The following is a 57,671-nucleotide window of genomic DNA, read 5'->3' as shown; positions in this document are numbered from 1 at the left end:
CAATAGGGTGACCTATTGAAAGATAGAAGCTGCTCTCCTCAGGAAGTGTGCCTGAGTCTGAAACGATAGCAAGGGCATTCATCTGCAAACAGTTATAGTCATTGAAGCCCAGCGGCTCGTTTACTCTTACTCTAGGGTCGAGCTTAAAGCCGCTCTTTTCAAGTCTGTGCTTTGAACGTGGGTGGCAGGAATACAAGATCGGCATATCGTACTTTTCAGCCAATGCGTTTATTGCAGTAAACAGGCTTGTGAAGTTCTTCTCTGTATCGATATTTTCCTCTCTGTGTGCAGAAAGAAGAATATACTTATCCTTTTCAAGACCCATACGGCTAAGAACGTCAGAAGCCTGAATTTTATCAAGATTGCCACGGAGGACTTCCGCCATAGGCGAGCCTGTCATATATGTTCTTTCCTTAGGAAGTCCGGTGTCTGCGAGATACTTTCTTGCAAACTCAGAATAGCAAAGGTTTACGTCTGAGATAACGTCGACTATTCTTCTGTTTGTTTCCTCTGGGAGACACTCGTCCTTACATCTGTTTCCTGCTTCCATATGGAAAAGCGGGATATGAAGTCTTTTAGCGGAAATAGCTGACAGACAGCTGTTTGTATCGCCAAGGACAAGATAGGCGTCAGGCTGCAATTCTGCAAGCAGTTCATAGCTTCTGCCGAGAATATTTCCGCAGGTAACGCCCAGATTATCCCCTACTACAGGAACAAGAATATCAGGACCGAACTCGCCGAAAGTGTTTTTCAGCTCGAAATCCTCCCAGAAAACTGTACTGAGGTTACGATCCCAATTCTGATTGTAATACACAACGCAGGTATCAAAATACTCACGGCATCTTCTTATTACAGCCGCCAGACGGATTATCTCAGGGCGGGTGCCGCAGCCGATCATTACCTTTGTTCTGCCGTCATTTTTCCATTTAAAATTATGTTCCATATACTTTCCTCCCGAGGTCAGCCACGACCTTTGGTAAAATCATTTATTCACAGGATACTGTCTAAGCTGCACAACTTCTCCGGCTTCTATTTTGCTCAGCGCTGCGATCCTATTTTCGCCTTTTACTATTGCTCCAAGGCAGATATGACAGCCTTGTTCGATCACACAGCCATGGTCCACGATAGCACCCAAATTAATGATACAGCCACGTTTCACTGTCACATCTGTATTGATAACAGCTTTCGGAAGCACCACAACGCTCTTTTCGATAGAAGCGGTAGGACTTACATAAGCTGTAGGATGCACAACAGTGGCAAGTCTGCCGTCTGCTCTAGTTATTTTATCGCACCAAGACAAACGGAACTCGTTATTTCCAAAGGCAGGAATAAATTCCGTATCGTCAGCAATATATTTAGTAAAAGAATCAAGTGTGCGGTCGGCAAATCTATCGTCCAGCATAGCTATCACATCATAACCCAGCTGTTCAGAAACGTCCTTAACAGTATTTGCATATCCGCCCGCACCGAGGATAACCAACTTCTTTGACATATCAATCCTCAGCCAATCTCTCCTGGATATATGCAAGCTTAAGCATTTTTTCCTTTATTTCTTCCTTATTAAGGAGCTTTGTATTATTACTATTGAACTCAGTAAGAGTATTTCTATCTGCGTCGCCGTCTCTAAAGAACTTATCATAGTTCAAGCCTCTATTATCGGCAGGGACACGATAGAAGCCGCCAAGGTCGATAGCCTTTGCGCACTCCTCATTGGTAAGAAGTGTTTCATACATTTTCTCGCCATGGCGGATACCAATGACCTTGATATCCTCTTTTTTGCCGCCAAACATTTCAGTAACGGCTTCAGCCTGAAGACCGATAGAGCAAGCGGGGGCTTTCATGATAAGCAGGTCGCCGTTTTCTCCGTTCTCGAAAGCATAGAGTACAAGGTCGACAGCTTCTTCAAGTGACATAATGAAACGAGTCATATTAGGCTCAGTTACAGTGATAGGGTTGCCTGCTTTGATCTGATCGATCCACAGAGGGATAACAGATCCACGAGAGCACATTACGTTACCATAACGAGTACAGCATATTTTAGTTTTTCCGCTATATCTGCTCTTAGCGATAGCGACGCTTTCTTCAAGAGATTTTGACTTACCCATGGCATTGATAGGGTAGGCTGCTTTATCAGTTGAAAGGCATATTACTGCTTCAACGCCCTCCTCGATAGCGGCTGTCAGGACGTTATCCGTACCGATAATATTAGTTCTTACGGCTTCCATTGGGAAAAACTCACAAGACGGGACCTGCTTGAGTGCAGCCGCATGGAATATGTAATCTACACCATGCATAGCGTCCTTACAGGACTGCAAATTCCTTACGTCGCCTATGTAGAACTTGATCTTGTCCGCTACCTCAGGCATTTTCGCCTGATACTCATGACGCATATCGTCCTGCTTTTTTTCGTCTCTCGAAAATATTCTGATCTCTCCGATATCTGTTTCCAGAAATCTGTTTAATACTGCGTTTCCAAATGATCCCGTGCCTCCGGTTATCATTAGGGTTTTGTTTGTGAATAATGACATGTTATTTTCCTCCAACTGCTTTAATTTTTTTTAGTACAGAACATACTATGTTTTTTTCGTATGTATTCATTCCAAATTTTATAAGTAAGACTCCATAAACTAACATCATTATAGATATCTTTACACAGAGCCATACCCAACCAACAGGCATAAATATTTTAAAGATAATGCCAACTATAAATGCGATTACCAAACAAGGTACTATGCCTTTAAAAATACCATAATAATAAAATTTAAGACTTATATCAAGCTTTTTCTTAAATATAACATTCATAACCACTACATCTCCAAGTATAAGGGAAATAAATGTTCCAATCGTAGCACCTATCAAAGGGTTCCAACTAATCAATAATGCAGTAAGAGCAATATTCAATATGACAATAACAATTTTTAGTATAGACTGCTCTTTGTGCTGATTCATAGCCCACAAAATCTGTGTTCCAATTGATTCAGTTAATATAAAGATATACGCTGCCATTAAAATAGTTGCAACAACATAAGCCTGAGAATTATCATTTCCAGCCCACAAAATGATAAATTCCTTTCCATTTACTATAAACACGCATAGAATTAAAGAAAGCATCATGAAAATAATTCTACCGACCTTAACCATTTCTTTAGTTAACTCAGACGATGACGCTCTTTCCTCAACTACCTTTACAACGCCTGGCATCAATACACCGGTAAACGCTGAACCAATGGATTGAAAATATTGTACAATCTGTGTACCAACACCATAAACCGCTAAAATTCCAGCAGAAGCTTTCACAAGCGAGCCAATCAATATTTGATCTACCGTAGAATTTAATTGTGTCGCAACCATTTGGAGCAATATCAATGAGGAATATGCTACTATTTCTTTTACAAACGAAAAGTCAATTCCCCTAAATAAAGGCTTCAGTTTTATTATCAAATTTACATATACAATAAAGTACAAACGACATAAAACTGTCATTAATAAGTTAACAGCTACAATTCCAATACTTCCCCAGCCAGCTACTAATACAACGTAGGTAAGAATCATTCTAACTATAATTTGTACTATAGATGCTATTCGCGAAACTGCGAATTTTTCATATGCAATTAAAATATTATTGTAAACCGTTGTACCAAGAGTTACAGCAGAATTAAACATCGTAACGCCAAGCAAAATTTGCCCCAATCTAATCTCTGAATCAGACAAACCCTTGGAAAACACCTTAGGAAAAATAACAACCAAAACACACCCTATGATAATTGCAATAACCGCAATTATTAAATAGAAAATTATAGCAACAGCTAAAAAATTTCGTTCTTTATTTCTATCATTTTCTACCCTATACTTGGCTATATATCTGATAATAGCATTACCAACGCCAAGATCCAGTAAAAGAAGGTATGCATTAATAGCAACAACTAGCTTGTATACACCATACTCAGCTTGTCCTAATGTACTTATAATAAATGGTGTCAACAATAAAGTTGATAGAACTTCAAAAATCATTAAAACATAAGACAATATGACACCGATTTTTCTGCTCATTAAACACTTCTCCTACTTATGTCTGTATTTTATGCACTCTACATTGCTTCTGTATAAATATAAAATTCGTTTAAATATTTTCAGGAAAATTCACCCCTTCTTTTATTTAAAAGAAAAAAAGCAATACTCTTATGACTAATAGTCCTTCATCATCAACATCAATTCATTTTGAAATTTATTTGACAAATCAACAATATCTGACCTACTATCATAAGCTTGAGCCATATCTACCGATAGAATGGCATCTGCAATTTGTTTAGGTGTTTGCTCATCATAGTAAAAAAGCTTGTCTCCTACATCTGAGCCCTCTATAGCAGGAATTCTGATACTTACAACTCGTAATCCATTAGATAAATACGAAAGAATCTTACTTGGAAATGATGTAGCATTAAATGCCGCATCAGGATTTTGCGTGCTCAAACCTATATCACAGCTTTGAATAAATCTGATATATTCCTCTCCAGAGAGCAACCCATCATAACTAACATGAGCCTTTGATTTCTCATCAATCTCTAATATATGTTTTTTCATATTTCTGATTTCTTCATCAGATCCAAATCCTAAAACATGAATCCAGTATTGAGACGGAAGGAAAGCAGTAGCTGATACCGCTGCTAGTGCACCACCCTTTCTTGGATCAAATGTACCTGCATAAACGCAATGCACTACTTTATCTGTCATACCCTGTATGTTATCTTTAAAAACATTGCACCGTCTATCTTTTTCAACTTGATATGTTCCATGAACAATAACAAATGGCCTATGTTCAACATTTATTTCTGCATCAAGTAGTTTTGTCGGAAAAATATAAGCACTTGCCTTACGCGCTACTGATATCTCTTTATCTCGAAGACTTTTTTTCCCTATAACATCTGCATATATTTCTTCCATCTCAAGAACAAATTTTTTCTTTTTCTTCTCAAAAAGATTTAAAACTTTTAATAGTCCTAAAGAATGATAGATTAAAATTTGGCTGTCTTCTCCCATACAATTTTTACATAAATATCTCTTTATTTTCAACCACGATATAAACCTACCCAAAACTCTGATACAACGAAACTTAGATGCATAGTTAGTAAAGTATGTAACACGAGTACCTTTAATTGTAGTTTTATAACCTGGTTTCTTTTTTAAAACACTTTTCCTGTCATCATCAATACAAAAAGAAAGTACTTCCACCGCATATCCCAGTTTATTCAAAGTACTGACGATATAATCCATTTTTGTATCTGCTGCTGGGGCAGTTTTACGATTACGCTCACTTTTGGGATCACTATAATAACCAATATAATACAATTTTTTCATGAAACACCTCAAGACCAAAAAAACTTATATGGAATTAATTTCAGTGAACTTACCATACTTTGTGAAAAAAACAGATATGTATACGTAACTCCATAACCAATGTAACCTATTATTTTAAATTTGTTATGTTTTATATTAGAAAGCATCATAGGGACAAAAACAACCTCATATATAGAGAAATACATGTACACCCTAAATAGCGTTGGATTAATTCTGATAATTGGCAAAAGTACCGCAGAAAGAAATATCGCCTTATAATACTTCCAATACCTATCGTCTTTATCTGTGCCACAAACCCAACCCACGCACAATGTTAATATAAAGTATACCTCTTTTAATAAGCCACCAGTTGCACTATCCACTTGATAATCGCGACCGAACGAGATCATTACTCCAACCAAAACATTCCGCAACGGACCGATGCCTATAACAACTATTAAAAATCCAACACCAAACCAACATAAAAAACGATTTTTGGTCACTGGTATTTTTCGAACAATGAAATATAATAATGCTAACATTGCTGACACATGAAATAATGAAGCAATAAAAATAAAAACAAGACTCCAAAAATTCTTCTTTTTATCCTCAAACAAAAATGCAATAACAGTTATCCCAATTGCTGCTACTTGTCGCATTGTGGACATTGAAAATGTCCACAATCCACTCATAATAAAAATAGTAATTGCCCAAAAACAGTTGATCTTATTTTTGAAAATCAAAACCATTATTGGAATAATAAACAAAGACGCCATAAACACAGCATAAACCTGCCACGACAGACCAAATTTATTAAACAACAGATTTACAAATGCGTAACCAGGTTCCTCATACCATTTATATTTTTTTAATAAGGAAAAATCATAATATCCGAAATTTAAGTACGTATCCTTATAATTCAGAGTGTCAATACCTATTATGTCAGCTCTTAGTCCAACAATTAATAACATAAAGACTGCAATTAATATAAAAAGCTTCTTATATTTATCGTTAAGTTTTTCATAATCACAAACACCTAACCGTTCGACATATACCGATTGATATGCAAATACAGACAAAAACAAGCATACTATTAATGTTACAATGTATATTTCCATTACTAAATATATCCTCCCGCATTAACTGTACCTTGCAAAATCATCAAGCAGCATTTTCTGAACTTGTTTTCTACTATGATTTCTTTTTCCACACAAATATGCTTTATATGAATAGTCATAAATAATATCTGTGTTAGTGCAAATTTCACTTAAAATCAAATCTAACTCTTTTTCTGATGATACACAAATTCCAGCATTCTCTCTTTTTAGATAAGTGTACCCAGAATGTTGATCCCAACAATACGCCATAACGGCACAACCACTAAAAATACAATCAATGATTTTAGTAGAAAAAGAAAATCTCGTCGCAAGTCTATACTTTACATCACTAGACTCTACATGTAATGCGATATCAGATTGGTGGTATATTTTCATCAATTCTTCCTGAGAAACAGCACCTTTAATTATTGCATTCCGTCCATCATCGAGCAACTTTTTTTGCTTCTTTGTAGGAATATCTTTTGTATAGATTTCAAGGACTACTTTCACGTCATCCTTATTTATTCTGCGAATTGAATCCGCAATCTTTGCTAGCACCTTCCATCTATTACAATAAAATTTACCAGCATAAATCATTTTTATTGGCTGATTAACATTTTTTCTCTCGGCAATAGCACCAAAATCTCCGCATTTTTGCAACAATTTACATTGACAGCCAAAAACCTCTTCATAATACTTTTTTTGTTCCAATGACAAAGTATAATACACCTTATATTCTTTTACGTTTTTCCTGAGCATCTTTCTAACCATAAACCTATTTATCCAAAAAAAAGGAGAAAAAGATAATTGTCTCAATGAATACTCATCATCTCCTGTAAAAGCAAATATAGGGGCTTTAGTTAAACTGCAAACAAGTCTTTCCAATCGAAGCATCTTACAAGTTGCCATTCTCTCTGAAAAAATAACATCTGGCTGAAAGTCACTGATGAATTTTCTTAAAGACTCAATATTATATTTTCCACAAAGCCAAAGAAATTCCCTCACCAACCTTAAAAATCCTCCACTTATGGATTTTAGAAATCGATATAATTTTTGAGGTTCATTTTCAGCGGTATCAGATCGATCTCCGTTGTCAAAGTCTATTTGTTTTACCGTTTTTCCAGCTTTTTCACCTCTCAAAATGCTTTTTAACATCATAGTATCTGTAACTTGAAAATATTTTTCACAACATTTGTTATATGGTGCATCAGGACTTAAATATATATTAGCAAACTCCGCATCCATCCCCTCAAACCAGTTTGTTGTAACATTATTTCCATTTATCCTGTCATTCCAAACTTCATTTGAAAGGACTAGTATCCTCATTATTACACACTCCACTCATTATTCAATAATTTCTCATAAACATCCAAATAAGCTTGAATATTTTTTTCCTTTGAAAACATATTTTCAGCTCGTTGACGAGCTGCCTTTCCAAATGCCATTTGACCATGTTCTTGTATTTTTAAGATTTTTTCACAATAAAGTTTTGGATCATTTTCGTCAACTAAAAAGCCGCAACTACCATCTAGTCCAACTAATTCTGGCGTTGCTGTCCCATTATATGCGACCACGGGTGTTCCGCAAGCCATTGCTTCAGCTGTTGTCTTACCAAAAGTCTCCTGAATTGTAGGATTTACAAAAACATCTGCCATCGAATATAGTTTTGATAAAAGATCAATATCCTTGATTGTTCCTAAATATGTAACATTTGAGTGCTTTATTTGTATTGAAGAATCATCTCCAGCCAATACAATTTTACAATTATCAGGTAATAAATCTGCAAGTTCATGAAAAAGGTTAATGCCTTTTTGAGAATTCCAACTCATTGCAATTCCAAATACGATAAATTTATCATCTAATCCCATAGAATGCTTTAATTCACTGCAATCTCTAGGTCGAAAACATTCTAAATCAATCCAATTGTATATACACTGAATTATACGAGCATCTTTCAAAATCGATTTTTTTGCATCTTTTGTGACCCACTGTGAAACGCCAATGACAGCCAATCTTTCAATAGAACTAAATAACTCCTTTTTATCAGCTAACATTTTTTCAGTTTTATCAAAGAAAAAGCTTGGATTTCCTAATTTCAAAGCAGGACAATCCCCACAATGTTCCTTCCACCGATTACAATTACACTCTATGTAGTAAACACATTTTCCAGTATAAAACCAACTATCGTGCAAAGTTAGTAAAGTCGCAATATTATTTCTTGCTATATATTCCAATAGCATTGATAGATTTATATAATTACTATGAAGATTTCTTAAATGAATCACATCAGGTTGAATTATTTTTATATAATTCAGCAAACCTTGTGTAGCAAAATGTGAGAAATATCCTTGCTTACCTGTAATTCTTGAAAGCAAGGCATGTATCTTCCTATCTATTTTATTTCCAATTTTATATGCATTTTCAGATAAAAGTGCAATATCGGGACAAGCTACATATGATTCAATATTCCTATTGCACATTGCTTCATGTAGTTCTTTAGTAGTACGTCCCGTGCTAAATTTTTCGTACACTGCATTTATTTGCAAAACTCTCATAGTGTTTAAGACCCTTTATCCCTTATAAATAACAAATTTTTGTTTATCCGTAATAACTGCAACATTATCCATAATATCTGATGTCACAACATAGCCTTCACCTATCTTTGTGTTAGCTCTAATCCGTGCAGATATACAAGAAACTCTCCCACTGTCTCCACGGTGATACCACTATAACTTACAGTCATTATTTTATCACCTTAATTTTCCGATTATTCGACCTATGATTCTAGGTGAAAGCCTAAATAACGTAAACATTACCTTATCTTTAGTGCTAACAAACTTGGCTTTTATTACCAAAGGATAATATTTGTTAAATAAATTCAACCAATGTTTCCTATCATTAATATTATTGTCATGCTCCAATGATGACGAAAAACTCAGCATTAATACTAAACAAAATCTATCATACGTTCCTTCCAAAAGAGCCTTTTCATCTCTTTCAGAAAAATACTTGATCCTATCCTCGTAAATACTAACAAATGCAGTGCTTTTATCTTTTTGATTATTACGCATTACACTGTTTTCTGACATAAAATAAAAATACAATGTTTCATCTAATATAGAAAGTTTCTTTGCTCGATCAACAAAAATATAATAAGATGCATCATCCTCGTATATAATGCCCTCACGAAAATGGAAATCACAAAAAATATGAGAACGATAAATTTTTCCCCATACACAAACTTTGTACTTTCTTTCATTTAAAGCCTGAACTTTTGTAATTTCTTTTACATCAGAAGAATCAAAGGCAACTGTTTGAAGTTTTTTATTAGTATCAGATGTGCTTTCCAAATTACATTGTACAATATCATAATTACCTTGTTTTGCTGCAAAATATAAATTTTCTAAATAACTCGGAGATACATAATCATCGCTGTCGGCAAATATGACATAATTTCCACGAATATGGGCAAGACCAGTATTTCTAGCAGCACTAGCACCGCCATTATCACGAGTCACTACGACTATTCTGTCATCATTAGATGCTAGAATTTCACATAAGTTCAGTGAATTATCTGTTGAGCCATCATTTACTAAAATTAATTCAAAATGGGTGTAGGTTTGATTCTGAATACTTTTAACACAACGTTCAATGTACTTTTCGGCATTATAAACCGGAATAATAACACTAATCAAGTCATCCATATACTACACCTCTTTTTTGAATACTAAACTCCTATTAAATCGTCACCATTTTATACAACAACTTTATCAATTAATAACTGCTTTCTTTCCAAAATCTTCTCACACAAAATCTTACTATCAAACTTTTCTCTGGCAAATTGCGCAGCTTTTTTTCCCATAGCATTATAATCAACTTTTCGTACCTGTTCAAGGCTCTCAGTCAACGCATGAACATCTTTTACAGGAACAACTAAAGCCGTTTCATTTTGAATAATAGTATCTATCGGGCCAGGAATATCTGACACAATTGCTGGGGTACCTACAGCGCCAGCCTCAATAACAACATTACCAAATCCCTCTCTGTAACTAGGAAGAACCAAAATATCAATAGCGGCATAATACTCTTCTATATTAGTAACTGCATCATGAAAGCATATTTTTTTATCTTCTTTTGCAGTTGTCAACAACCCCTGATCCAAATCTTCTTCATGCTCAAATCGACCAATCAAAAGAAGATTTGCATCGCTTTTCAAACTAAAAAAAGATTTCAACAATTCATTAATTCCTTTATCCCTAGTTATTCTACCAACAAAGCCATAAATAAAGTCATCTTCTGTATAACCTAATTTTTTTCTAACATCGCTACGCCATTTCTTCCGTTGAGAAAAATCAAATCTTGATAGATCTACTCCACCAGTGCTTCCATTCCAAACAACAGTAACTTTATCACTTGGGAATAAGCCTTCTTTAACACCCAATTTCATGTTAGATTTACTAACACATTCAATTGAAGTTGAATTATTACATGTGATTTTCTCTAATGTTTTTAATACTTTTCTTCCAATTCCATGTGCACCTAAGTAGCGCAGACCCATTAAATGATAATTTCTTATTTTACAACCTGCCCATTTTGCAGCTATCGAAGAATACAAAGCAGCATTGGGTGTAGAATACTGAATAACATCAAATTTTTCACGTCTAAATATAATCTTAAGTTTTTTTATTGCCTTTATAGATCCAAAAACAGAAATACCACGTGGTATATCTACAGGAATGAATTTGACTAAATCACCAAGCTCACTACCTATCATTCCATCATCAGAACATATAACGCTAACATCAAATCCGTTCTTTGCCAAATAATTCAACTGCGGAATAAAAAACGAACGAATAGTACCTGAAATTGTTACCACATAACAAATCTTCTTCACAGCAAACACCTTTTTATTGGTACCCCAACATAAGTACCACTTTCATTCACATCTCTAATAACAACAGCACCTGCACCGATAATACAACCCCCGCAAATACTAACATTATTGCTAACTGTCGCACCTATACCGATCCATGTCTTATTACCAATATCAACCGTACCAGCAACATGAGCACCAACTGATATATGCACATAATCACCAATTATACAATCATGATCGACCGAGGCACAGGTATTTATTATACAGCCTTTTCCTACAACAGCGTCGGCATTGATAACCGCATTTGCCATAACGACAGTTCCGCTCCCTATTTGAGCAGACGGCGATATGACCGCACTTGGATGTATTAAAGTCGGAAAATTTCTGCTAGCCACGCTGTCTTGTATACGACTGCGAATTTCAGCATTGCCTATAGCTACTATGATATCGCCTTCGTACCTATCTATCTCAGAAGAATAACCTACAACTGTATGTTTTCCACACTTTTTCAAAGTTTCGTTATCGTCAAAAAACAAGATGCTATCATAACCATTCAATTCTGCAATATCCGCAACAACTTTGCCATGCCCACTAGCACCGACTATAAGTAATTGTTTCATTAACTTACCTCTTTAGTTCCCATAAATTCTTCCATAGTAGCCGATGTATCAGAACTAATACCGTCCCTTTTTAATACAACTTTAACTGTATCAATTATAACTTTTACATCTGTTATAAACGAAATATTGCGAGTATACCAAACATCCATTTTAAACTTTACTTCCCAAGTAACAGCATTTCTACCGTGTGCCTGGGCATATCCCGTCAAACCAGGTCTAACATCATGACGATGACGCTGTTCTTCGTTGTATCTCGGAAGATACTTCACTAGCAACGGTCTCGGACCCACAATGCTCATATCCCCTATCAAAATATTGATAAGCTCTGGCAATTCGTCAAGCGAAGTACTCCTAAGTATCCTTCCATACTTATTCAAACGCACATCATCAGGCAAAAGCTTTCCGTCCTTGTCCTTGCGATTGTCCATAGTCCGAAACTTTATGAGCTTAAAGATCTTCTCATTCTTACCAGGTCGTGCCTGAGTAAAAAACGGGTTGCCCCTCATAAACACTGCACCAAGAATTATCAATATCACCAACAGCGGAGACAGCACGATAAGTGCCATTAAACTCAAAACAAAGTCAAGTATTCTCTTTATGTATTTCGCATACATTACTCAAAACAACTCCTGATAACCCGAATAATTCTCTCCTGCTGTTCCTCAGTCATCTTATTATCGCTAGGCAGGCAAGCGCCTCTGTCAAAGATATCAGCGCCTACATCTTCTGCACCGCCTGCAATATAAGCATTTGTGCGGCATCTGATACTGCCGTTGCGACCAACGCACTCGTGCATTCTGTACATAGGCTGCATGTGCATTGGCTTCCATATTGGTCTTCCCTCTGCATTTATGCTTGCTATCGCTTCCAAAATTTCAGTAGGACAAGTCTTGCCGGCTTCTTTGATGTACAAAGCCTCGCTGTCATTTCTGACCTGCTTGCACATTGCGTCTTTATCTATGATAAGTGCAGACAGCCAATAATTTGGCTCTGTTCCCTCAACGATAGGATTCATTTTAACGGGAAGCCCTTTAAGACCCTCTTTGTATCTCTCGTATATTGCTTTTTTCTGCGCAATATGCTCCTCAAGATGCGGATACTGACCACGAACGACTCCTGCAATAACATTCGACATACGATAGTTGTACCCGACCTCTTCATGCTGATACCATGCCGCATTCTCACGAGCCTGCGTTGACCACTTACGAGCCCTGTTTGCATCTTCAAGGCTGTTCGTCAGCAAACATCCGCCGCTAGAACCTGTTATTATCTTATTGCCATTGTAGCTTACCGCACTGTAATCGCCAAAACTTCCACACTGTCTGCCGTCAATGGTAGCGCCCATAGCCTCAGCAGCGTCCTCGATCAAAAGCGCACCATGCTTCTCGCATATCTTCTTTATCTCGTCCATTCTTCCAGGAAAACCGTATAACTCAGCACTTACTACCAGCTTGACTTCAGGATACATCTCAAAAGCCTTTTCAAGCGCCACAGGATCCATGTTCCAAGTATCTCTGTCAGTGTCGATAAAAACAGGGATACCGCCCTCGTAAACAACTGGGTTGAGAGTAGCGTCAAAGGTCATGTCGCTGCAAAAAACTCTCCTGCCCTCAAGAGCGCCATGAGATATCGCAGGCTTGCCATAAAGCCTCTCGCCAGCAAGCTTACAGCACAAATGAAGCGCAGCCGTGCAGCATGAAAGGCCAACAGCATACTTGACTTCAGACTTCTCCGCCGCTATCTTCTCGACCTCATTTATATTCTTACCGACTGTAGACATCCAGTTGGTATTATAAGCCTCAGTAACATATTCAAGCTCCTCACCATGCATTGTAGGTGACGCAAGCCATACTTTTTGTTTAAAGGGTTCCTGATCATCTTTGTTATTGTACATAAATCAAGCTCCTAGCTAATTAATCTCTTCCATACAGATCTCTAGTATAGACCTTATCCCTAACATCATCAAGACAGCTGTCATATCTGTTGGCAACAATAGACTGGCTCATTGACTTGAATTTTTCCAAGTCGTTTACCACCTTGCTGCCAAAGAACGTGTCGCCGTCCTCAAGGGTCGGCTCATAAATTATAACCGTAGCGCCCTTTGCCTTGATACGCTTCATAACGCCCTGGATACTGCTCTGACGGAAATTATCTGAGTTGGACTTCATTGTAAGCCTATAAACGCCTATAATAACGTCCTTTTCTCTATCCTTATCCCAATTACTGCTTCCCGTATAATAGCCTGCAAGCTCAAGCACCTTATCCGCAATGAAATCTTTTCTAGTCCTATTGCTTTCAACAATAGCAGACATCATGTTCTGTGGAACATCTTCATAGTTTGCAAGTAGCTGCTTTGTATCCTTTGGCAGACAATATCCACCATAACCAAAGCTTGGATTATTGTAATGATTGCCAATTCTAGGATCAAGACAAACACCATTTATAATATCCTGAGTGTTAAGTCCCTTTACCTCTGCATAAGTATCAAGCTCATTAAAATACGAAACTCTCAACGCAAGATAAGTATTTGCAAACAGCTTAACAGCCTCAGCCTCGGTAAATCCCATAAAGAGCGTGTCAATATCTTCCTTTATCGCACCCTCCTGCAAAAGCTTTGCAAAAAGCTCTGCTTTTTCTCTTGTATCATCATCACAGCTTACGATAATTCTGCTTGGATACAGATTATCATACAAAGCCTTTGACTCACGGAGAAACTCAGGGCTGAAAATTATCTTATCAGTGCTATACTTTTCCCTTACTGACTTTGTGTAGCCAACTGGGATAGTACTTTTTATGACCATGATAGCCTCAGGATTGACTTTCATAACAAGCTCTATAACTGCTTCTACAGCTGAAGTATCAAAGAAATTCTTCTTGCTGTCATAGTTAGTCGGAGCTGCAATTATTACGAATTCTGCATCCTTGTACGCCGTTTCGCCGTCAAGCGTTGCCGTCAGATCAAGCTCTTTTTCAGCAAGATACTTTTCAATATAATCGTCCTGAATAGGAGACTTTTTATTATTGATAAGCTCAACCTTTTCAGGGATAATGTCAACAGCCGTTACATGATTGTGCTGTGCAAGCAATACTGCAAGCGACAATCCAACATAACCTGTTCCTGCTACTGCTATCTTTCTGTTCATTTTCTTAAACTTCCTTATACTTCGAGTTCTTTCACAACTAAAATGCATCAGCAATAAATGTAATATAAACTATACACTCATTCACGTTAATAATTTTATCACAAAATTTTAATGTAGTCAAGTATTCGCCCCATATTTATGTATATTTTTTCAAGAATCGTACATTTTCAGTGTAATATACAATGCTAACCATTTACAAAAAGCTCAGTTTGTGCATTTTTATACTAAGCTGAAAGCTATAATTTTTTTCACTTAAAATTGTTAAATCATGAAACGTTTTGAAAAATATTTTTACCACAAGATTTTTGATCCAGACAAAAGCTGACTTGATTTTTATCTGCATTTTACACGGCTTTTATTGATTATCAGGCAAAACCAGCATATAATCATAATAGTAATTATGGCGAAGTATGAGAAATATGATTGGAGCGGTGTTTATGATAGTAAAAATTTTCTGTGCGGTTTTGGTAGCCCTTGGAGTGAGCGTTGCAATTGTTCTAGGCGGTCTGATAATTTTGGCTTCTTGCGTTAGTGGCAGAAAAAAGCCTGCTGGTGACAATATCGCTGATGACGAGGACACATTTATGTACACAAATTATATGCAGGGATTTTACCTATAACTTTTTCTACCCTGCCAAGCTTTTCATATAGTATAATAAAGTGAAGAGTGCTTTGCCCATAAGCATTCTCCACTTTTTGTATACCATTTTTTATTCTACCACTCGACCCCCAAAAACTATTGACACAGCCCGAAACTTGTGCTATACTCTCAACAAAATCAAATGAAACTACACGCAGAAAGGGCGTTTTATAATGACTGAAAAAGAAAAAATGCTTGCTGGCAAGATATATGACTCCTCCGACAAGGAGCTTGCAGAATTGAGGACAAAGGCTCACAAGCTTTCACAGCAGTACAGCAGTTTGTATGAAGATGATGAGAGAAGAAACGCTATCCTTGATGAGCTTCTGCCCGACCATGGCGAGGTTTTTTTTCTCCAAGGTCCTGTGTATTTTGACTATGGCGTTTTCACAAAGTTCGGCTCAGGCTGCTATGCAAACTTCAATCTGACAGTGCTTGACACCTGCCCTGTGACGATTGGCGACAACGTGTTTTTCGGTCCCAACTGCACCATTGCCACACCTGTTCACCCATTCAGATGGCAGGAGCGTAACATGAAGAAAAAGTCTGACGGCACTGTTTATGATGATGAATACGGCAAGCCTATCACAATACACTCCAACTGCTGGATAGCGAGCAATGTTGTCATCACAGGCGGAGTTACCATAGGCGAGGGCTGTGTTATCGGCGCAGGAAGCGTTGTCACCCGTGACATACCGCCAAATTCTCTTGCGGCAGGAAATCCATGCAGAGTTATCCGTGAGATAACTGAGGAGGATTCTATCAAGTACAAAGCAGAACTTTTCTAAGCATACAAAAACACCCCTGACCAGAAAATGATCAGGGGCATTTTTATCGTCTGTCATATCATTGAGTATAGACCCATTTTTTATCGGACCACGCTCCGTTATAAGTCTTTCCGCCTTTGACAGTGTAGCTTCTTACACGGACGTAATATTTTTGATATCTTGCAAGCCCGGAAACTGTCTTTTTATCGGTGCGGTTGTTTGTTACCTTTATACTTTTTGCTCCCTTAAAGTCGGAACGCTGTGAGTATGATATTTCATATCCCGTGGCAGAGCCTTTCTGTGCATAATCTATAAAGAAGCCTGCATACGTGCCGTAAAGCTTTTGTATCACCTGCTTTGCAGGATAGATAGCAAAGCTTTTGGTGATAACTCCGCCGTAAATTCCCTTGCCTGTGATAGTCACCTTTGCGGTGCCGACCTTTGTGTTTGCAGAATATTTCACAGTATAGTCTGTGCCGTTTTTAAGGGTCTTTGAACCGTATTTTACTGTGATCTTCTGCGTTATCGCCTTGCCGGTAAAGCTTTTTGAAGAAATACCGCTGACCTTTGCGTTTGCAAAATTAGTCTTTGCCGTCACAATGCTTTTAGCGTCTGACCAATTGCCGTAATAGGTCTTTCCACCCTTGACAGTATAAGAGCGAACTCTTACATAATATGTTTTTGAATTCCCTAATCCAAGTACCGTAATCTTATCCGTCTTGTTGTTGGTGGATCTGTAAGTGGAAGCATCTGAAAAATCAGATCTTGTGCCATACTGGACCTCATAGCCTGTTGCAGATCCTTTCTGCACAAAATCCACAAAAAAGCCCTTGTATCTTGTTTCAAGCACCTGTATCTGCTGTTTTGCAGGATTTATAACAAAGGAAACGGTCTGCTTGCCCTTATAGTTTCCGTAAAATTCAACTGTTATCTTGCCCGTGCCAACGTTCACGTTTGAGAAATACATCACCATATAATCAATATAACGCTCTAGGGTCTTATTGCCGTCCTTTATAAGCACATCAGGTGTTATCTCCTTGCCGGTGAACGACAGCGGTGTAGCATAATAAAGCTTTAACTTGGAAGCGTCCTTTGGCTGGATAGTAAAGCTTTTTGCAACAGAGCCTCTGTATTCGCCTTTTCCAACAAAGGTCATTTTTGCAGGTCCTGCGTTACGATTGGTCTTATAATAAACAGTGTAATCCACGCCCTCTTTAAGCTCTTTGCCCTCATAGGTGAGCGTTACGTCAGGCTGTTCAATATTCTTTCCTGTGTATGTGAAGCTGTTCTTGAAGCCTGATATCTCGCAGTCTGCAATGAGCTTGCTGTCAGAATACTCCGCTGTGACAGTCATATCCTTTGTGACGTTTTTATAGTCCTTATCCCAGCCTGTAAAACGCAGACCCTTTATAGCAGGGGCTTTCGGAGCTTTTGCAGACTTACCATATTCCACTGTCTGCTGACTTATCACCTTGCCGTCCTTATCCACAAACGTAACGTTATATGTATAAGGCTTCCATGCGGCATAAAGGGTCTTTGCACCGCCTGAATATGAGATGCTTTCTATTCTTTCACCTGAAAGTTCAGCGTTATCATACCAGCCTGCAAAGTCTGCACCCTCTTTTGTCGGCTCGGAAAGCGTCACGCTTTCGTCTTTGCTGAGGTATTCTGGATTGCCTGTGCTGTTCGTGCCGCCATTTAAAACATAGTCGATAGTGACAAATTTTGCTTCAACAAGCTTTGCCTTTACTGTGCTGTCAGCAGTATAAACTGTGTTCGCATCGACAGCAATGCCGTTCTTGTACCATTTAAGAGCATAACCGCTTTGCACTTTGACAGCAGGATATTTCACCTTGCCGTCCTTATCAGTGCAGGCATAATGCTTGCCGTCAGGGGCTTCAAATGTTATCTTGTGCGAAGCCTGCTCCCCAGGACGAGTTAGCCTTGCTTTGCCGCCTGCCATTGTCCACCTGCCGCTGTCTGTCTGCTTTCCGCCAATGGTATTCAGCGAATAAGCTGCAGAGCTTGTAACGTTAGACAAAGCCGTTTTCTTTACCTTGCTGTCAGAAAAGTTGCCGTTATACCAGCAATCGGCAGATTGCTGTCCATAATAAAAAGCGTCATTATCAATGCTGCCCACCATAGCTTTAGCATTTGAACTGCTTGACTTTGCAAGGTCTGAAGCACACTCTGTCAGGGTCAGACCACCTGCTTTGCCCACGATTCCGCCTGCCGAGCTTGTACCCTTGACAGTTCCGCTGAACGTACAGCGTTGGATAGATACCGCATCAAATTCACCAACGATCCCGCCTGCATACTTACCGCTGACAGTTATTTTCTCAGCGCTGAGATCTCTTATCTGCGCTCTGTCCTCAGCGTAGCCGAACAGACCTGCATAAGAATTGTTTTGGATAACAGCGTTTTTCAGAACGTGTCCGTTGCCGTCAAAATATCCGCAAAAAGGCTTTGAGGCCGTTCCTACTGCCGATATCTTTGCACCACCGAAGTCGATGTCTTTTTCAAGCACAACACGCTTTCCTGCAAAGCTTTCACCGCCTGATACACGCTTTGCGAAGTTTTTCCAATCCGTCGCTGTCTTTATAACAAGGCTTTGTTCCTTTATCTCTTTCGCCTTTGCCTTTATAAGAAGCTTGGCATTGGTGATATCGTTCTTTGAAGCGTTTTCGTCTGCAATAACTTTTTTGCCGTTGTTGACCTCACGCTCATAACCGCTCTGCTTTTCATACTTTGCCACAAGTGTTTCAAGCTCGCTTTTATCAGACTTATCTATATCATCGGTATAGGCAAATATTATAGGCTGACCAGTATAAGCGTCCTTGTCGGTAACGTCCGTCCAACTGTCGCCGTCATTGGAAATATACGCCTGACCAGGCTTCGTGACCCCGTCTGAATAGCCATAAACGGTCACATAGCCTGAGCCGTCATCACCGCTGAATGTCATCACGACAGAATATTTTTCGCCCTCGTCAAGCTCAACATCAGGGATATCCACAGTATAAAAGCCGTCGCTCTGCACCTTTCCGCTGACCTCACATTCAAGTATCCCCACAGGAGTGCTGTCTGAAACAGAAGTGTAGACCTGCACGGTGTAGTCAGACTTTCCGGTGTAGCCAAGATACATAAAGCCCACTTTGTCAAGAAGCTCGTCTTTTTTTGCTGTAAAAACATCAGCACCGCTCATTTTATTTTCATTGCTAACATAAAATATAGAATTATCCTTATTAGCAGGATAATGGTAATTATTATCACAGCTTTCAGTGAGGTCGAACGCCACCCAATCGGTCATTTCTGCCTCTTCATAGGATATCCAGTAATAGCCGTCTGTGCCACTGGATACTCCCCAAGAGCCTTTCACAAGCCATGCCCCGTTTTTCTTTGGCTGATAGCCTGCAAGGAAATTTGACTTGCTGTAATTATCGTCCCAGCCCACTACGCTTACGGCATGATTTATTCCACTATATTTTGTAGTTTCCGGATCGTAATAGCTTTTGTTATCAAAGGTCATATACAGGTCGTCTGCATAATAGCTCACCATTACGCTGCCAAGCTCTTTTATCTTGTTTTTAATGGCGTTTCGTCCGCCTGTGATAGTGGAAGCGTAATTAAGCTGATATTCGCAAACTCCCTTTTTCTCCTCAGATACGATAGTGGCTTCCGTTGCGTCAGACACGAAAGGCTCATATTCATCATAGCAAAGTCCCCTATGGGCCGCCATTGCAAGGGACGAATCCATCCACGTTCCGCCGCAATCCCATATTGACTCGTCAAATCCGCCGTTAGCATATGTAGAAAGGACAAGGCTCGGCACAGAAAACTGCACGTTTTGATTTTCAAGCCCCTTTTGGATAAGATTGCTCTCAGTGCAGGAAAGTGCCGCAAACGCCCAGCAAGTGCCTGTCTGGAACTGGTTTTTGATAGTCGTCAGCGTATTCTTAGATCTGGGGTCATATTTCGCAGGCAGTGAAGCCGTTGCCCTCTGTGCATAAGCTGAAACCCCGTCTTCCGTATCGGTCAGATCCTCATCAGCGATCTCCGATTTTTCCAGACCTTCCTTTTCGTAGCCATAACCATTATCAGTAAAAATTATCCTGCCCATCTTGAATTTCGGGCTGTCATTATCTCCGCCATGCTCCGCATCCGCAAAAGCTGCGCAAGGAAACTGCACTGACAATATCGCCGCCGTCAAAATGGCGGCACATTTATAGATCACCTTCATAAAGATCTCCTTTCTGCTTTTCTGTTATTTAGTTGCACAAAGTTTCTTTTGGTTACTATTTTAATGATTACTTTTTTATCTTCTTCTCCCCACTGAGATAATATTTTTCTTAGTAAGCACAAGTAGCACAATGCCAAGCAAAAGTATCAGCGGCCAAGTAAGATACGGTCTTTTATCATTATCAATATCGGTCACGACCTTATCAGGCTCACCATTTTTGTCAGTGTTGTAATACACGTTCACTTTTTCGTTCTGACTCACATAATATGTGCCTGTGAAGATCTCTCTTGTGTACTCCTTGCCGCCAACATCAAAAGCGACAGTTATGTAATATGTTTCAGCTTTGTTGCTTGCCTTTTTGTTATGTCCCCAAGTTTTCAACTCATGGTCTATCCACTTCACATAGCCTGTGGTTTTCTCAGCACTTGACATGAAAACCCTGTTTGAAACATACTTGCTGAGGTTATAGATAGTAGAGAAACCACCCATAAGAATAAAAACGATACTCAGAGCGATAAGCCCTGCATTTTGCTTTTTCATTTGATATACCCCCTGAGCAGAAATGTTGTGTTAATATGAATTTATTATATCATATGAGAACATGGAAAGTCAATAAGCCTATCCCATCTTTCCATAAGTCTTATGGACATATTTATTAGTACGGTTTTGATCGTTGAGGTAAGCCGCTATTTTCTTTCTGCTGTAAGGACTTTTTTTATAAGATCATGTTGAAACTTTATCTTCTTCATTTTTTGAACAATCCTTGACTTTGTTACAAATCTGTGTTATACTAATCATAAACGAACGGTCGGTACGCATAAAAGGAGCGAAGCAACATGAAAACAACTGAGCAACAGCACAATGAGCGGAAACGTGAACTAATGGAAAAGTGCTTCGAGTGCTATGCGGAAAACGGGCTCACAGGCACAGGAATTAAAGCACTGGCCGATGCGTGCGGATGCACGAAAGCAAATTTGTATTCGTATTTTAAAAACCTTGATGAACTGATCATTGAGTCAACGGCATACTGTATGGAAAAGGTTGAGGACGACTTTATGGAGATGGCACCCACCGACCCCGAGGATGTTGTCCGTTTTGTGAAGGAGGTCCCGTATTGGACAGCAAAAAAGCACGGAAAAAAATATCGCCTGATGTATCAGATATATACGCACCCGAAGTATATCGAGCACGGCAAGAAATTCTTTGAAGGCGTGAACGAACGCTATACCGAGTACGCCAAGCGACTGGAGCCGAAGATAGGCATTCCATATACGGTCATCACGCCGCTGATCTTTATATTCGTCCGCGCCTGCGTTCATTACGCGATGTTTGAGGATGAATATTATCTGAAAACCCAGATGGAGGTCTTAAAACAGGGGGTCGCCCTGTTTGTGGATAAGTACAAAGCAAACCAAGCATAAGCCTATCGACCGCCGCTCATTTACGGCGTGGGCAGCGGTGCAAAGCTCCGCCGTGATAAACAATTCCGAACGGAGGAAAAAAGATGAAAACAGGAAAAAAACTACTCACAGGTACACTTTTGGCGCTTTGCACCGCTCTTTTGGTGCTTTGCAGCGTGCTTGCAATAGGATGGAGCAAGGCAGCAAAAACAGGCGACGCACTGCCGGAGGTACGAAACAACGGCACGGCGATTCAATGGAAATACAGCGACGAAGCCGACTGGCACGACCTTGTGGCGCTTACCGAGCTGCGGGGCGCTGCCGGAGAAAACGGAAAGAACGGCACAGACGGTAAAGACGGCTCTAATGGTGCCGACGGTAAGAACGGAATAAACGGCACAAACGGAAAAGACGGCATTAACGGAGTTGACGGTAAAGACGGAGCCGATGGAAAAAACGGCAAGGATGGAATTGACGGTGCCAACGGCAAAGACGGTATCAACGGCACTGACGGCATTAACGCCAAAAGCATAGAGGTGCAGCGAGCTGAAACCCACATACAGTGGCGTTACGAGGGCGATGAATGGCAGGACCTTGTGGCGATAGCCGACATCACAGGTCCCACCGGGCAGAAAGGTGCAGACGGAGCAAACGGAAAGACACCGGAGTTCCGTGTAAGCGAAAACACCCTGCAGTGGCGCTATGTCGGCGATAAAATATGGCTGAACCTGTACGATCTTTCGGTTTTGAAAGGTCTTGACGGCAAGGACGGAGCCGACGGCAAGGATGGAACAAACGGACAAAACGGCTCCGATGGTGCGGACGGCAACACCCCCTTCATTGGTGAAAACGGCAACTGGTGGATCGGAGAAACCGATACGGGCGTAAAGGCTGCCGGAACAGACGGTACTGACGGCATCGACGGCGAAAAAGGTGACAAAGGCGAAAAGGGTGACAAGGGCGATAAGGGAGATAAAGGCGACAAGGGCGATGCCGGTCAGAACGGCAGCTGTTCGGGGTATTTTCACGCCTCAAACGGCGGCACCGGCGCTTCATTCAATCAGCCGCTTCAGTTGTTTGAAGATTGCAATTCCGGAGGACTTTTTGTATGGGATCGAGCCAATAGAACCGTAACGCTGAAAGCCGGACATACATACAGTATTTCATTCAGCGGTTCGGTCTGCATTTCTCACGACATGGGTGGATGGTACTCGGTAGTATTGAAAGGCAGACAAGGCATTCTTAATGATACATTGATCGAAAGGTATATGAACGATGCAGATAATTCACGAGTGTGGATGCCGTTTGCATTCAACCGCATCTACAATGCCGGCAGTGATATTGTGCTGCAATATGAATTTATCCAGTTGACCCCCGGCACACAGCTGAACGGTGCTGTCTATAATATTACAATCATTGCTCTTGATTGAGCCGACATATACAAAACGGAGGTAGCAAGAAATGAAAAAACGAATACTCAGTATCATGCTCACCCTTTGTATGGTTCTTTGCCTTGTGTCGACAAGTGTATTTGCCGAGGATAATATGGCAGCGAGTGGGACGGCGGAAGTTTCCACAGCGGCGGAACTGGTTTCAGCAATCAGAGAAGCTTCATACGGAACAGTCAAACTGACGTCAGACATTACCATTTACACCACATTAGTGGTCAACCGCACCGTCACCCTTGATCTCAACGGTTATATGCTGAAATACGGCAGCAGCAGTGCAGGGCATGTAATCACTGTGTCCAGTGGTATTTTGACAATTGAAAACAGCGACTATACAAAATCACACAATTTCCAAAAGAAGTATAATTTATATGTAAATGATTTTTTTTGAATTTTGCTCCGTTTAAAATCATACTAATTTTAGCTTTTAATTTTTTTCATTCCAAAAACCGCCCCATTTCGTTCTATAAATTACCTCTTATAATCAAATCATGCAGACATATAATATTATTGCAAACCCGAAAAACAAATGAAAAGGAGATACGAAAATGAAAGGTATCACAACTCAGGAAGGCAGAGAAACACTCAACAAGTTCAAGATGGAAGCAGCTAACGAAGTTGGCGTAAACCTCAAGCAGGGCTACAACGGCGATCTTACAGCTCGTGAGGTCGGCTCTGTAGGCGGTCAGATGGTCAAGAAGATGATCGACGCTTACAAGACAACAGGCAACAAGTAATTTCTCCTAAAAGTCCTAAAAACTCCGCCGTGGCATTCGCTGTGGCGGAGCTTTTTACTTGAAATCAGGCAAAAAAAGTAGTATAATATACACATAGGGGCGGGGTAAAGATCATAGTAAAGAGGGATAAATATGTTGACTAAAAAGATCGCCGCCGGACTTACAGCTTTTGTTATAACAGCTTCTGCCGCACTGCTTCCGCTTCCAGAAAGCATTAACGGCATATTGGGGAACACCGCTATATCAGCTCAGGCTTATTCTGCAAACGGCGCCGTAAAAATGCCGTCAGATTTTCTGACTTTTAACAGCTCCGATCAGGTTTTCGTAAACGTGGTTTCTGCCACTAAAAACGGACTATACTATTATACTGTGGAAAACTACAAGAAGCTAATTAAATTCTATAGCTTTTCCAACAACTCCGTGAGAACTGTAGCAACGCTTGGTGACATTATAAATGTATATGCAAATAACTCCAAGATCTATTATATCGAAAGAGATACCAGCACATACAATTCCAGCGTGAAGGGTTCGTCATATTCTTATTACATAAAGACCTTTGACACCGATACGGAAAAGGTGACCAAAAGCGTTAATGTAAGCAAGTATACGCCCAATGGTATTTTAAATTACCCAAACTGTTTTGGCGTTGACGATAACGGCAGGATATATTACTATGTAACAGACAGCAGCGGTGCTGAAAAAGGCGATAATCTATTTCTGCTGGACTCAAACGGAAATAAGCTGTCCTCCTGCAGCACCGAAGTTGCCATAACAAAATTCTCAGGCTTTGACAGCACAAACGGAAACTTCTATTTTGAAAGAAACGCTGATTACGTTTATTGGGGCTATACTCACAAAATGAACGCCCTTGGCTTTGGAAACATTTCAAATAACAAAATAACCGTGTCTGATAAATCTATCGACTATTTCTATCAGAAATATTACGATTATCATTATGACAACGCACAAATGCTTGGCAACGGCAAGCTTGCGTGGACTTCTTCTGCAAGCGGCACTGTAAACATCGTGGAATCTGCCAAATTTCATACATCAACAGATGATACATTATCTCTCTTTGGAAGCGTTTCAAGAGCGGAACATGAAAACAAAAATGATCTATATAACAGCGTTGGAACAAGAACTGTATACAACGGCGAAAATGACAGCACTATCATGTATGTAAACAACAACACTCTTATGGAGTTCAACAATGATTTCAAGCAGGTGGCTTCATATAAAACAGCTTATCCTGTTTTCGCTTTGTATTATACGAACGGCACTGTGACAGCCATAGAGCGTGATACTGACGGCAATTTCTACTCAGAGAATATTGCTTGGAAAATGCCTAGCAGTGTTACGATTTCAAATTCTTCTGCCACGCTCAAAACGGGCGACAGCCTTAACCTTTCTGCAAAGAGTAATTCCGATATAGACTACGGCTTCACATGGTCAAGCAGTGATAATTCTGTGGCTTCTGTTACAAAAGACGGCAAGGTGTACGGAAACAAGGCAGGCGTATGCACAATAACCGCCACCACCGACAACAGTGTGAAAGCAAGCTGTACAGTGACAGTTACGCCTATGGATAGCGACACAAAAGGCTCTGCCACTATACTCAGCGGACGTGCAACAGACAATGCTTCAGATAACCATTACAACACATGGTCATCGGTCACAAACTCTTATCTTGTACAAAACAGCGACGAAACGCTCACAAGGCTTGAAAACACATCAAGCGGCATTGTGGTAGAAAACTACTCCGCAGACGGCAAAAAGCTTATCTCACAACGCACCATATCAAAAGGGCTTAACATATTCGGTGGCTTCTATTCGGGAAAAGACTATAACTATCTTGTGTTCGGTCAGAACAACACTTCCGAAAGCGACAGCAAGGAAGTTGTGAGAGTAGTCAAATACACCAAAAGCTGGAGCAAAGTAAATTCTTGCAGCATTTCAGGAGTCAACACAACAAAGCCGTTCTCGGCAGGCTCACTGAGAATGGAAGAAGCGAGTGGAAAGCTTTATGTTTACACCTGCCATGAGATGTATGCTGACAGCGACGGCATAAATCATCAGGCAAATATGCTTTTCACCATTGACGAATCCTCCATGTCACTGACCGACTCAATGTATGACGTTTCAAATCTTACAGACGGCTATGTTAGCCACTCATTCAACCAATTTATCAAAGCTGACGAAAGCGGAAAATACATCTACAGAGTTGACCACTCAGAATCAAGCAACTACACAATGAACGGCTCTTACCTTTCTGTAAACGGTATTACTCTCACAAAATATAAGGCTGACGGAAAATCAACAGCCGTGAACGTTTCTATCCCTGTTAAGTTCGATATGAACAAAAGCAACTACACGGGCGCTTCAATAGGCGGTTTTGAGCTTTGCAGCGGAAACTGTCTGATAGCCTATGCAAAAGACGTTTCAAGCAATTGTAAGACAAGAAATGTTTACATAAGCGTCACAGACGAGCTTTTCAACGGCACACAGAACATTGCCCTCACAAACTACGGCACATCAAGTAAAGTGACCTGCCGCACCCCTCAGCTTATAAAGATAAATGACAATCTGTTCCTTGTTATGTGGGAAGAATACAACAGTTCCACAGGCAAGACCGCCACAAAGACAATGACAGTTGACTCAAACGGCAAAACTGTTACCAAAGCCATTTCTCACTCCTTCGGACTTTCAGATTGTCAACCTGTTGTATGCAGTGACGGCATGGTAAAATGGTATGTCACAAATAATTCAGCACCGACCCTTTACAAACTCTCACCATTTGCGCTGGACGATTATCATGAACACAGCTATACAAAAACAGTTCACAGCAATGCCACCTGCACCACCGCAGGCACAGTAAAATACACCTGTTCATGCGGTGACTCCTACACCGAAACTATCCCAGCCACAGGTCACAAGTCAAGCGGTTGGATAGTCGACAAGGCGGCTTCTATCGGAGTTAAAGGCTCAAAACACAAGGAATGTACAGTCTGCAAGAAAGTTCTTGAAACGGCTGAAATTCCTGCACTTTCAAGAATTAGCATTTCAAAGGCAAGCGTGACACTTTCCACTTCGACCTACGCTTATGACGGCAAGGCAAAGAAGCCTGGTGTAACGGTCAAGCTAAACGGCAAAACTTTGAAGAATGGTACAGATTACAGCGTGACCTATTCAAACAACACAAAAGTCGGCACGGCAAAGGTCACTATCAAAGGCAAGGGCAATTACTCAGGCACTGTCACAAAGACGTTCAAGATAAATCCTGCCAAGCAGGAGATACAGAAGCTCACGGCTAAGAGCAAGGCTTTCTTTGTGGACTGGGCACAGAAAGGCTCTGCTACTGGATATGAGATTCAGTACGCTACCAACTCTAAGTTTACAAGTGCAAAGAAAGTCACAATAACAAATAAAAAGACCGACAAGACCACTGTTTCAAAGCTTTCGGGCAAAAAGAAATACTATGTTCGTGTTCGCTCGTATACTACTGTAAAGGGTACGAAGTACTACGGTGCTTGGTCAGCTTCAAAGAGTGTTACTACAAAGAAGTAATTACATATGAAAACAGCGTACCGCAGGAAACCCTGCGATACGCTGTTTTTGTTCACTAACTTTATAATTCGCTTAGATTACATTTCCAATATTGACATTTATTGCAGAAAGTGTTATCATGATGTTATAATCTTTTTCAAAAAAATAAAATACGTGGGAGTGATTATGTATGAAAAAAATTTTAGCTTGTGTTGCTGCCTTTGCAATCACTTTTAGTAGCACTGTTTTGCCTATTGCAGAACAAGCCACGGAAATCGGAGTTGTCATATCAGCTAGTGCAGACACCTATGGTGATTTCCAGTATAGTGTTTTGAATGACGGTACCATAGCGATTACCAAATATACAGGAAAAACCGAAAATCTGACTATCCCTGCATATATAAATGGTAAACAGGTAACAAGTATAGGCAATCGTGCTTTTTATTCAAATAGGAAGCTAGAAAGTATTAAGATCCCAAACGGAGTAAAAAAAATCGAAAACAACGCATTTGAAAATTGTGATATACTCAAAAATGTGACCTTACCAAATGGTCTAACAAGTATCGGGACTTATGCTTTCCATGGTTGCACCTGCCTCGAAAGCATAGATATACCACAAAGTGTTGTAATTATAGGAGCGTCTGCTTTTGAAGATTGTAATACTCTTAAAAAAATAGATATAAAAAATGGTGTTAAGAGTATCGGAAAAAATGCATTCTCGGCAACAAGCATCAAAAACCTAACACTACCTGACACTATCACTTGTGTTGAGGATAACACATTTACAAGATGCTTGTATCTTGAAAATATAACTATCCCAGACGGGGTCACAAGCATTGGAGATCTCGCATTTTCTGAATGCCCCGCATTAAAAAGTATAATAATACCTGATAGTGTTACAAGTTTAGGAAAATCCATGTTCTTTTACTGTACAAGTCTCAGTGATATTACCCTGTCAGCAAACCTTACAACTATTCCAGAAGAAGCATTTTTTTCTTGTACAAATCTCGATAATGTTATTATTCCAAATGGAGTTGTCAGAATTGAAAAATCTGCATTTTCAAGCTGTTCAGGTATGAAAAAAATCGATATTCCAGACAGTGTTGAAACTATTGGAGAAAAAGCATTTTCTGATTGTTCAGCACTTACTAATGTTGTTATTCCTGATAGCATCACAAGCATTGAAAAGTACGCTTTCCTAAATTGTTATGCTCTCAGAGATATCAAATTATCATCAAATATTGATAACATTCCAGAACAATCCTTTCTTTGCTGTAAAAGTCTTGAAAGCATAACTATTCCCGAAAACGTCAAAACTATCGAAAATGAAGCTTTTAAGGGCTGTGAGAATCTCTCGGCTATAACAATGTCTAACGGATTAAACAGCATTGAATACAAATCATTTTCAGGCTGTAAAAAACTCACAAATATTTTTATTCCTGATAGTGTTTCAAACATTACATATAATGCTTTCGAAGGATGCACCGCTCTTGCAGATATATCTGTCAGCAATGATAACACTTCATTTTCTTCAGATGAAGGAGTATTGTTTAATAAAGACAAAACTGCTTTGTTGATATATCCACTTGGTCTTAAGCAATCATCCTATACAATTCCTGGAAGCGTCACAAGTATTGGAAATGGGGCTTTTGAAAACTGTGATAGTCTAACAGATATAATTATTCCTGATAGTGTCACATATATTGGAACATCATCATTTTCTGGCTGTACAAATTTAACACATATAAAAATGCCAACAAATATTGACAACATTCCTTCCTCTGCTTTTGCTCGTTGTAAAAGTCTTGTCAGCATAGACATACCAGAGAGCGTAAAGTACATTGGAAGTGCTACATTTTCCGAATGTTCAAGTTTAACTACGGTCACAATCCCCAAAAGCACTGAATACATAGAGATTGATACATTTTATTTTTGTGACAGCCTTATCAGCATAAATGTCGATCCTGATAATCAAAAATATTGTTCTAAAGACGGTGTTTGGTTTGACAAAGCAATGACGCAATTAATGCAATATCCTGCTAATTCAAGCAGATCCGATTATACAATTCCCGATACTATTAACACGATCGCATACAGATCTTTCTTTAATTGTAAGACATTAAAGAATATCACGATTCCGAAAAGTGTAAACAGCATTGGCATGTTTGCATTTTATGACTGCACTAATTTGAAAAATGTTTACTATAAAGGTTCAAAAGCCGATTGGGAGAAAATAAATATACTTGATTTCAATGAGTGTTTAACAAACTCAACAAGATATTATAACTATGACCCAAACCACAAACACAGCTATACAAATAGGATCACAAAGCAGCCTACCTGCACAGTAAGTGGTACAAGAACATACACCTGCTCATGCGGTGACAGCTACACTGAAACTATCCCAGCCACAGGCCACAAGTCAAGCGGCTGGATAGTCGACAAGGCGGCTTCTATCGGAGTTAAAGGCTCAAAGCACAGAGAGTGTACTGTTTGCAAAAAGGTGCTTGAAACTGCCGAGATCCCTGCACTTTCAAGAATTAGCATTTCAAAGGCAAGCGTGACACTTTCAACTTCGACCTACGCATATGATGGCAAGGCAAAGAAGCCTGGTGTAACGGTCAAGCTAAACGGCAAAACTTTGAAGAATAGTACAGATTACACAGTTTCCTATTCAAACAACACCAAGGTCGGAACAGCTACTGTAAAGATCACGGGCAAGGGCAACTACACAGGTTCTGTTTCAAAGACCTTCAAAATCAAAAATAACTTCAAGAAAGCCACAGTTTCGGGCATTTCAAATAAGTCATACACGGGCAAGAATATTACACAGAGCATTACTGTTAAATACAACGGCAAAACGCTGAAAAATGGCACTGACTATACAGTTTCCTATTCAAGCAACAAGAAAATAGGTACTGCCACAGTAAAAATTGCAGGAAAAGGCTCTTACACAGGCACTATCACAAAGACGTTCAAGATAAATCCTGCCAAGCAAGAGATACAGAAGCTCACAGCTAAGAGCAAGGCTTTCTTTGTGGATTGGGCGCAGAAAGGCTCTGCTTCTGGATATGAAATTCAGTATGCTACAAACTCTAAGTTTACAAGTGCAAAGAAAGTTACTATAACAAGCAACAAGACAGACAAGACCACTGTTTCAAAGCTTTCGGGCAAAAAGAAGTACTATGTTCGTGTTCGCTCGTATACTACTGTAAAGGGTACGAAATACTACGGCGCTTGGTCGGCTTCAAAGAGTGTTACTACAAAGAAGTAATTACATATGAAAACAGCGTACCGCAGGAAACCCTGCGATACGCTGTTTTGCTCAATATACAAAATTATTTCTTATAGATCACAACGCTCTGTCTGCCCAAAATGTTATAACTGCTCTGGAAATTCGAGTACGAGAAGCGTCTGTTCTTTGTGCCTGTAAGCACATCGCCGAAGATAAAATCTCCGCTGACATCATCATAGCCTGTTATAACAAGGCAGTGCTGCGGCGCATACCACAAGAAGCTGTAACTGCCTGAGCCCGGTTGGGTGTATCTCTGTCCCCTTGTAAGCTTCCAATTTTGCAGAAGATACATAGGCTTGCCGTTTGTCGCCATCCACACTATAACAGGGTGACCCTTGTCTATCTCGGTCTTTATCTGCTCTGGGGTAAGTCCGCCAGCTGACTTTGTGCTTCCAAGGTCGAGCTTGCTGGTGCTTATCTTTTCTTTGTTGACGTTTTTGCCTGTGATATAATCGGTGTAAAGCTCTATCTGATAGTTATTCTGCAAATGCCTGTCTTTCAGAAACTTATTTGCCGTCTGCGCAATAACAGGCGCATAAACTCCGGGTCCTGTGTAAGTATAAGGCGAGCCTGCATAAGCATAGTTAGGGTCTACAGTTCCAACTGCGCCGTGTGGGATATAGGCGTTTGAAACATAATTCTTATTCGTTGAAAAGCCTATGTAGTTTAAAACTGTGGCAAGAGAAGTCGCCTCACAGCCCATTGGCATTGGCGAGCCGCCCACATATCCGTTCTGATTTATACAAGCCACCACAAGATTATTGTAACGCTGAACATAAGAAGCATTTATCCAGCCATGCTTGCCTGTCTTTGGCATTTTAACGTCGATACGCCCATTCTGTACTGCGCCGAACTGCGAAAGCACAGTGTTTGCAGGGATACTGCCGATAACAACATTATCGTTCTTTGAACGATACACCGTCACATATCTTGTGGTCTTGACAGTTTTATTTGTGTAAGACTTCTTTTCGCTGCTGAATGAGCCGCTGTAAGTCACGCCGTTGAATATCCTATATGCTCTGACTTTAAATCTATACTGCTTTGCGCTTTCAAGCCTGTCGATAGTGAACTCAGTTTTTGTGGTATCTGCCAAATGCACCCACTTGCCGTTTGAATACATATAAACATTATAGCCTGTGGCTTTTGACACCTTTGACCAGCGCAGTTTCAGAGAATTTTTTGAAGTGATAGTGGAGTCCATTTTCACCGCCGACGGCAATGTGCAGGTAGTGAACTGCTGTGACAAATCAGAAAACACTCTTTCATCATTGACAGTTTTAAAAGCCCTTACCTTGTACATATACTTGGTAGCAGAAGACTTTTTGCTGTATGTATACTTAGTATCAGCTGTTTCACCTATTTTCACGAACTCCCCCGAACGCCAATAATACACCTCATAGCCCTCTGCGCCGTCAACAGCCGTCCAAGCGAAGGTGTTTGAGGACGAAGTATTGTTCACAGACTTAAGACCGATCGGTGCTTGGAGCGAAACCTCCTCCGTATCGTCAGCCGAGCTGTCCTTAGCACTGAAAGTTACGATTTCCGCAGTTTCCTCGCTGTCAGAAAAAGCGGTCTGCGCAAACCCCGTTGACATAAGCGACAGCGCAGCCACAAAAGCGATAATTTTCTTCATCATTACTGTTTCCCCCTATATATTGAGTTTTCATTTATTAGTATAGCATTTATTTTCCATAAAATCAAGTATAGGGTAAAAAATCATGCTATTATGTAAATGAAGTATGCAGCGTGTTTTTGAGAAGGAGCACGAGGATTGTTCTTACCAGTGCGAATGGGAAGGATATCAGCTGCGATGAGAACTTCAACACTAGACAGAGGCACCCTTTTTAAAAGGAAATTACGGCAAACATGTACAGCATGGGAGAAATTGATCCTGTAAGACCACTTTCTATCATTGGGCTGAACGGCAGTATTGGAAACGGCAAGTTCAGAAAAATTGTACATTATCAACCGAGCATAAATTTCTTGAAGGATGCTCTCTGTCTTTTTTGCGTGAAAATATCTAAGCCCCACGGTGTATTTAAGGTCTCGGAAAGATGTTTCAATGCCCCAACGCATGGAGTAAAGCATTTTAAGGTCATCAGAAGAAAAAAGATCTTCAGATAAATTTGTAGCAATTACTTCATAGCTGTCATCTGATATTTTAAAGCGAACAATCCGTACAGGCAACTCATAAATAACAGTAGGCTCTGATTTTTTGTTTTTTGAAGGAACAAAATCAAAGGTACAGCTTGAAGAGATGAACTTCAAGTATGGATCGCTTAGCAATTGCTTTTTGATAGCATTTGTCTGCTTACGAACAAGTTTGAAAGTAATTAACTTATCAAACTCACCCTCAGGCAGATCAAGAACTGACATAATACAATTCTTGGAATCACGGATCCTTATGAGAAAATTTTGACCTGCTTCATTAAAATGTGCAAAAGTATTGTAAGATTCATAACCTCTGTCAGCAATAACAATGATTTGCTCAAGATCTATAAAATGGCGCTGTGCCATGGAGAGAAGAGCGCTGTGCTCATTAGAACAGTGCTTTTTCTGTATAATAACATCAGTGTAAATATGGGATAAAAGATCATACAAGGCATTGAGATGTAGCATGTTATATGGCTTAGAACCAGTCTTTCCAGAAATAAACGAATCAGCATCGCTCTTATTTGTCGGAATATGTATATCTGAACCGTCACATGCAAGAAGACTGAAACCCTTAAAAAGCTTAATTTCAGAAGAAAGAGCATTAAATTTGTCAAACAGAGAGCCAAAAGCTTCAGATCTGATTTTTGCGCGAGCTTGAACAAAGGCAGATTTAGTTGGAATATTGGTAGAATAGTCAAAGTAATTCAAGAGTTCATGAGAAAGAGATGAACTTTCCATTGTTAAAAGGCACTTAAAAATATCTTGAGGAGAGATCTTGCTCGAACGAGTAAAATCTCTTTTGGGAGAGATAAAACAAGTATTACGCTCAGAACAAACATGTTTAATAGCTGTTATCAATTTTTTCTTAATCTGCCGACATATTTCATAATGAAACCCTCCTTGAAATGGGAAAACATATACCTACTTCAAAGGGTTTCATTGTCTAAAGACAATGAAACCGCAGATTTTCTGCGGTTTGTCAACTGGTTTTCGCTATGTTTTACAATTTATTAAGATTTTCCGGTGTTCTTGTCAAAAAAAAGAACCCACACTTTTTTCGTGTGAGCTCCTTTTTTAGCTTAATGATATTGGCAAAAAAATTCGGCAATTTTTTTCAGACCAAACAAAAAACCACCGCACAAAGCCTTACCTCTGTGCGGTGTAAATATCTACTTTATTACTTCCTCTTAGAAACCACCAAAGCTGCACCTGCAAGTGCTGCCAGACCTACGCTGATGCCCACTGCCGCATCTGTATTAGGGTTTTTGGTGCTGTTAGGATTTGTCGTTGTCTTTGATGATGAAGCCGCTGCGCTGCTGTCATTTGTTGCTTCAGAAGAAGCCTCGGAAGATGACTCCTCTGCTTTGCTCTCGCTGCTCTCCTCACTTGACGACTCCTCAACAACGTTATTGAACTCAACGTCGTCGTCCTTTGTCATTTCGTCAACGCCGTCGTTAACCAACTCAACTCTCTCCCAGCCGTAAATGCCTTCAATAGCATATGTAAGCTCATAAGCTGCTGTCTTCTGTGAAACAGCTGATGGGTGATAGTCAACTGCATAACCATTGTTTTCGCTGTCCTGAACGCTGAACTGGAAAACTGATACCTTGCTGTCGCCTGTTTCAGTCTTATAAGTGTCAACTGCATCTGTAATAGAAGGATAAAGCTCCTGTCCCATAATACCGAGTGTACAAAGTATCTCAGAATTTGGATTCTTAGCTCTTATCTCCTTGAGGAAATTTACATAGCCCTTTTCAAACTCAGCACACTTATCAGGGTCACCCTTTGTGTATGAGTTATCGTTTGTACCAAGATTTACAACGATAAGCTCAGGCTGATACTGTGAGAAATCCCAATCATAATTAGCTGTCTGCTCACCGTCGAACCAGCTCCATGTAAAGCAGAACTTATCATAGAAATTTGGCACAAGCAGTGCGTCATTTATCTTGCCGTTGCCTGAATAACCAGAGATCACACCTGCTCCGCTTACTGATACAAAGCTGTAGTCAGCGCCAAAATTCTGTGCTGCCTTGTAAGCATATGTCTTTGCGGCGTTCTCGTTGTAGATAGAAAATGACTTTCCAAGTGGATCGTCAACGCCGTATCCACAAGTGATAGAGTCACCAATAAACTCGATAGAATGCTTTGCTGCCTCTGTTGGCTGTGGCTTGCCGTCTACCTCAAAGCTGTCAATTGCGATAACGCTCTGTGCAGCTTCTGAAAGCTTTATGAGCTTAACTGTGCTTTCGCCCTCAGGAAGCTCTACCTCAACTGCGTTTGTCTTCTTATTTTTTATGTAGCCCTGCTTAACAAGCTTGCCGTTTACAAATACGCCAATTCTTGCCTCACCTACACTGCCGTTTACATTGAAAACAGCCTTTGTGCCTGTGCATTTGAACTCGATACCGCTTGCAGAATAGCCAAGTATCGTTGTGTCGCCCTTTCTGTAAGTACGACCGATAAGCTTAACATTATCGCTTGTTGCCTCATAAGAGGTGAGCTTGTCCGTTGCTTCTGTGTCTGCCATGGCTGTCATTCCCATGCAGCCTGCTGCAATAGCTGCAGCACAAAAGCCTGCAAAAAACTTCTTCATACTATGATTTCCTCCGTTTTTTAATTTTTTTGTGTCTTTTGCCTTAATATTTCTCGATCCAATAATTTAATTATACTCTATCTGCAAGATATATACATTAATTTATTGTTAATGTTTATTCGTCATTTTATTAACAAGACTGTTAGATATTCTTTATCCTCTTATAAACCACAGCCGACAGCGGTGGACAGACAAAGCTGCTTGAAACAGGCTGTTTGTTCATCTTGCCGTTTTCGTCAAGCCTGAGATAAAAGCTTCCCTCAGGCAGACCAAAGCCCCTGTTCTCGTAATATGGATTAAGTGCGACAACATAGCATTGTCCGTCTTTTTCAAGCTTCCAGCTTACGCAGTTCCAATCGTCATTGTGCATAAAATGAAGATGTGCGTTCACGTCCTCTTTAGTGTTCATTCGGAAAAGCGGACTTCCCTTTCTAAGCCTTATAAGAGCCTTGTAATACTCAAAGACCTCTTTATATTCAAGCTTCCTGTTCCACTTTATGGAGTTAGTGTAGTCAGGCGCATTGTAGCTGTCATGTGAATAGATATTCACATCGTTTGGCTCTTCGCCCTCTTTAAGTATCCTCGGCTTTGACCTAAGGAAATCCTGACCAAGCTGTATGAACGGCATGCCCTGTGAAAGTATCACTATCGCCGCCGCAAGCTTATCCATTTTTATCCTTACGTCCTCGCTGTCATTCTTTGCCGATATACAAAGCTTGTCCCACAAAGTATTGTTGTCATGAGCCTCACAGTAATTCACCGCCTGAGTAGGTTCAAAAGCCCAGCAAGCTTCTTTTGCGTCATTTATCTGATAGTGTGGCACAGAGCCGGCTATACCACGCCTTAGAGTAGAAGCCGCATTTCTGTTTCCGCTGACAAAGCCCTTGTCATATGGATTGAAAGTACCGCCCTTAATGGAATCTCTGATGTTATCGTTGAAAAGTCCAACTCTTCCAAACTGATATGAATTCCATTTATATGCAAGCCTGTCAGCAGGGAGCGGTGACTCTCCTCCCGTCCAGCCCTCACCATACATTAATATCTGAGGGTCTATCTTGTTAAGCTCGTCCCTTACGATGTTCACAGTTTCAATATCGTGAAGCGCCATAAGGTCAAAGCGGAAGCCGTCTATCTTATATTCCGTTGCCCAAAATCTGAGAGAATCTATCATGAATTTTCTCATCATCATATGGTTTGAAGCCGTTTCGTTTCCACAGCCCGAGCCGTTTGAAAAAGAGCCGTCATTTCTTATTCTATGATAATAATATGGGAAAGAACGCTCAAAAGCTGACTCCTCGGTATAGTAAGTGTGATTGTATACCACGTCCATTACAACGCCAATGCCGTTCTCGTGAAGTGCCATAACAAGCTGTTTGAACTCTCTTATCCTGCACTTAGGGTCATAAGGGTCTGTGGAATATGACCCCTCAAGGCAGTTGAAGTTCTTAGGGTCATAACCCCAGTTATATTGATTGAGCCAGGGCTTGCTCTCGTCCACAGTGGCATAATCTTCCACAGGAAGCAGGTGAACATGGGTTATGCCAAGCTCTTTGAGATGCTCGATACAGGTGTTCACACCCTGATATTTTGTACCCTTATCGGCAAAAGCCACATACTTACCTCTATGCTCAGGAGCAACGCCTGATGAACTGTCCGCAGAAAAATCTCTGACGTGGCACTCATATACCACTGCGTCGCAGGCATTTCTGCACTTAGGCTTCTTGACCTTGTCCCAGCCCTCAGGGTCGGTGGTCTTGAAATTCACCACCGCACCAACGTTTCCGTTGACTCCGCAGGCTTTGGCATAGATATCTATAGTTTCATGCCTTGTTTTGTGGTCAAACTCAAATGTATAGGTATAAAAAACACCGTCAAGGTCACGGAGTATCTCCACATACCAAACACCGTGGTCAAGCCTTTCCATAGGCAGGCTTTCAAGACGGCTTTTGCCCTCGCCGTCAAGATACAGATTAAGATAAACTCCCGTTGCAAGCGGCGACCATGTTTTGAACACAGTTTTGCCCTCTTTCATGACCGCACCCAGATCGTTTCCTATATATTGATTATCTCTGTCGAACTGTTCATAATTCAATCTGTACATCAACCATGCCCCTTGCCTATATTTTTTTACGTCTTAGATATTTTTACTTCAGACTTTCGCCAAGCACCGAGCCTTGAAGAAGCTTAGTTTCAAAGCCCTCCCTCGTATTTTTAAGCAGGTCATCGCAAAGCTTTACCTTGTCCTTTTCAAGAAGCAGCAGGATAGTTGAGCCGCCAAACTCGAAATATCCCTTTTCTTCGCCCTTTGTGACCTTTACGCCCCCCTCAGTGTGCAGATTAGTTATCCTGCCCACCATAAGAGCACCGACTTCCATTTGAATAATATCTCCGAACTGCTCCGTTCTTATCATGCAATATTCTCTGGAATTTTCCTTGAAAACAGGCAGATAATTGTTCACCACAGGGTTCACAGTGTGAAGAATACCATTTATCTTTCTGTTGTGGCTCTTCACACCGTCTGCACAATAGCAATAGCGGTGATAATCGTCCACTGAAAGTCTGATGATAACTGCATAGCCGCCCTCATAACGCTTTGCAAGCTTGCTGTCCCTGAGAAGCGAGGCGGTATTATACACTGCGTTCTTTATAATAAAGGTATCAGACTGTGTTATCTTATAAGCTGTGACCTTGCCGTCTGAAGGTGACACCAGCAGATTCTTGTCCTTAGTGATAAAACGTCTGCCAGGCTTTATTTTTCTTGTGAAAAAATCATTGAATGAGCGATACATTCTTTCCTCATAGTCAAACATATCTATTCCGTTTTTTTCTGCAAAACCGAAAATAAAAGGCACTGAGAACTTGCTGTCAAGTATCACTCTTGCACACTTTGAAAATATCGGACAGCCGAGAAATTTCATAAGCGCCCTGCCCATTGCCGAGCTGTAGGCAGCCGCAAGAAAGCTATCCTGAGATGTGGTCTGTTCGTATTCTCTGCCCTGTCTGTCACGATATTTCATCTGTTTCTCTCCTTTTATTTACATTATTGTAGGGGACGACACCCCCGACGTCCTGTTTTTCACACACCTGTCCGGCAAAAACATTTCCCATTCAGGTAACTTTTATCTTAGATTATATGCTGCATTTTAAGATAGCCGAGAAGGATTATCGAACCTATAGTAAAGAGTATCAGCACGCCTTTCATGGAAAGCTTCTTGACATTTATTTTCAATACAAAGAGTATTGAAATAAGTATCATAAAGCTATGGAAAACAAATGGAAAAATATTTCTCGGTATATTGTGCTGACCCATGAACAGCAGAGGAAGTATCATAGCAACTGTTGTAACAGGCAGACCCTTATATTCTTTTCTGTTCTCTGTTGTGTTTCTCTGACGCTCTTCCTCCATAACGTTGAAGTAGCCAAGTCTGATAACAGCGCCCAGAACTATCATAATGCTTGCGATAAGACGAAGCGGATAAACTGAATTGTAGTGATAGCCTATGACAGCAGGGAAAACACCGAAGCAAACAAGGTCGCACAGTGAGTCGATCTGTATGCCGAACACCTTTTCATGCTCTGTTCTGTTTTTCATGCTTCTTGCTATCTTGCCATCAAAAAGGTCGCAGATACCCGAAAGAAGCAGGCAGAGAAAGGCTATGGACATATGATTTTCAAAGACCTGAGTGATCCCGAACACTGACGAAACAAGTCCTATGTATGTGAGTATTACCGAATAATTATAAAAACCGATCATTTTTTCTTTTCCTCTCATTCTTTTTCGACTTCTTTTTTAACTTCCTGCGACCCCTCAAGACCATTCTTCTTATCATTCCTCATAACGATAAAATGAGCCACAAACGTTACCAATGCGCTCATTATCAGCAGTAAATAGAAGCTGAGTCCACGGCTCAGCAGCATTGCAGGCTTTACAAGCTCTGCGGTGAAAATGCTCATGAACATATATGTGAAGCAGCCCTCTGTTACGCCTGCCGCACCAGGCAATGGCAGCATTTCAACTGCAACGCCTATCATAGTCTGAAGTGCAATAATATTCCAAAAACCTGTTCCGCTAAGGCCGTAGGACTTATACACAATCCATGTGACAGCCAGTAGGAACAGCCTCTGCACCAGTGTGATAAGAAAAATATTTATCACAGTATGTACATTGCTCTTTATATATTCCGAACCGATCATGTAATTGTCGCAGATACGCTTTATTTTGTTTATGTATTTTTCGTTGTTCTTTTCTTTGAGTATCCTTATGCGTGTCAGAAGATTTATAAGCTTTATGCCCATTTTTCTCGCCCACAAAGGCTTATAGAAAATAAACACAAGCCCTGCGATATAGGCGATATTCAATATAAAGCCGATAAGCAGAAGCCACCAAAGCCGTCCCACATGAAGCTTTATAAAGCCAAAGTTGAAAAGCAGGAACGCCACTGCAAGAAGCACCTGCACAGCCTTGAAAGCTATGGTGATGATAAGCATTATCAAGGTGGAAAAGCCTATCTTTATGCCGTCTTTCTTCATGTAATACATCTGCGCAGGCTGTCCGCCGGAAGCAGACGGCGTTATACAGCTAAAGAAAAAGCCTATAAACGAATATTTCAAACAACGCCTGAAAGGAGTTTTTACTTCAAAAAGCCTCAGCATATACTTTATTATGACCGACTCCCCTGCCACATAGCAGAACACGCACACAGCACCCACTGCAAGCCAGCTTTTCTTTGCAAGGTGAAGATCCGCCACTATGTCGGAAAATTCTTCTCCTCTGAAAAGCAGTCTGACTGTCAGCCAGCCTATGACCACAATAAAGAATATATTAAGAACATATTTCAGGTTCTTTTTTATTTTCATCATCTCCGAATTTTCAGCCTGTCCATTAAAAGGTCAGACCGTTTTTGTCCCACACATATTTTTTACAGCACGAATGCCATAAAGCACAGATTTACTATTATCTGCAAAATTGTAAATCTTATTACTACCTGAGTATCAGACCAGCCCTTGTTCTTTCTTGCATGGTCGTGAAGAGGAGTTCTTATGCCCTCCATAAAATTCTTTATTTTCAGGAAACGTCTGAAAGAAAGCTTGAGAAGTCCAAGTCCGCCGTCAAGTATGATAACTATAGCCATAGGGATAAATGCGAACGGTGCGGCAGTTTTTAAGAACATCACAGCAAGGAAAACGCCCAGCGCTCTCGAGCCTGCGTCACCCATGAGCATCTGGCTAGGCGAGCAGTTGAACCACAGATAAGCTGCAAGCGTCACGAACATTATCATAGGAAGGAGCATATCAGCCGCACCACTCTTTGTCACCATAAATGAAAGTGGCAGAAGAACTGTCATGACCAGCGAGCCGCATAGCCCGTCAACGCCGTCTGTACAGTTTGTAACGTTTATAGCCGTCCAAACGAGGACGCCTGCAAGGATGATGAACAGCGGTGCAGGGATAGTGAAAGTGGAATCTGTGATATAAAGCTTCACCTGCGAGCCGTTATAAAAATAGTATGTAAACGCAATGCCAAGAGATATAACAAGGTCGATAAGACCTTTTTTCAGGTTGCCCCAAGGAGTTTCAGCAGCATCGTCAAAATATCCGCTGAGCATGGCGGCATACACAAGCACGAGATAGATTATGTTCTCGATATCGAGAGGATAAAAAAGTGCTGTGCAAAGGGTAAAGGAAGTCACGAAGATAATTCCTGCGCCACGAGGCTTGCCCTCAGAAAGTGCGCCGTTCACAGCAAACGCTCTGCCCTGATCTTTAGGTAAAATGCGTTTGAAGAATTTCAGGCTGAAAAAAGCAATAAGAAAACTGCACAGCATTGGCACAAGCAGCACCAATGTAGTATTATTAGTCTTAGCCAAAAGGTTATAAAACATTGTCATCGTCCTTTTCTGTTTCAATTCATACATATACTATTATATTATACAACATAGCTGTGCAAAATGCAAATATTATTATCCGTCATTTTGCACAATTTTTTCTTAATGGTTTCTTAATGTGGAAAATTTAAGGTAAGTGCCAAGCAAAACAAAATGCACAGCCCATATAAGACTGTGCATAAGTTCATTCTGTTTCATTCAATATGTTCATCATTTCTGACGGCGTAACAATAAAATCTTTCATTGGATAATGTTTCTTATTTCCCGTGACAACATAAGCATTATTATCACGCTTTTCCATTGCTACCTCGTAGAAAATAAGGTCGTCCATATCCACGAGTATCTCCCCTGTCGGTTTCGGGTCAACTTTAATTCCATTTGAAATAATAGAATTTATCATTGTTTGGATAGTTTCAGCTTTTAGGTGAAACTTAGGTCTGTTCAAGACTTCCGCATATTCATCTATTATGTCATCATGAAACAGCGGCGTTATCCTGCCGTCAAGCACCTCACGAAGCACCATACACGGCGGAGATTGCGAATTTTTAGTGATAAGAGCAGATACGATAACATTTGTGTCAATAACAGCGCAGACTTTCATTTATCATTTTCTCCTGTTCTTTCTCACTTCTGCTATTTCAGCGTTTATCTCGTCCAAAGACATTTCAGGGACGTCAGTTGCCTGCTCTCTAAGCTTTTCAAACGCTTCAAGTCCCTCTGCTCTTGTAACAGCATTTTCAGGAAGAACTGTTTCAAATGGTATTCCACGCACCATTTTGCTACGCACCATAAACATTCTGAAAGCTGTAGGAAGATCCATTCCTAATGCACTGTATATCTCGCTTACCTCATTTTTAAGGTCACTGTCAACACGGAATTGAACTAAAGTCTGATTTTTTGCCATACAAAACACCTCCAAATATATTAAAATGTATGTGTTTATCTTTCAATTATATTATATCATCATTTATATATATTGTCAACACAGTACACTACAAAATACATTATCATGAAAAAATATATTTGCTCCTAAAGATTGAAAAAAACATTATTTTGTGCTATAATTATCTCATTAAGGAGGCATTTTTATGGCAATAAAAGACAAAGTGCTGGAACTTCTCGACGATAACAAGGGCAAATATCTTTCAGGCGAACAGCTTGCTGACACGCTGGGCTGTACCCGTGGGGCTGTTTGGAAGGCTGTGAAAGCTTTGCAGGAAAACGGTTACCCTATCTCTGCGGTGACGAACAAGGGCTATTCCCTTGATGAAAACACCGATATACTTTCCCTTGCAGGCATAAAAAAATATCTTGACCCTGACCGTCAGGGACTTGAAATAGAGGTGTATAAGGAAGTAACTTCCACTAATCTGGTACTCAAAGACTATGCAAATCAGGGTGTGTCCGAGGGCAGGATAGTCATTGCAGGTATGCAGACGCAGGGGCGTGGAAGGCTTGGACGTTCTTTCTTCTCGCCCTCTGATTCGGGACTTTACATGAGCATTCTTCTCCGCCCTGACATGGCTGCGGCTGACGCTGTTAAGATAACCACTGCTGCTGCAGTTTCAGTTGCGCTTGCTGTGGAAAAGGTCAGCGATCAGAAGCCTGACATAAAGTGGGTGAACGACATTTACATAAACGGCAGGAAGATATGCGGAATACTCACGGAGGCTTCTTTCAGCATGGAAAGCGGCGGACTTGACTACGCTGTGCTTGGTATCGGTGTGAACACCTACGAGCCGGAAGGCGGTTTTCCTGAGGCAATAAGAGATATCGCAGGACCGATATTCCACGAAAGAAAAAGCGATATGCGAAACAGGATAGCCGCAGAGATAATAAACAATTTCATGCGTCTTTATGACAGCTTTGAAGAAAACAGCTTTTACCCGGAATACAGAAAACGCTTGCTGTGGGTAGGCGAGAAGATAAACGTCATAAGAGGAAGCGAAAAAACTCCTGCCACAATGCTTGGGGCTGATGAGGACTGCCGCCTGCACGTCAGATATGAGGACTGCAGAGAAGAATATATTTCCTCAGGAGAGATAAGTATTCGCAAGGCTTAACATAATATACGAAATGTTAGGTATATCTAATGAAACAAACGTCTATGATTTTTTATAATTAATTCAGTTTATCAAATAATATCAGCAGGTCGAGTCATTGAGAAATGGCTCGATTTTTTGTGCATTATAACTATATAAACGTTTTCGTTTATGTGTATTTCTACAAGTTAGTCAATGCTTATTCTAATTATATATAGCCCATGTAAATAAAAACATTATTCATTTTGTGTCATATAGTATATAATTATAGTTGACAGTATGTCTTGATTATTGACTTTGTAATCAAATTTAACTTTAATTATATGGAGGAAATTTTATGACAAAAGAATTTGATTATTCACCGATCGACAAAATTCTTGAAAATCATGAAAAAACAGCGGTCATAGCCATATTGCAGGATATTCAGGAGATATATCACTATCTTCCAAAGGAAATATTCCCATATCTTGCAAAAAAGCTTGGCACAGGCGAAGCAAGAATATACAGCGTTGCGACCTTTTATGAGAATTTTTCTCTCGAACCAAAGGGCAAATACGTTATCAAATGTTGTGACGGCACTGCCTGTCATGTAAGAAAATCTATACCTATTCTCGAATATCTCAGAGGAGAGCTTGGTCTTAGCGAGAAGAAAACCACCACTGACGACCTGATGTTCACAGTGGAAACTGTCTCATGTCTTGGTGCTTGTGGACTTGCCCCTGTTCTCACTGTGAATGATGTTGTTCACCCTGAGATGAATCCTGACAAGGCTGCGGCTCTGCTTAAGGAACTGAGAGAAAAGGAGGCTGAATAATATGCTGCTGAAAACAAAATACGATCTTGACAACGCCCGTGAACAGTATGGTAAGCTTGTTGACAAGCAGGCTAGAAAAGTGCTTGTTTGCGCTGGTACAGGCTGTGTTGCAGGCGGTTCGCTGAACATATACCAGAAGCTTATCGAAACTATCTCCGCAAAGGGATTGGAGTGCGTGGTGGCACTTGCTGACGAGCCACATGATGATGATATCCACGATGGCGCTATCGGCGTAAAAAGAAGCGGCTGTCACGGCTTCTGCGAAATGGGTCCACTTGTTAGAATAGAGCCGGAGGGCTGGCTTTACACTAAGGTAAAGCTTGACGATGTTGACGAGATAGTTGACAAGACTATCTGCAATGGCGAGTGCGTTGAAAGACTGTGCTACAAGAAAAACGGTGAGATATATCGCCAGCAGTCAGAAATACCATTCTATAAGATGCAGCAGCGTATCGTTCTTGAACACTGCGGCCACATTGACGCTACTTCCATAAAGGAATATCTTGCTATAGGCGGCTATAGAGCTTTTGAAAAGGCACTTCTCGATATGTCCCCTGAGGATATCCTCAACGAAATGACAGAATCTAATCTTCGTGGACGTGGAGGCGGAGGATTCCCTCTTGGCAGAAAGTGGGCAAGCGTTGCAAAGCAGAAAAGCCCTACAAAATACATAGTCTGCAATGGTGACGAGGGCGACCCTGGCGCATTTATGGATCGTTCTATCATGGAGGGCGACCCACACAGACTTCTTGAAGGAATGATGATAGCCGGTATCGCAACAGGCGCGAAAGAGGGATATATCTACGTTCGTGCGGAATATCCGCTGGCAGTATCACGTCTTAAGGGTGCGATCGCACAGGCTGAGCAGTTTGGTCTGCTTGGTGACAATATACTCGGCACAGATTACTCATTCAGAATACATATAAACCGTGGTGCAGGCGCATTTGTTTGCGGTGAAGGCTCTGCCCTGACGGCTTCTATCGAGGGCAAGCGTGGTATGCCTAGAGTTAAGCCGCCAAGAACTGTTGAACATGGTCTTTTCAACGAGCCTACAGTTCTCAACAACGTTGAAACGCTTGCCAACGTGCCTGTTATCATAAACAACGGTGCAAAATGGTTCAGGAGCATAGGCCCTGAGAACTCCCCTGGAACAAAGGCTTTCGCTCTTACTGGCAACATCTCGAACACCGGTCTTATTGAAGTGCCAATGGGAACTTCTCTCAGAAAGGTAATATTCGATATCGGCGGCGGCATGAGAGGTGACGGAAAGTTCAAGGCTGTTCAGATAGGCGGTCCGTCAGGCGGCTGTCTTGTTACGCCTAACCTCGATATCCAGCTTGACTTTGACTCGCTGAAAAAAGTCGGTGCTATGATCGGCTCAGGCGGACTTGTTGTTATGGACGATAAGTCCTGTATGGTAGAAGTTGCAAGATTTTTCATGAATTTCACCCAGAACGAGTCCTGCGGAAAGTGCGTTCCGTGCCGTGAGGGTACAAAGAGAATGCTTGAGATACTTGAGCGTATCGTAAATGGTAACGGTCAGGAGGGGGATATCGAACTGCTTCTTGAGCTTGCCGACACTATCTCCTCAACTGCTCTCTGCGGTCTTGGAAAGACGGCTGCATTCCCTGTTGTATCTACAATAAAAAACTTCCGTGAGGAATATGAAGCTCACATAAGAGATAAGAAGTGTCCATCAGGCAACTGCAAGAAGCTTGTGACATATCAGATCGACCCTGAGATATGCAAGGGCTGTTCAAAGTGTTCAAGAGTCTGTCCTGTGGGTGCGATCAGCGGCGAGATCAAAAAGCCGTTCAAGATCGACACCTCTAAGTGCATAAAGTGCGGAGCTTGTATTTCCAACTGCCATTTCAAAGCTGTCAAGGAGGTTTAATTTTAGCTATGAATAAAGAGTTTATGATAATCGACAATATCCCCGTTGCTATAAACGGTGAAAAAAATCTGCTTGAGCTTATCAGAAAGGCAGGCATCGAGCTTCCTACATTCTGTTACTATTCTGAGCTTTCAGTATACGGTGCCTGCAGAATGTGCATGGTGGAAAACAAGTGGGGTGGCATGGAAGCCGCTTGCTCAACTCCTCCGAGAAACGGTATGGAGATATACACAAACACACCAAGGCTGAGAAAATACCGCAAGATGATATTGGAACTTCTTCTTTCAACTCACTGCGGCGAATGTACGACCTGCGATAAAAACGGCAAGTGCAAATTGCAGGAGCTTGCCGCAAGATTTGATATCCACAGGGTACGTTTTGACAATCCAAAGTCCAAGCCTTGTATCGATGATTCTTCTGTATCTATCACTAGGGACGCCAACAAGTGTATCCTCTGCGGCGACTGCGTAAGAGTGTGCAACGAGGTACAGAACGTTGGTGCAATAGATTTTGCATTCAGAGGTTCAAAAATGAAGGTAGCCTGCTCATTTGACAAGCCTATAGGCGATTCAAACTGCGTTGGCTGCGGTCAGTGTGCGGCAGTCTGTCCAACAGGCGCTATAATCATAAAGAACGACAGCCACAGGCTTTGGAAAGAGCTTAATCAGGAGGACACTATTGCAGTGGCTCAGGTAGCTCCAGCTGTAAGAGTTGCAGTGGCAAAAGAGTTCGGCTACAACGGTGAGAACGTTATGGGCAAGATAGTTGCAGCACTTAGAAGAATAGGCTTCAACTACATTTTTGACACATCTACAGCCGCAGACCTCACTGTTATGGAAGAGTCAAAGGAGTTTGCAGACAGGCTTGCAAACGGCGGAAAGCTCCCGCTGTTCACATCATGCTGTCCTGCATGGATAAAGTATGCTGAGAACGAGTATCCTGAGATACTGCCTAACATTTCCACTTGCCGCTCACCAATGCAGATGTTTGCTTCCGTAATAAACGAGAAGTTCAAGGGCGAAGGCAAGAAGATACTTTCTGTTGCTGTTATGCCTTGCACTGCCAAAAAGGGCGAAGCCGCAAGAGATGAGTTCAAGAACGAGAACGGCAAACCACTGGTTGATTTTGTCATCACAACTCAGGAGCTTATCATGATGATAAAAGAAGCCGGTATCGTGTTCAACGAGATAGAGCCGGAAGCTGTTGATATGCCGTTCGGCACTATGACAGGCGCAGGTGTTATCTTTGGTGTAACAGGCGGTGTAACAGAAGCAGTTATCAGACGTGTTTCTACAGACAAGTCACTCGCTTCCCTGAGAAATCTTGCATTCGAGGGCGTAAGAGGCTTCGAGGGCATAAAGGAGCTTGAAGTACCTCTTGGCGACAAGGCTATCAAGGTCTGCGTTGTAAACGGACTTCGCAATGTTGAAGTCATAATGAACAGAATGAAAGCCGGCGAGCATTTCGACCTTATCGAAGTTATGGCTTGTCCAAACGGCTGTATAGGCGGCGCAGGTCAGCCAAAGGCTACTATCGACGAGAAGAAAGAGCGCAGTGTTAATCTTTACAATGCTGACAAGCTTTGCACTTTGAAGCGTTCAGAAGAAAATCCGCTTATGGATAAGCTTTATGAGGGTATCCTCAAGGGCAGAGAGCATGAACTGCTTCATGTAAGCTATGTAAAATAACAAAATAGCATAAATAGCGAAAGGCTGCACGAAACTGTGCAGCCTTTTTTTGACGGATTATTTTATTATGATATATCCTCCACCTTGACAGCTCTCTTTTCATTTCTGTAGTTGACTACCTCTCCAAAAGTGCAGTATATAACAGAGAACACAGGAACAGCGATGAACATTCCGAATATGCCGAAGAGGTTTCCGCCTATGGTGATAGCGAAAAGTGTCCATAGTGACGGCAGACCAACCGAGTTTCCTACCACCTTTGGATAGATAAGATTGCCCTCGATAGCCTGAATAATGAACATGAACACCAAAAACAGCACAGCCTGCTTGAAATCCGTCACGCAGATAAGCAGGAAGCCCACCACATAGCCAAGAAAAGCTCCCACTATAGGGATAAGTGCAGTGCAGGCAACGAGTATGGCAATAAGCACCGCATTCGGGAAACGGAAGATAGCCATTCCAATACCGCAAAGGGAGCCGAGGATAATGGCTTCCGTGGTCTGACCCACAAGAAAGTTCGCAAAAGTGTCGATAGAGCGACGGCATATACGGCTTATGCGGTCGGTGATACGATTGCTGAGAAAAGCACAGCTTATGCGCTTGCACAGGTCTTTGAGCCGCTCTTTTGCGGCAAGCATATAGACCGCAAAGCAAATGCCCAAGAAGAAGTTCACAAGACCTGAGAAAAGATCTGTCACAAAGCTTACTGTTGAACTGAGTGTGTTCAAGATCACAACGCCGTCTTTCAGCCAGCTTGTAACCTTATCGATAATATCAGCAGTGCTTATATTCATTCTGTCAAGCCACCCTGCTATCTCAGGGGAATTGTTGAGCTTGTTGGAAATATTTGAAATAAGTACAGGGATATCGTCTGAAAGCTGAGAGAAAGTCTTTATGAGCGCAGGGATAATAAGCCAGCACACAAGTGCCACAACGCCTAGGCAAAGCAGAAAGGTCAGCACTATAGAGCATGGTCTTTTCAGCGTTTCCACAGTTTTGGCATATTTCTCTTTTTTAGGCTTCTTAAAAAGCCTCTTTTCAATGCCTGACATTGGCACATTCAGGATAAATGCGATTATACAGCCAAATATAACAGGCTTCAAGACCCCGATCATTACGCCCAGAAGTCTAAAAAACTTATCATAGTTGGTCAATCCCCAAAAAAGCACTACGCCAAGAACCACAAGGGCTGCATTTTCTTTGAATTTTTTTGTGAATTTCATTAGTTTCTCCTTACAAAAACGAGCTGTACAGCCTTTGCCGTACAGCTCTCAAATCGCTTAGAAATTAGTGTTAAGGCTGAGATACTGTCCGCTCTGATAAAGATAGATCAGATATACCACAGACGCATAGATAGTTACAACAAGCACCACCAATGTTGTAAATGCGGCGAGAATGTTCAGTATCGGGATAAACGCAACAACAAGGCACACTGCCATGACAATAAGGCAGGTCTTGTTTACATTCCACACATGGTCGCCCTTGTTTGCAAGGCCGTAGTTCTTCACGTCCCTCAGCAGGTCGCCTGTTGATTTGCAGATATAGTAAAGCACCGCTATGTTCATTACATTGCCAGCAAAACTCAGAACACTTGATATCGCATTATTGTCAATAAATGTGTCAACTATTGAAAAGATAAGATCAGCCACTGTGAAAACAAGAGCTGTCTGATAACCATTATGGTCTTTTGAAGCTTCAAGTATTCCCCATACGTTGAAAATAGTTGCGGCTACGGTACAAGTCATCAAAAGGAGTGCACCTATCCCCGGTATAAAAGCAAGCGGAACTCCTATAACACCTATGATCTTTGCCAGAAACACCTTTTTGATACCGCTTGCAGCATTTGGATATTTTACCATTTTATTACCCCCCTATATTTCGATTTCTTAATCAAGTTCGATATTCATTATCGGCTGTGAAACGTCTGCGCCAGCAGGTACCATTGGAAGAACGTTTATATCCTTATTGATGATAACGTCCACAAGGCAAGGCTTACCGCATTTGAGTGCCTTTTCAAGCATTGGCTTTATCTCGGATTTCTTTTTTATCCTTATGCCCTCAACGCCAAATGCGTCGGCAAGCTTCATAAGGTCTGTTCCTCTTTCGATATTCGTCTGAGAAAATCTCTTGCCGTAGAAAAGTCTTTGCCACTGTCTTACCATTCCGAGAACGTCATTCTCGAAAACAAGCTCAATAAGCGGTATCTTATGCTTTGCAAGTGAAGAAAGCTCGTTGCAGTTCATGAAGAAGCTTCCGTCGCCTGCGATGTTTACTACAGTTCTGTCAGGGTTGCCCACCTTTGCGCCCATTCCTGCGCCAAAGCCGTAGCCCATTGTACCAAGTCCGCCGCTTGAAGCAAAGCTTCTTGGACACTTGAAGTTATAATACTGTGCAGCCCACATCTGATGCTGACCGACTTCTGTGGAGATGATAGCCTTGCCGTCTGTAAGTCTGTCAAGCTCCTCGATAACGTCCTGCGGAAGCACCTCGTCCTCGCTCTCAATAGGCACCATTCTCAGCGCATACTGCTTTTTCCAATCCATAACAGTATTCATCCAAGCCTCGTGCTTCATATCAGGAAGCAGCTCGCAAAGCTTTGCAAGGATATACTTAACGTCCCCAATAACATGGCTGTAAACGTCAATATTCTTGCCTATCTCGGCAGGGTCTATATCAATATGTATGATCTTCTTATCCTTTGCAAATGTCTTAGCGTTGCAAAGAACTCTGTCGGAAAATCTCGAGCCAAGAACTATCATAAGGTCACATTCGCTGAGCGTCATAGCGGCTGTCTTTGTGCCGTGCATACCAAGCATACCGATATAGCAGTCCTTAGTATTGTCAAGTGCGCACTGACCCATAAGTGACAATGAAACAGGTGCGTCCACTTTTCTTACGAACTCAGCCATTTCTTCTGTTGCGTCAGCAGAAACAACTCCGCCGCCTGCGTATATAAAAGGCTTCTCAGCATTCTTTATAAGCTCTGCCGCAGCAGCTATCTCCTCGTTTATGCCCTCAGGATTATGATTTACTACCTTCTTAGGCTCTTTCTTCTCATAGACCATAAGTGCGCCTGTGATATCCTTTGGTATATCTATAAGAACAGGACCCTTTCTGCCCTCGTTTGCAATATAGAAAGCTTCTCTGATAATGTCAGCAAGCTCCGCAGGATCTTTCACAATGTAGTTATGCTTTGTGATAGGCATTGTTATCCCGCAGATATCTACCTCCTGAAAAGAGTCAAGACCAAGCAGATCTCTTGTTACGTTTCCTGTGATAGCCACCATAGGGATAGAATCCATATAAGCTGTGGCGATACCTGTTACAAGGTTCGTAGCACCCGGACCTGAAGTTGCGATAACAACACCCGTTCTGCCTGTTGTTCTTGAATAACCGTCAGCCGCATGGCAGGCAGCCTGCTCATGGGCGGTGATAACATGGTGTATCTTATCAGAATATTTATACAGCGAGTCATATATGTTTAGAACTGCTCCGCCCGGATAGCCGAACACTGTATCGACGCCCTGCTCCAGCAAACATTCAATTATAACGTCTGAGCCACGTAACTCTTTCAACATTTTTTATTTCCTCCAAATTACAAAATACATCTAAAATCATAAAAATATATCAATATATGATTATACTATATCTGCTTTAAAAAGTCAATACTTTCATTCATTTGGCTCATAAGCTCGTCCACCGTATCAGAGAAAAGCTTTGCCTGCTCGTCAGGCTTCTTTTCCTCTACAGCTTCCGCCTTTTCAGGCTTCTTACTTTCAAGCATATCCTGCACGCTCACTGTCTTTTCCACAGCCTTTTTTGCTGTGAGCGTTTTAAGCTCATGATCGTCAAGATAAGGCTTTATGCCCACAACGGAAACATTGTCAGTTCCGCCGTTTGTGAGAGCAAGCTCCATTATAGCGCCAAGCTTTTCAGAAACAGAAAGGTCAAGACCAAGCCCCACCACCATTTCTTCCTCAGAAACGTAATCCGACACGCCGTCTGACACTATGATTATCATATCGTCAGGTTCTTTGCCAAAATCAGCCACCAATGGTGTTTGTGCCACATCAGGTTCATTGAGAGTGCTGCCGATAGAAGATATTATGGCATTCTGATACTGTGGCTCAAGCTCTGACACGTCTTCTATCCTGCCATGCTCATACATATATCGTGCGTAGGATTGGTCAACGGATATCTGTCTAATAGTGCCGTTCACATAGCGGTACATTCTGCTGTCGCCAACGTTTATGCACATTGCTCTGCTTTCCTCGTCCACTGCAAGGCAACACAGGGTGGTCTGCATATTTGCAGCGTTTTCAGCCCTTACGCCCTGCTTTTTTATTTTGTTGTGAACATCGATAAGCGTTCTTTTCATATCCACCCCTGAATTATATTCAAGAATGGAAAGATGCCTTAAACAAAGCTCCGAGGCGACCTCTCCTGCATTTTCTCCACCAACGCCGTCGCAAACGGCTGCAATAAAAGGAGCAGCGACAGTTGATTCATAGCTGCCGCTGTTGATGACCTCGTGGTCTATTAAAATGCAGTCCTCATTCTGTTCACGGTAATTTCCCTTGTCTGTTATTCCGAAAATATAATAATACATTTATTATCACCGTCTGAAAACTGGTATCGTGCTGTTATATCATATCTGCAACAAGACTGCCCATTTCATTACAGCCAACGAGCTTCATGTCCTCTGACATGATATCCCCTGTTCTGTAGCCTGCTTCAAGGACTTTCTTGACAGCATTGTCGATAGCGTCTGCTTCCTTATCCATATCGAAAGAGAATCTCAGGAGCATTGAAGCTGAAAGTATAGTTGCGATAGGGTTAGCCTTATCCTGTCCTGCGATATCAGGTGCAGAGCCGTGGCTAGGCTCATACATACCGAACTTTGTGTCATTCAGTGAAGCGGAAGCCAGCATACCAAGCGAGCCTGATATCATAGCGGCTTCGTCTGAAAGGATATCGCCGAACATATTCTCTGTAAGGATAACGTCAAACTGCTTAGGATCTCTTACAAGCTGCATTGCGCAGTTGTCAACGAGCATATGCTCCAGCTCGACCTCAGGATAATCCTTAGCTACCTCGTTTACTACCTTTCTCCAAAGTCTTGAAGAATCAAGAACGTTAGCCTTATCAACGCTTGTAACTTTCTTTCTTCTCTTCATTGCGATGTCAAAGCCACGGATAGCAATTCTTCTTATCTCGTTTTCGTTATATGTAAGAGTATCAACGGCAGTTTCAACGCCGTCAACGTTCTCTGTCTTTCTTGCACCAAAATACAGACCACCTGTAAGCTCTCTCATTATCATCATGTCAAAGCCGTCGCCGATTATATCGTCCTTAAGAGGGCAAGCTTCTCTAAGCTCAGGATAAAGATTTGCAGGACGCAGGTTAGCGAACAGACCAAGCTCTTTTCTTATTTTCAGAAGTCCGGCTTCAGGTCTGAGGTTCGGAGCAAGCTTATACCATGGTGAAGTGGAAGTATTTCCGCCGATAGAGCCAAGCAGAACTGCGTCTGAGTTCTTTGCTATCTCGACAGCCTCGTCTGTAAGCGGAACGCCATATTTATCTATAGAACAGCCGCCCATAAGGATATCAGTATAAACAAACTTATGACCGAACTTTTCAGCAACCTTGTCGAGGACCTTCTGTGCTTCTGTTACTATTTCAGGACCTATCCCGTCGCCCTTTATAACTGTTATTTTCTTTTCCATGTTATTTTTCCTCCTCAGAATTTAAAGTCGAAACGCTTATCTCGCAGGAATAACTCTGCTTTTCGGCTGTCATGAACAAAATGCCTGTATAGACCGAACACTCGCCGTCAATAAGCTTCTTTTTGCAATAATCGTCAGCAGCCATGCCTTTGAGCTGATACTGCATATAACTGTCCGCCGTATCAGTGCCGTCAAAGTTCACCTGACTATAGTCTATCTCCTCGCCGTCCATATAATATGACCAGTAGTAAGACAAACCGTCAGAGCCTTTGACCTTTATGCTGTTGGGTGAAACAGTGCTGTCTATGCTTGCTTCGTCTATATTCGCCCAAAGTCCGTTGAAAGTGGAAAATCCAGCACCATTTATCTCAGGCTTATTGCAGGCAAAGGTCTTTGTTGAAACGCCTTTTTTATCGGTCTTTTCGTCCTTTTCCACAAGCACTATACTGCTGTTTGAAGCAGTTCCCCTTGCAAAACTGCCGCCAAGCTTTCTGTTTATCTCTGCAGAGCTTAGGGTCAGGTCTATCTTGCTGCCGTCCACCATTACCATAAAAGGCAGAAAATCCTTGCTGCTGTATTCAAATTTATTACTGCTCTCCTCTTTTTTCGAGCAGCCTGCGCTGCACACCAGCATTACCCCTGCTGCAAGTGCCGCAAATAGCTTTTTAGCTTTCATAGCTTCACCCCTTCATAGAAACAGTTCAAGGGCGACCCCTTTTGAGAGATCCCCCTTAAAGCTTCAAAATATCTTATTTAAGTGAGTTAAGAAGACCATTGCTGTTGATGATATTGATAAGAAACTCAGGGAACGACTGACCCTGATAAGTCTCATTCTTGGTCTTGTTTGTGATAACGCCACTGTCGAAATCTATCTCCACCTCGTCACCGTTATCTATCTTCTCGGCAGCTTCCTCGCACTCGATGATAGGAAGTCCGATATTTATAGCGTTTCTGTAGAATATTCTTGCGAATGTCTTTGCTATAACGCAGGATATCCCACTCGCCTTGATAGCAGCAGGCGCATGCTCTCTTGATGAACCGCAGCCGAAGTTGCTCTTTGCTACCATTATATCGCCCTTCTGAACGTTCTTTGCAAAGTCAACGTCAATATCCTCCATGCAATGCTGTGCAAGCTCCTGCATATCAGGTGTGTTGAGGTATCTTGCAGGGATAATAACGTCTGTGTCTACGTTATCCCCGTATTTATGTACTTTTCCGCAAGCTTTCATTATGAAAACCCCTTTCGTCAAACTTTATCAGCCCTGCTTGAACTCTGACGAATGGAATATATTTTCTCCTATCGCCTGTTTTCTAAGCTCTTCATATATCTTTTCAAGATACGGGCCGTCTATAGTATCCTTGTTTCTTGTAATAAAATAGCAGATCTTTACCTTGTGGAACATTCCCTCTTTAACGAGAGCATACACAGGTGTACCCCCGATATTGGAGGTATAAAAGGTATTGAAGCCCTTCTTGTCAATAAGAGCCTGCGTCATTTCCACGGTAAATGTATTTTTGTCATGGAGTTCCTGAATGATCTCGTCAGCCTTCTCCTCACGCTGATAGTCATTTAGTGAAGTTCCGTACTTCTTTGTAACAATACTAAGAAGTATATCGGAGAATATTTCCCTAAGATAATTTTTCATCTGTTCTCGCTCCCAAGTCGTATATGCGGTCATGCCGCATATCAATTATTCCCCCAACGCAAGATCTGTCAGCTGATTTTCTCCCCGAATATCACATAACTTCCGACGGCTGTGAGATCTTGCCTGTCACAGCTGAAGCGGCGGCAACGTAAGGTGAAGCCAGATAAACCTCTGATTCTGGGTGACCCATACGTCCCACGAAATTTCTGTTTGTTGTTGCAACGGCCCTTTCGCCCTTTGCAAGGATACCCATATGTCCGCCAAGACATGGACCGCAGGTAGGTGTAGAAACCGCACAGCCTGCATTTATGAATATCTCCAGCAGACCCTCTTTCATAGCCTGCATATATACCTTCTGTGTGGCAGGGATAACGATACATCTAACGTTCTTTGCCACCTTTTTGCCGTCAAGTATCTCAGCGGCACATCTCAGATCCTCTATCCTGCCGTTCGTACATGAGCCGATGACCACCTGATCTATCTTGACCTCCGGGATATCGTCAAATGTTCTTGCGTTCTCAGGCAGATGCGGGAAAGCGACTGTAGGCTTTATCTGGCTGAGGTCAATAGTGTATTCAGCCTCATACTCAGCGTCATCGTCAGCCTTGTATATCTTATACTCTCTGTCTACCTTATCCTTGATGTAATCAAGTGTAACATCGTCAACTGCAAATATGCCGTTCTTTGCGCCTGCTTCGATAGCCATGTTAGCCATGCAAAGCCTGTCCTCCATGGAAAGGTTTTTCAGACCCTCGCCTGAAAATTCCATAGACTTGTAAAGTGCGCCGTCAACGCCTATCATGCCGATTATATGAAGTATAACGTCCTTAGCGGCACTATACTTTGGAAGATTGCCTACGATATTGAACTTGATAGCGGCAGGGACTTTGAACCAAGTCTTTCCCTTTGCCATGCCTGCGCACATATCTGTTGAGCCGATACCTGTTGAGAATGCGCCAAGTGCACCATATGTACAAGTATGTGAGTCAGCACCGATAACGCAGTCGCCTGGAGCGACAAGTCCTTTTTCAGGAAGCAGAGCGTGTTCAATGCCCATATCGCCAACGTCGAAATAATTCTTTATGTCATACTTTGAAGCAAAATCACGGCAGGTCTTGCACTGTGTAGCGGATTTGATATCCTTGTTAGGTGCAAAGTGATCCATGACCATTGTGACCTTATTCTTATCGAAAACATCTGTGAAGCCCGCTTTATTGAACTCGTTTATAGCCACAGGTGACGTAACGTCGTTGCCGAGAACCAGGTCAAGGTTCGCCATTATAAGCTGACCTGCCTTGACTTCGTCAAGACCTGCGTGGGCTGCCAGAATTTTCTGAGTCATTGTCATACCCATTTAATATTACTCCTTACTATCAGATCTCAGAGCATACCAAGATCCTTTATTTTTTATACCCATTTATTATACCACTATTTTGATGTTAATGCAAATACATATTTATTATATATCTATGAATAATATTTATACTAAACGTTTGAGATATGAACATATCTCTTTTACATTTACATATAAAATTACATATAAAATGCGAAAATTTTAATCACATTTTAAACAATAGCACTGCGTATCAACTGAAATATCTTTCACAACATCACAAAATACTAACATTCACGGGAAAATACCGTCAACCCTCTTGACTTCATTTGCATGGCATAGCTGTTCTCTTACTGCAAAAAATAATATTACAAAGAAAAAAGGAGGAAACAGCAATGAAGATGAAGTCAATGATAACAGGCGTTTCAATGGCGATAGCCGCAGGAACAGTGGCTTATGCAGTCACAGAGGCGACATCAAGCGAAAAGAAAATGCTCAAAAGCCGCACAGGTCGTGCTATCAGAGCTATCGGTGACGTAATGGACGGCATTTCAATGATGATGAAATAGCCCTCATGGGGGCTGTAAAAAAAGTCCCCAAGAAAAAAAGGCTGCAATCTTGCCAAAAAGCAAGACAGCAGTCTTTTTTTGTGGTATAATAAATTTGATGAAAAAATACCAACAAGAATATAATACACCATATCAATTAAAATTTCCTATAGAAATTGAAAAAATTATTGAAACAACAGATCCGGTATATACA

At 41.2% G+C, this 57,671-nt stretch carries 49 protein-coding genes and 1 pseudogene (1 of these 50 running past the window's edge); 14 read left to right on the top strand and 36 right to left on the bottom strand.

Features of this window, described 5'->3' with window-relative positions:
* The 14 genes from KQH97_RS02495 to KQH97_RS02430 form a co-directional block, all read right to left on the bottom strand.
* Window positions 1-943 carry the 5' portion of a UDP-N-acetyl glucosamine 2-epimerase gene (locus tag KQH97_RS02495; protein WP_216552522.1) on the bottom strand. It extends 248 nt beyond the left edge of the window, so only the first 943 of its 1,191 coding nucleotides appear in the window; its start codon is at window positions 941-943; its stop codon lies off the left edge, out of view.
* Between the two features lie 39 nt (window positions 944-982).
* Window positions 983-1,492, bottom strand: coding sequence for a hypothetical protein (locus KQH97_RS02490; RefSeq protein WP_216552520.1), 510 nt, complete (start codon window positions 1,490-1,492; stop codon window positions 983-985).
* A 1-nt stretch (window position 1,493) separates the two neighbouring features.
* Entirely contained in the window at window positions 1,494-2,528 is a 1,035-nt protein-coding gene (locus KQH97_RS02485; RefSeq protein WP_216552518.1) for a polysaccharide biosynthesis protein, read from the bottom strand.
* 1 nt (window position 2,529) lies between these two features.
* Window positions 2,530-4,050, bottom strand: a complete 1,521-nt coding sequence (locus tag KQH97_RS02480; RefSeq protein WP_216552516.1) for a polysaccharide biosynthesis C-terminal domain-containing protein — start codon at window positions 4,048-4,050, stop codon at window positions 2,530-2,532.
* A gap of 135 nt (window positions 4,051-4,185) precedes the next feature.
* On the bottom strand, window positions 4,186-5,355 hold the full coding sequence (locus KQH97_RS02475) for a hypothetical protein (RefSeq protein ID WP_216552514.1): 1,170 nt from the start codon (window positions 5,353-5,355) through the stop codon (window positions 4,186-4,188).
* Window positions 5,356-5,363: 8 nt separating this feature from the next.
* The gene (locus KQH97_RS02470) at window positions 5,364-6,452 is read right to left on the bottom strand and encodes an EpsG family protein (protein WP_216552512.1); all 1,089 of its coding nucleotides are present in this window, start codon (window positions 6,450-6,452) and stop codon (window positions 5,364-5,366) included.
* 21 nt (window positions 6,453-6,473) lie between these two features.
* Window positions 6,474-7,757 (bottom strand): hypothetical protein, encoded by a 1,284-nt coding sequence (locus tag KQH97_RS02465; protein WP_216552510.1) that lies wholly within the window; start codon window positions 7,755-7,757, stop codon window positions 6,474-6,476.
* Between the two features lie 2 nt (window positions 7,758-7,759).
* Window positions 7,760-8,986: a glycosyltransferase gene (locus KQH97_RS02460; protein WP_216552508.1), complete on the bottom strand. Its 1,227-nt coding sequence runs from the start codon at window positions 8,984-8,986 to the stop codon at window positions 7,760-7,762.
* A gap of 195 nt (window positions 8,987-9,181) precedes the next feature.
* Window positions 9,182-10,135 (bottom strand): glycosyltransferase, encoded by a 954-nt coding sequence (locus tag KQH97_RS02455; RefSeq protein ID WP_216552506.1) that lies wholly within the window; start codon window positions 10,133-10,135, stop codon window positions 9,182-9,184.
* Between the two features lie 50 nt (window positions 10,136-10,185).
* The gene (locus tag KQH97_RS02450) at window positions 10,186-11,325 is read right to left on the bottom strand and encodes a glycosyltransferase family 4 protein (RefSeq protein ID WP_216552504.1); all 1,140 of its coding nucleotides are present in this window, start codon (window positions 11,323-11,325) and stop codon (window positions 10,186-10,188) included.
* Entirely contained in the window at window positions 11,322-11,927 is a 606-nt protein-coding gene (locus tag KQH97_RS02445; protein ID WP_216552502.1) for an acetyltransferase, read from the bottom strand. Before KQH97_RS02445 ends, KQH97_RS02450 begins: the two co-directional genes overlap by 4 nt.
* Window positions 11,927-12,541 (bottom strand): sugar transferase, encoded by a 615-nt coding sequence (locus KQH97_RS02440; RefSeq protein WP_216552500.1) that lies wholly within the window; start codon window positions 12,539-12,541, stop codon window positions 11,927-11,929. The genes KQH97_RS02445 and KQH97_RS02440 overlap by 1 nt, the downstream gene beginning before the upstream one ends.
* Window positions 12,541-13,821, bottom strand: a complete 1,281-nt coding sequence (locus KQH97_RS02435) for a DegT/DnrJ/EryC1/StrS aminotransferase family protein (RefSeq protein WP_216552498.1) — start codon at window positions 13,819-13,821, stop codon at window positions 12,541-12,543. Before KQH97_RS02435 ends, KQH97_RS02440 begins: the two co-directional genes overlap by 1 nt.
* Window positions 13,822-13,840: 19 nt before the next feature.
* Window positions 13,841-15,070 carry a nucleotide sugar dehydrogenase gene (locus tag KQH97_RS02430; RefSeq protein ID WP_216552496.1) on the bottom strand — a complete coding sequence of 410 codons (1,230 nt, stop codon included), beginning with the start codon at window positions 15,068-15,070 and terminating at the stop codon, window positions 13,841-13,843.
* 437 nt (window positions 15,071-15,507) lie between these two features.
* Between KQH97_RS02430 and KQH97_RS02425 the strand changes: the two genes are divergently transcribed.
* Window positions 15,508-15,690 carry a hypothetical protein gene (locus KQH97_RS02425; protein WP_216552494.1) on the top strand — a complete coding sequence of 61 codons (183 nt, stop codon included), beginning with the start codon at window positions 15,508-15,510 and terminating at the stop codon, window positions 15,688-15,690.
* Between the two features lie 193 nt (window positions 15,691-15,883).
* Window positions 15,884-16,498, top strand: coding sequence for a sugar O-acetyltransferase (locus KQH97_RS02420; protein WP_216552492.1), 615 nt, complete (start codon window positions 15,884-15,886; stop codon window positions 16,496-16,498).
* A 58-nt stretch (window positions 16,499-16,556) separates the two neighbouring features.
* Here the strand turns inward: KQH97_RS02420 and KQH97_RS02415 are convergent, their stop codons facing one another.
* Both KQH97_RS02415 and KQH97_RS02410 read right to left on the bottom strand, forming a co-directional pair.
* Window positions 16,557-20,714 carry a C1 family peptidase gene (locus KQH97_RS02415; protein WP_216552489.1) on the bottom strand — a complete coding sequence of 1,386 codons (4,158 nt, stop codon included), beginning with the start codon at window positions 20,712-20,714 and terminating at the stop codon, window positions 16,557-16,559.
* A gap of 75 nt (window positions 20,715-20,789) precedes the next feature.
* Window positions 20,790-21,254: a DUF3592 domain-containing protein gene (locus tag KQH97_RS02410; RefSeq protein ID WP_195387804.1), complete on the bottom strand. Its 465-nt coding sequence runs from the start codon at window positions 21,252-21,254 to the stop codon at window positions 20,790-20,792.
* A 296-nt stretch (window positions 21,255-21,550) separates the two neighbouring features.
* On the opposite strand from KQH97_RS02410, the gene KQH97_RS02405 reads away from it, so the two are divergent.
* The 6 genes and pseudogenes from KQH97_RS02405 to KQH97_RS08820 all read left to right on the top strand — a co-directional run.
* Window positions 21,551-22,135, top strand: coding sequence for a TetR/AcrR family transcriptional regulator (locus tag KQH97_RS02405; protein WP_046440066.1), 585 nt, complete (start codon window positions 21,551-21,553; stop codon window positions 22,133-22,135).
* An 83-nt stretch (window positions 22,136-22,218) separates the two neighbouring features.
* Window positions 22,219-23,544 (top strand): hypothetical protein, encoded by a 1,326-nt coding sequence (locus tag KQH97_RS02400; protein WP_216552487.1) that lies wholly within the window; start codon window positions 22,219-22,221, stop codon window positions 23,542-23,544.
* 31 nt (window positions 23,545-23,575) lie between these two features.
* Window positions 23,576-23,953, top strand: coding sequence for a pectate lyase-like adhesive domain-containing protein (locus KQH97_RS02395; protein WP_216552485.1), 378 nt, complete (start codon window positions 23,576-23,578; stop codon window positions 23,951-23,953).
* 157 nt (window positions 23,954-24,110) lie between these two features.
* Complete coding sequence (locus KQH97_RS02390; RefSeq protein WP_046440070.1) at window positions 24,111-24,299, top strand: alpha/beta-type small acid-soluble spore protein; 189 nt, start codon at window positions 24,111-24,113, stop codon at window positions 24,297-24,299.
* Between the two features lie 132 nt (window positions 24,300-24,431).
* A complete protein-coding gene (locus KQH97_RS02385; RefSeq protein ID WP_216552483.1) occupies window positions 24,432-27,863 on the top strand; it encodes an Ig-like domain-containing protein in 3,432 nt (1,143 codons plus the stop codon).
* A gap of 169 nt (window positions 27,864-28,032) precedes the next feature.
* Window positions 28,033-29,316: pseudogene (locus KQH97_RS08820) on the top strand (leucine-rich repeat domain-containing protein); the annotation flags it as partial.
* Between the two features lie 131 nt (window positions 29,317-29,447).
* On the opposite strand, the gene KQH97_RS08595 reads toward KQH97_RS08820, so the two are convergent.
* A complete protein-coding gene (locus tag KQH97_RS08595) occupies window positions 29,448-29,729 on the bottom strand; it encodes a hypothetical protein (protein WP_242843664.1) in 282 nt (93 codons plus the stop codon).
* Here KQH97_RS08595 and KQH97_RS08590 point away from each other — a divergent pair.
* Window positions 29,614-31,116, top strand: coding sequence for a leucine-rich repeat domain-containing protein (locus KQH97_RS08590; RefSeq protein ID WP_367576859.1), 1,503 nt, complete (start codon window positions 29,614-29,616; stop codon window positions 31,114-31,116). The two genes, KQH97_RS08595 and KQH97_RS08590, sit on opposite strands and share 116 nt — an antisense overlap.
* Before the next feature lie 64 nt (window positions 31,117-31,180).
* Here the strand turns inward: KQH97_RS08590 and KQH97_RS02375 are convergent, their stop codons facing one another.
* The 10 genes from KQH97_RS02375 to KQH97_RS02330 all read right to left on the bottom strand — a co-directional run bounded on the left by KQH97_RS02375 (window position 31,181) and on the right by KQH97_RS02330 (window position 42,673).
* Entirely contained in the window at window positions 31,181-32,773 is a 1,593-nt protein-coding gene (locus KQH97_RS02375; RefSeq protein ID WP_038670857.1) for a C39 family peptidase, read from the bottom strand.
* Window positions 32,774-32,853: 80 nt separating this feature from the next.
* Window positions 32,854-34,149, bottom strand: coding sequence for an IS4 family transposase (locus KQH97_RS02370; protein ID WP_216552481.1), 1,296 nt, complete (start codon window positions 34,147-34,149; stop codon window positions 32,854-32,856).
* A gap of 319 nt (window positions 34,150-34,468) precedes the next feature.
* Window positions 34,469-35,884, bottom strand: coding sequence for an SGNH/GDSL hydrolase family protein (locus KQH97_RS02365; protein WP_216552479.1), 1,416 nt, complete (start codon window positions 35,882-35,884; stop codon window positions 34,469-34,471).
* 142 nt (window positions 35,885-36,026) lie between these two features.
* Window positions 36,027-37,985 (bottom strand): type I pullulanase, encoded by a 1,959-nt coding sequence (gene pulA, locus KQH97_RS02360; protein WP_216552477.1) that lies wholly within the window; start codon window positions 37,983-37,985, stop codon window positions 36,027-36,029.
* Window positions 37,986-38,028: 43 nt separating this feature from the next.
* Window positions 38,029-38,901 carry a phosphatidylserine decarboxylase gene (locus KQH97_RS02355; RefSeq protein WP_022288452.1) on the bottom strand — a complete coding sequence of 291 codons (873 nt, stop codon included), beginning with the start codon at window positions 38,899-38,901 and terminating at the stop codon, window positions 38,029-38,031.
* A 107-nt stretch (window positions 38,902-39,008) separates the two neighbouring features.
* Entirely contained in the window at window positions 39,009-39,638 is a 630-nt protein-coding gene (locus KQH97_RS02350; RefSeq protein ID WP_216552475.1) for a phosphatidylcholine/phosphatidylserine synthase, read from the bottom strand.
* A 14-nt stretch (window positions 39,639-39,652) separates the two neighbouring features.
* A complete protein-coding gene (locus tag KQH97_RS02345) occupies window positions 39,653-40,741 on the bottom strand; it encodes a lysylphosphatidylglycerol synthase transmembrane domain-containing protein (RefSeq protein ID WP_046440115.1) in 1,089 nt (362 codons plus the stop codon).
* Window positions 40,742-40,803: 62 nt separating this feature from the next.
* Window positions 40,804-41,766, bottom strand: coding sequence for a phospho-N-acetylmuramoyl-pentapeptide-transferase (locus tag KQH97_RS02340; RefSeq protein WP_253286345.1), 963 nt, complete (start codon window positions 41,764-41,766; stop codon window positions 40,804-40,806).
* Between the two features lie 187 nt (window positions 41,767-41,953).
* A complete protein-coding gene (locus KQH97_RS02335; protein WP_046440078.1) occupies window positions 41,954-42,370 on the bottom strand; it encodes a putative toxin-antitoxin system toxin component, PIN family in 417 nt (138 codons plus the stop codon).
* A gap of 3 nt (window positions 42,371-42,373) precedes the next feature.
* Complete coding sequence (locus KQH97_RS02330; protein ID WP_046440079.1) at window positions 42,374-42,673, bottom strand: type II toxin-antitoxin system RelB/DinJ family antitoxin; 300 nt, start codon at window positions 42,671-42,673, stop codon at window positions 42,374-42,376.
* A 184-nt stretch (window positions 42,674-42,857) separates the two neighbouring features.
* Here KQH97_RS02330 and KQH97_RS02325 point away from each other — a divergent pair, with 184 nt between their 5' ends.
* The 4 genes from KQH97_RS02325 (at window position 42,858) to KQH97_RS02310 (ending at window position 48,207) form a co-directional block, all read left to right on the top strand.
* A complete protein-coding gene (locus KQH97_RS02325; RefSeq protein ID WP_216552471.1) occupies window positions 42,858-43,832 on the top strand; it encodes a biotin--[acetyl-CoA-carboxylase] ligase in 975 nt (324 codons plus the stop codon).
* 316 nt (window positions 43,833-44,148) lie between these two features.
* Window positions 44,149-44,625, top strand: a complete 477-nt coding sequence (locus KQH97_RS02320; protein ID WP_022288457.1) for an NAD(P)H-dependent oxidoreductase subunit E — start codon at window positions 44,149-44,151, stop codon at window positions 44,623-44,625.
* 1 nt (window position 44,626) lies between these two features.
* Window positions 44,627-46,519: an NADH-quinone oxidoreductase subunit NuoF gene (gene nuoF / locus KQH97_RS02315; RefSeq protein ID WP_216552469.1), complete on the top strand. Its 1,893-nt coding sequence runs from the start codon at window positions 44,627-44,629 to the stop codon at window positions 46,517-46,519.
* Window positions 46,520-46,527: 8 nt separating this feature from the next.
* Entirely contained in the window at window positions 46,528-48,207 is a 1,680-nt protein-coding gene (locus KQH97_RS02310; RefSeq protein WP_216552467.1) for a [FeFe] hydrogenase, group A, read from the top strand.
* A gap of 65 nt (window positions 48,208-48,272) precedes the next feature.
* Here KQH97_RS02310 and KQH97_RS02305 read toward each other — a convergent pair whose 3' ends face one another.
* The 9 genes from KQH97_RS02305 to leuC form a co-directional block, all read right to left on the bottom strand.
* Window positions 48,273-49,427, bottom strand: coding sequence for an AI-2E family transporter (locus tag KQH97_RS02305; RefSeq protein WP_216552465.1), 1,155 nt, complete (start codon window positions 49,425-49,427; stop codon window positions 48,273-48,275).
* A 57-nt stretch (window positions 49,428-49,484) separates the two neighbouring features.
* The gene (locus KQH97_RS02300) at window positions 49,485-50,063 is read right to left on the bottom strand and encodes a hypothetical protein (protein ID WP_022288461.1); all 579 of its coding nucleotides are present in this window, start codon (window positions 50,061-50,063) and stop codon (window positions 49,485-49,487) included.
* A 27-nt stretch (window positions 50,064-50,090) separates the two neighbouring features.
* Window positions 50,091-51,782 carry a biosynthetic-type acetolactate synthase large subunit gene (gene ilvB, locus KQH97_RS02295; protein ID WP_216552463.1) on the bottom strand — a complete coding sequence of 564 codons (1,692 nt, stop codon included), beginning with the start codon at window positions 51,780-51,782 and terminating at the stop codon, window positions 50,091-50,093.
* 65 nt (window positions 51,783-51,847) lie between these two features.
* Window positions 51,848-52,813 (bottom strand): PP2C family serine/threonine-protein phosphatase, encoded by a 966-nt coding sequence (locus KQH97_RS02290; protein WP_022288463.1) that lies wholly within the window; start codon window positions 52,811-52,813, stop codon window positions 51,848-51,850.
* Between the two features lie 34 nt (window positions 52,814-52,847).
* Window positions 52,848-53,930, bottom strand: a complete 1,083-nt coding sequence (gene leuB / locus KQH97_RS02285) for a 3-isopropylmalate dehydrogenase (protein WP_118059861.1) — start codon at window positions 53,928-53,930, stop codon at window positions 52,848-52,850.
* 1 nt (window position 53,931) lies between these two features.
* Window positions 53,932-54,606, bottom strand: coding sequence for a hypothetical protein (locus KQH97_RS02280; protein WP_216552462.1), 675 nt, complete (start codon window positions 54,604-54,606; stop codon window positions 53,932-53,934).
* Window positions 54,607-54,679: 73 nt separating this feature from the next.
* Entirely contained in the window at window positions 54,680-55,159 is a 480-nt protein-coding gene (leuD, locus tag KQH97_RS02275) for a 3-isopropylmalate dehydratase small subunit (RefSeq protein ID WP_022288466.1), read from the bottom strand.
* Window positions 55,160-55,186: 27 nt separating this feature from the next.
* Window positions 55,187-55,576, bottom strand: coding sequence for a hypothetical protein (locus KQH97_RS02270; RefSeq protein ID WP_022288467.1), 390 nt, complete (start codon window positions 55,574-55,576; stop codon window positions 55,187-55,189).
* A gap of 91 nt (window positions 55,577-55,667) precedes the next feature.
* Window positions 55,668-56,930 carry a 3-isopropylmalate dehydratase large subunit gene (gene leuC / locus KQH97_RS02265; protein WP_216552460.1) on the bottom strand — a complete coding sequence of 421 codons (1,263 nt, stop codon included), beginning with the start codon at window positions 56,928-56,930 and terminating at the stop codon, window positions 55,668-55,670.
* Window positions 56,931-57,304: 374 nt separating this feature from the next.
* On the opposite strand from leuC, the gene KQH97_RS02260 reads away from it, so the two are divergent.
* Window positions 57,305-57,478 (top strand): hypothetical protein, encoded by a 174-nt coding sequence (locus KQH97_RS02260; RefSeq protein WP_022288469.1) that lies wholly within the window; start codon window positions 57,305-57,307, stop codon window positions 57,476-57,478.
* Window positions 57,479-57,671 lie beyond the last annotated feature (193 nt).

Origin of the sequence: Ruminococcus sp. MSJ-25, from assembly GCF_018917825.1 — a bacterium.
GTDB classification, from domain to species: Bacteria; Bacillota; Clostridia; order Oscillospirales; family Ruminococcaceae; genus Hominimerdicola; species Hominimerdicola aceti.
Note: the sequence above shows the minus strand (reverse complement) of the source record. Positions and strands in the feature narration are given on the sequence as shown.

What these genes read in the sequence shown, in the direction of transcription:
- KQH97_RS02430 (WP_216552496.1), bottom strand. Translation starts at nt 15,070, where the DNA reads ATGAACAGAAAGATAGCAGTAGCAGGAACAGGTTATGTTGGATTGTCG.
- KQH97_RS02260 (WP_022288469.1), top strand. Translation starts at nt 57,305, where the DNA reads ATGAAGATGAAGTCAATGATAACAGGCGTTTCAATGGCGATAGCCGCA.
- KQH97_RS02375 (WP_038670857.1), bottom strand. Translation starts at nt 32,773, where the DNA reads ATGATGAAGAAAATTATCGCTTTTGTGGCTGCGCTGTCGCTTATGTCA.
- KQH97_RS02400 (WP_216552487.1), top strand. Translation starts at nt 22,219, where the DNA reads ATGAAAACAGGAAAAAAACTACTCACAGGTACACTTTTGGCGCTTTGC.
- KQH97_RS02330 (WP_046440079.1), bottom strand. Translation starts at nt 42,673, where the DNA reads ATGGCAAAAAATCAGACTTTAGTTCAATTCCGTGTTGACAGTGACCTT.
- KQH97_RS02405 (WP_046440066.1), top strand. Translation starts at nt 21,551, where the DNA reads ATGAAAACAACTGAGCAACAGCACAATGAGCGGAAACGTGAACTAATG.
- KQH97_RS02460 (WP_216552508.1), bottom strand. Translation starts at nt 8,986, where the DNA reads ATGAGAGTTTTGCAAATAAATGCAGTGTACGAAAAATTTAGCACGGGA.
- KQH97_RS02485 (WP_216552518.1), bottom strand. Translation starts at nt 2,528, where the DNA reads ATGTCATTATTCACAAACAAAACCCTAATGATAACCGGAGGCACGGGA.
- KQH97_RS02280 (WP_216552462.1), bottom strand. Translation starts at nt 54,606, where the DNA reads ATGAAAGCTAAAAAGCTATTTGCGGCACTTGCAGCAGGGGTAATGCTG.
- KQH97_RS02465 (WP_216552510.1), bottom strand. Translation starts at nt 7,757, where the DNA reads ATGAGGATACTAGTCCTTTCAAATGAAGTTTGGAATGACAGGATAAAT.
- KQH97_RS02350 (WP_216552475.1), bottom strand. Translation starts at nt 39,638, where the DNA reads ATGATCGGTTTTTATAATTATTCGGTAATACTCACATACATAGGACTT.
- KQH97_RS02310 (WP_216552467.1), top strand. Translation starts at nt 46,528, where the DNA reads ATGAATAAAGAGTTTATGATAATCGACAATATCCCCGTTGCTATAAAC.
- KQH97_RS02345 (WP_046440115.1), bottom strand. Translation starts at nt 40,741, where the DNA reads ATGAAAATAAAAAAGAACCTGAAATATGTTCTTAATATATTCTTTATT.
- KQH97_RS02480 (WP_216552516.1), bottom strand. Translation starts at nt 4,050, where the DNA reads ATGAGCAGAAAAATCGGTGTCATATTGTCTTATGTTTTAATGATTTTT.
- KQH97_RS02390 (WP_046440070.1), top strand. Translation starts at nt 24,111, where the DNA reads ATGAAAGGTATCACAACTCAGGAAGGCAGAGAAACACTCAACAAGTTC.
- KQH97_RS02415 (WP_216552489.1), bottom strand. Translation starts at nt 20,714, where the DNA reads ATGAAGGTGATCTATAAATGTGCCGCCATTTTGACGGCGGCGATATTG.
- KQH97_RS02470 (WP_216552512.1), bottom strand. Translation starts at nt 6,452, where the DNA reads ATGGAAATATACATTGTAACATTAATAGTATGCTTGTTTTTGTCTGTA.
- KQH97_RS02320 (WP_022288457.1), top strand. Translation starts at nt 44,149, where the DNA reads ATGACAAAAGAATTTGATTATTCACCGATCGACAAAATTCTTGAAAAT.
- leuC (WP_216552460.1), bottom strand. Translation starts at nt 56,930, where the DNA reads ATGGGTATGACAATGACTCAGAAAATTCTGGCAGCCCACGCAGGTCTT.
- KQH97_RS02335 (WP_046440078.1), bottom strand. Translation starts at nt 42,370, where the DNA reads ATGAAAGTCTGCGCTGTTATTGACACAAATGTTATCGTATCTGCTCTT.
- pulA (WP_216552477.1), bottom strand. Translation starts at nt 37,985, where the DNA reads ATGTACAGATTGAATTATGAACAGTTCGACAGAGATAATCAATATATA.
- KQH97_RS02395 (WP_216552485.1), top strand. Translation starts at nt 23,576, where the DNA reads ATGAAAAAACGAATACTCAGTATCATGCTCACCCTTTGTATGGTTCTT.
- KQH97_RS02290 (WP_022288463.1), bottom strand. Translation starts at nt 52,813, where the DNA reads ATGTATTATTATATTTTCGGAATAACAGACAAGGGAAATTACCGTGAA.
- KQH97_RS02410 (WP_195387804.1), bottom strand. Translation starts at nt 21,254, where the DNA reads ATGAAAAAGCAAAATGCAGGGCTTATCGCTCTGAGTATCGTTTTTATT.
- KQH97_RS02270 (WP_022288467.1), bottom strand. Translation starts at nt 55,576, where the DNA reads ATGAAAAATTATCTTAGGGAAATATTCTCCGATATACTTCTTAGTATT.
- KQH97_RS02305 (WP_216552465.1), bottom strand. Translation starts at nt 49,427, where the DNA reads ATGAAATTCACAAAAAAATTCAAAGAAAATGCAGCCCTTGTGGTTCTT.
- KQH97_RS02300 (WP_022288461.1), bottom strand. Translation starts at nt 50,063, where the DNA reads ATGGTAAAATATCCAAATGCTGCAAGCGGTATCAAAAAGGTGTTTCTG.
- KQH97_RS02385 (WP_216552483.1), top strand. Translation starts at nt 24,432, where the DNA reads ATGTTGACTAAAAAGATCGCCGCCGGACTTACAGCTTTTGTTATAACA.
- leuD (WP_022288466.1), bottom strand. Translation starts at nt 55,159, where the DNA reads ATGAAAGCTTGCGGAAAAGTACATAAATACGGGGATAACGTAGACACA.
- KQH97_RS02455 (WP_216552506.1), bottom strand. Translation starts at nt 10,135, where the DNA reads ATGGATGACTTGATTAGTGTTATTATTCCGGTTTATAATGCCGAAAAG.
- KQH97_RS02445 (WP_216552502.1), bottom strand. Translation starts at nt 11,927, where the DNA reads ATGAAACAATTACTTATAGTCGGTGCTAGTGGGCATGGCAAAGTTGTT.
- KQH97_RS02420 (WP_216552492.1), top strand. Translation starts at nt 15,884, where the DNA reads ATGACTGAAAAAGAAAAAATGCTTGCTGGCAAGATATATGACTCCTCC.
- KQH97_RS02325 (WP_216552471.1), top strand. Translation starts at nt 42,858, where the DNA reads ATGGCAATAAAAGACAAAGTGCTGGAACTTCTCGACGATAACAAGGGC.
- KQH97_RS02490 (WP_216552520.1), bottom strand. Translation starts at nt 1,492, where the DNA reads ATGTCAAAGAAGTTGGTTATCCTCGGTGCGGGCGGATATGCAAATACT.
- KQH97_RS02425 (WP_216552494.1), top strand. Translation starts at nt 15,508, where the DNA reads ATGATAGTAAAAATTTTCTGTGCGGTTTTGGTAGCCCTTGGAGTGAGC.
- KQH97_RS02365 (WP_216552479.1), bottom strand. Translation starts at nt 35,884, where the DNA reads ATGAAGAAGTTTTTTGCAGGCTTTTGTGCTGCAGCTATTGCAGCAGGC.
- KQH97_RS02440 (WP_216552500.1), bottom strand. Translation starts at nt 12,541, where the DNA reads ATGTATGCGAAATACATAAAGAGAATACTTGACTTTGTTTTGAGTTTA.
- KQH97_RS02355 (WP_022288452.1), bottom strand. Translation starts at nt 38,901, where the DNA reads ATGAAATATCGTGACAGACAGGGCAGAGAATACGAACAGACCACATCT.
- KQH97_RS02340 (WP_253286345.1), bottom strand. Translation starts at nt 41,766, where the DNA reads ATGTTTTATAACCTTTTGGCTAAGACTAATAATACTACATTGGTGCTG.
- nuoF (WP_216552469.1), top strand. Translation starts at nt 44,627, where the DNA reads ATGCTGCTGAAAACAAAATACGATCTTGACAACGCCCGTGAACAGTAT.
- leuB (WP_118059861.1), bottom strand. Translation starts at nt 53,930, where the DNA reads ATGGAAAAGAAAATAACAGTTATAAAGGGCGACGGGATAGGTCCTGAA.
- KQH97_RS02475 (WP_216552514.1), bottom strand. Translation starts at nt 5,355, where the DNA reads ATGAAAAAATTGTATTATATTGGTTATTATAGTGATCCCAAAAGTGAG.
- ilvB (WP_216552463.1), bottom strand. Translation starts at nt 51,782, where the DNA reads ATGTTGAAAGAGTTACGTGGCTCAGACGTTATAATTGAATGTTTGCTG.
- KQH97_RS02435 (WP_216552498.1), bottom strand. Translation starts at nt 13,821, where the DNA reads ATGTACAATAACAAAGATGATCAGGAACCCTTTAAACAAAAAGTATGG.